This is a genomic window from Acidisoma sibiricum (assembly GCF_057837225.1).
The window spans coordinates 3,742,416-3,798,466 of record NZ_CM174445.1 but is presented as its reverse complement, the minus strand read 5'-3'; the positions used below and the strand labels follow the sequence as shown (position 1 = coordinate 3,798,466).

The following is a 56,051-nucleotide window of genomic DNA, read 5'->3' as shown; positions in this document are numbered from 1 at the left end:
CTGAGCTTTGGGCTGGCGGTAGTAAAGCCTAAAATCTCATTTGTTCCTACGGCCACGCCTATCATAGCATGGCATAGGAGAAAAATTGTTGATAAAATTTCTTTATTCGACGTTGCCGCTTCGACGCTCATGACCAGCTCTGTGTGATTTTCTGCTACCTGTTCCCGACGCAGATGACGCCCTAAAGCTGTCACTGAGCAGTGGACCCCGTCCAGTGACAGCATCGCATACTGGGTGTACGCCGCTTCTACCGATCCGTTGGCCGCCGTCTTACGCGCATTCAGCTTTTTCCGCGCAGGAAATGCTTTCCCAATATCTTTGATGATACCGCGGAGTACGAGGTTATCCAGGGTGTTTATATCGACATCGTGTGTCTTCGATAGTCGAAGAGTCAACTCGCCGAGCGACTGCCGGTTCAATGCTTCATCGTTTAGCATATCTTGCACGAAATCAGCCCCCCGCTCTCGCAGCGCACCTATCCAAAGCAGATTCTCGTATAGACAGCGGGTCAGTGACCTGGCCTCCATCACGTGATCCTGCTGAAGCAGCAAGATGGCTGCGCGAAAATTAGATATGCTTCGGCATAAGATGGCCAGACCAACAACTTTGGGACTGCGAGCCCCCTCTTGCCCAAGTTCCACTTGCGCGGCACCAACCACCTCGATTGCGATGCTTATTATCTTCTCGGAGTAATCGATTGCCTTTGTTGTTTCTACGTCCATCGTGCATGGCCTCTTACAGAGCCTCTATCATAATCCTACGGCGATCTTGGTGGACTTTAATGTCGTTCACCTTTCATTATAAAGAAGAAAAGTCCCATACTTAAAAGCGGGCATCGGGTGCATCAGAGTAGTGTCATGCGCCGGGTGGCGCCAGGACGAACACGACGCAGCAGCAGCGTCATGCGCCGCCCATTGCCGTTCAATCCGCATTGCACGTTCTTAAAGCGTAAAGGCGCTTCTCCATAAAAAGGCTGATGGGCGTGGATTGATAGGGACGGAAGGGACCGCATTCCACAAAACCTGCCGCGCGATACAGGGATTGCGCCTCGATATTGCGGGTGCCCACTTCCAGCAGGATGGCATGGGCGCCAAGGCGCTGTGCTTCCGCTTCGGCACCCTGCAGCAGCTTCCGGCCGGCACCCCGCCCGCGCGCCTCTGCATCAACGATCATACGCTTGAGTTCGATTGTGCCGTCACCGCGCTCCAGCAAAGCGCAGAAACCGAGCAGGGATTCCCCTTGGCGGACAACGACGACATGGATACCCGGCTTCGCGAGTACTTCAGGCGTGATGGGTCGTCTGTATTCGCCGGGGTAAAGACGGGCAGCCACATCATCTGACTGCCGCAACAGCGCGGCGATATCTGTCTGGAGGGGGCTCTCAACCCCAACGATCAGCTTTTGGGTCATGCTTGCCTCACGCCACCCGTCCGCGTTCCGCCAAAAAATCCAGCAGTGCCCGCACGCGCGAGGGAAGGGGGCCGCCCTGGCCGATATGGATGGCGTGGAACTCTTCCGGCGCGCCGGCGTCGAGATGCTGCAGGATCGGCACAAGCCGCCCGGCCGCGATATCCTCCCGCACCGTGAAACCGGCCAAGCGCGCGATGCCGCTGCCGCCGATTGCCAGATGGCGTAGCGCCTCGCCGTCGCTCGCCTGCACGCGTCCGACCGTCGGCACCACCACCGTCTCACCGGCTTCTCTCAGCGGCCAGCCATCGATCGCGCGGACATAGCTGAAGCCGAGACGGTTATGCCGGTCCAGGTCGGCGATCGTCCGCGGCTCCCCGAACCGCGCCAGATAGCCAGGGGAGGCGAGGATGATCAGCGCTGTCTCCCCCAGTTTGCGCGCGACAAGAGTAGAGTTTTTCAAAGGCCCGGCGCGCACCGCGACATCCGTCCGCTCGGCCAGCAGGTCCACCACCGCATCGGTCTGGGTGATGTCGAGGCTGATTTCGGGATAGCGCGCCAGGAAGTCGGGCAGAATCCCGGCCAGGATGTGGTTGGCGTAGGAGGCGCTGGTATTGATGCGCACCCGCCCCACCGGCCGCTCACCCGCGCCCGCGGCCCGCTCAGCCTCCGCCAGGTCGGCCAGGATGCGCGTTGCCCGCTCATAGAAGGCCGAACCCTCCGGCGTCAGCTGAAAGCGGCGGGTGGACCGGTTGATCAGCCGGGCGCCCAGCCGCGTTTCCAGCCGGGCGATCAGCTTGCTGACGGCCGAAGGCGTCATGCGGCAGAGGCGGGCGGCGGCGGAAAAGCCCCCTTGCTCCACCACTTGGGTGAAGACCTCCATCTCACCCGCGCGATTGATGTCGGTACGCGCCATTCGGTCGTTCAATTCATATATGCTGTGCCTATCGGCATTCTATATCATGCCCGCGCCGCGGCCTATCTCTGTCCTCAGATTTTGAGGATGGAACAGAACCATGCCGCTGGCGCTCTACGCCCTGACGGCCGGGGCCTTTGGCATCGGCGTCACCGAATTCGTCATCATGGGCCTGCTGCTCAATGTCAGCGCCAGCCTTGGCGTGTCGATCGCGACCGCAGGCCTGCTCATCTCGGGCTATGCGCTGGGCGTGGTGGTGGGGGCACCGGTGCTGACCGTGCTCACCGGCCGCTTGCCGCGCAAAACCGTGCTGGTCGCGCTGATGGTCATCTTCACGCTGGGCAATGCGGCCTGTGCGCTGGCGCCGAGCTATGGCCTGCTGATGGCCGCGCGGGTGCTCACGGCACTTGCCCATGGCACCTTCTTCGGCGTCGGTTCCGTGGTCGCGACGGAGCTGGTCGCACCCAACAAAAAAGCCTCCGCCATTGCGGTCATGTTCACGGGCCTGACGGTCGCCAATATCCTGGGCGTGCCGCTCGGCACCTGGATCGGCCAGGAACTCGGCTGGCGCGCAACCTTCTGGGCGGTGGCGCTGGTGGGGCTCGCCGCCACGGCGATCATCGCGGCCCTGGTGCCGCAGGATACGCATCCGCCCCAGGCGTCTGACTGGCGGGCCGATCTGCGCGCCATCCTGCGCGCGCCGGTGCTGCTCGGCCTCCTGATGACGGTATTGGGCTATGCCGGTGTCTTCGCGGTCTTCACCTATATCGCGCCGATGCTGATCGAGATCAGCGGCTTCGGCGCCCATGCCGTCTCCCCCATTCTGCTTATCTTCGGCGGCGGCTTGGTTATCGGCAATCTGCTCGGCGGCCGCTTCGCGGACCGGCATGTGCTGGCGACCATTTTCGGCACGCTGGCGGCGCTCGCCCTTGTCCTGGCGCTGATGACGCCGGGGCTGCATTCGCCCGTGATCGCCATCGTACTGGTCGGGCTGCTGGGGGCAGCCGGTTTCGCGACGGTCGCACCCCTGCAAAGCTGGGTTCTGTCGAAAGCCGTGGGCGCGGGGCAAAGCTTGGCCTCCAGCTTCAACATCGCCGCGTTCAATCTGGGCAATGCGGTCGGTGCCTGGGCTGGTGGTGTGGTCATCGCCCATGGCCCCGGCCTCACCTATGTGCCGCTCGTCGCCGCACTCTTTCCGCTCGGCGCCATGGCGGTCGCGTTCGTCGCCGTTCAGGGCCGCCGCACTGCCGTCATCTGACCCCACCATCGTTTTCACAAAGGCATGGACATGGATTATCGTTCTCTCGGACGCTCCGGTCTCAAGGTTCCGGTGCTCAGCTTCGGTGCCGGCACGTTCGGCGGCTCCGGCCCCCTCTTCGGCGCCTGGGGCAATACCGATGTGACGGAGGCGCGCCGCCTCGTCGATATCTGCCTTGATGCCGGCCTCACCTTGTTCGATACGGCGGATGTCTACTCAAATGGCGCATCTGAGGAGGTTCTGGGTGCGGCCATCAAGGGTCGCCGCGACAGCGTGCTGCTCTCCACCAAAACCAGCCTGCCGATGGGTGACGGCCCGAACGATGCAGGCTCATCCCGCCTGCGCCTGATCCGCGCGGTGGAGGATGCGCTGCGCCGCCTGGGCACGGATTACATTGATCTCCTCCAGCTCCATGCCTTCGATGCCGGCACGCCGGTCGAGGAGGTTCTGTCAACGCTGGACAGTCTCATCCGCGCAGGCAAGCTGCGCTATATCGGCGTCTCGAATTTCGCCGGCTGGGAGATCATGAAATCGCTGGCGGCGGCCGAGCGGCACGGCTGGTCGCGCTATGTCGCCAATCAGGTCTATTACTCCCTGGTAGGGCGTGACTATGAGTGGGAGCTGATGCCGCTCGGTGCCGATCAGGGTCTTGGCGCCATGGTCTGGAGTCCCCTCGGCTGGGGCCGGCTCACCGGCCGCATCCGGCGTGGCTCGCCTCTGCCGGCGGGCAGCCGCCTGCATGAGACGGCAAGCTTCGGGCCGCCAGTCGCGGATGACGTCCTGTTCCGCGTGGTCGATGGGCTGGACGCGATCGCGGAGGAGACGGGCAAAACGGTGCCGCAGATCGCGCTCAACTGGCTGTTGCAGCGTCCGACCGTCTCCTCGGTCATCATCGGCGCGCGCAATGAAGCGCAGTTGCGGGATAATCTCGGTGCGGTCGGCTGGTCGCTGAGCCCAGAGCAGATCGCGCGGCTGGATCAGGCAAGCCTGCTGACCGCGCCCTATCCCTATTTCCCCTATCGCCGGCCGGGCGGTTTCGCGCAGCTGAATCCGCCCTTGGTGTGACGCGGCTGGGGCCTATGCGCCTCTTCGCATCTCAGCCGCGGCGGAGGGCCTCGCGCAGCAGCGCATTGACGCGGCTTTGCCAGCCGGCGCCCGTGCGCCGCCAGCCATCCAGCACGTCCTGATCAAGCCTCAGGCTGACGAGGCGCTTGGGTGTTGTGGTAGGCGGGCGGCCACGGCGCAGGATCGTCTCGCCGTCACGAATTTCGGCGCGCGCGAAATCTTCTTTGGTCAGTTCGGGCGCGTCGTCTGGATCAACCCATTCGCTCGCGCCAGAGGGCTTCTTCCCGGGCATGGGCATACCTCATTGAAATGATGCGGCGGGCCGCACCGCGCGGGGTCCAAACGACTACGACCAGCCGGCCATTGAGCGTGCCGGCAGTAATGAATCGGCTCTCGCCATACTCTTCGCGGTCGTCTGGAATGGTCGCCGTGCGGCCGGCAAAAAGTTGCGCCACTTCGGCGAAGTCCAGGCCGCGATTAGCAAGAGTGATCGCGCGCTTATGCGGATCGAACTCAAGGTCCATAAGTAAATGTAGCTACAATAATCCTGATGTCAAGATTATTTGTAGCTACAAAAATACAGGTCTACTCCTCCAGCCGCGCGTCACCCGAGACGGTCGCCGAGACCGTCTGTTCCTCGGACTGCGCGCTGGGGGGCGCCTTGGCCTCCGGCGCCATCGTCGCCATCATGCGCATCAGCGGGCGGGGGCCGGGCTGGCTGTCATCGCCCACCGTCACGCTGCTGAAGCCATGGGCCTGCAGATGCAGCAGCTTGGCGACGACATCGGCTTGCGCGGTCAATTTATCGACCGCCTTCGCCACCGCCTGTTCATAGGTCTTTTCGGCAAGCGCCGGTGACAGCTGCCAGGTGAGATCGCCGACGGCCAGGCCCTGCGTCTGCAATTGACCGATCAAGGCCAGCAGTCCAGCACCGTCATGGGAACGCAGCGCAATCCCCTGGCTCGCATGCCAGACGTCCTTCGGATCGGTCTCATGCCAGACGGAATAGGTGGTGGTGCTGGCGGTGACAGCGGCGAGGTTCTTCGCCGCGCCGAGCGCCTTGGCGACGAGGTCATTCACTTGTGCCTGGGCCGCGCCTGCGCTGGGCGCATCGGCCTGCGCCGTGAGCTGGGCCACCAGCTCATCCGGCATGGTGGTGACGGTGGCGGTGACCGAGAGATGCAGGATGGTATCGGCATGGGCCGCTGGGGCGATGAGCAGTCCGCCCGCGCAGAAGGCGGCGGCCAGGGTGCCTGTGGTCTTTCGCATGATCAGGACCTTCCAAAACGACATCACCCGCGGATGAGGTCCGCGGGTGATGAGGGTAGCGGTCAGGCCATGGCCCTTTTATGGCCGCAAGATAGGGCCGATTTGAGACGAGTTGACAGCTGTCAACTCGTCCCGTTTAGGACCTAAGTGCGTCATTGGCCGGGTCGAAGGGGCTGTCGGCGATGACCGTCGCACGGTGGCGCACGCCGAGGATGGAAATCTCCAGCGCCTGGCCCAGCTGGGCGAGGTCCGGCCGGACCATGGCGAGTGCCAGGGACTTGCCCACGCGCCAGCCGTAGCCGCCCGAGGTGGTGCGCCCGACCAGTTCCTCGCCGATATAGATCGGTTCCGAGCCGCGGGCATCCGCATCCGTCACGCCATGCACGTCCAGGGTGACGAAGGCGTTCTTCAGGCCGGCTTCCTTCCAGGCGAGCAGCGCGTCGCGGCCGTGGAAATCGCCTTTCTTCATCGACACGAAGCGGTCGAGACCCGACTCGTAAGCGGAATACTCGATCGACATCTCGCGCGGGATGATCTTGTAGCTCTTCTCCAGGCGCAGGCTGTCCATGGCCTTGATGCCGAAGGGCTTGAGGTCGAATTCCGCGCCCGCCTCGAACAACTTGTCGAAGATGTAGTTCTGCATTTCGATCGGGTGGTGCAGCTCCCAGCCCAGCTCGCCGACATAGTTCACACGCATGGCAAGCGCCGAGGCGGCGCCGACCGAGATCATGCGGCCCGTGAGCCAGGGGAAGGCAGCGTTCCCGAGATCGGTATCCGTCAGCTTCTGCAGCAGATCGCGTGCGCGGGGGCCGGCCAGCACCAGCACGCCGTACTGGGTGGTGACGCGGGCCAGCTTGACGCTGCCGTCGGTGGGCAGCAGCTTCTCCAGATAGTCATGGTCGTGCCGCTCCAGCGCGCCCGCCGAGACGAGGTAGAAGGCCGAAGGACCCATCGAGAAGATGGTGAATTCGGAGCGCACGCCGCCGCGCTTGGTCAGCAGATAGGACAGCTGCACGCGGCCGACCTTGGGCACTTTGGTCGTCAGGATGCTTTCCAGCCACTGCGCCGCACCGGGGCCCGTCACCTCCAGCTTGGCGAAGGCGGACATATCGAGCACGCCGACCTTCTCATGCACATGGCGCGCTTCCTGGCCGACGAAAGCGAAGGCGTTGGAGCGGCGGAAGCTCCACTTCTCCCGGATGCGGCCATCCGCGCCGGCATCGGCGTGGTTCTCGTTGAGCAGCACGTCCGGCTTGTCGAGATCGGCTTCGCTGAGAGCATAGCCCTCGGGGGCGAACCAGCCCGGACGTTCCCAGCCATAGACAGTGCCGAAGACGGCGCCCTTGGCGGCCATGCGGTCATAGCAGGGGCTGCGCTTGAGGCCACGGGCGGCGCCGCGCTCCTCTTCCGGGTAATGCACGGAGAAGACCTTGGCATAGGCTTCCTCGGTCTTCTGGCGCAGATAGCCGCGGCCGGCATAGGGGCCGAAGCGGCGCGGATCGACTCCCATCATATCGACCGAAGGCTCGCCCTCGACGATCCATTCCGCGAGCTGCCAGCCGGCGCCGCCGCAGGCGGTGATGCCGAAGCTGTGGCCCTCGTTGAGCCAGAAATTCTTGAGGTGCCAGGCGGGCCCGACGATCGGGCTGCCGTCCGGCGTATAGGCGATGGCGCCGTTATAGACTTTCTTCACACCCACTTCGCCGAAGGCGGGCACGCGCTCGATCGCGGTCTCGATATAGGGGGCCAGACGGTCCAGATCTTCCTGGAACAATTCGTATTCGGATTTGTCGGACGGCCCGTCGACATAGCAGCAGGGCGCGCCGACCTCGTACGGACCCAGCAGCAGGCCGCCGGCTTCCTCGCGCATATACCAGGAGCTGTCGCTTTCGCGCAGCACGCCCATTTCGGGCAGGCCCTTCGCGCGCCGCTCCATGATCAGCGGGTGCTGTTCGGTGACGATATACTGATGCTCGACCGGGATCACGGGGATGTCGAGGCCGACCATCTCACCTGTCTTGCGGGCGAAGTTGCCGGTGGCGGAAACCACATGCTCGCAAGTGATGTCGCCCTTGTCGGTGGCGACGACCCATTCGCCGTTCGGCTTCTGGGTGATGCCGGTGACGGTGGTGTAGCGGTAGATCTCGGCGCCCAGATTGCGCGCGCCGCGGGCCAGCGCCTGGGTCAGATCCGCCGGCTGCACGTAGCCGTCTTCCTTATGCTGAATGGCGCCGAGGATGCCGTGGGTTTCCATCAGCGGCCAGATCTCCTTCACCTGTTCGGGCGTCAGGAAATCGACGTCAACGCCGATGGTGCGCGCGATGCCGGCGTAATAGCGGTATTCGTCCATCCGGTCCTGGGTGCGGGCCAGGCGGATATTGGAGACGGTGGACAGGCCGACATTCAGCCCGGTTTCAGCCTCCAGCGACTTGTACAGATTGACCGAATATTTATGGAGCTGGCCGACCGAGTAGCTGAGGTTGAACAGCGGCAAGAGCCCCGCCGCATGCCAGGTGGAGCCCGAGGTCAGCTCCCGCCGCTCGATCAGCACAACGTCGCTCCAGCCTTTCTTGGCCAGATGGTAGAGCGTGCTGACGCCGACCGCGCCTCCGCCGATGACGACTACGCGCGCTTGGGTCTTCATACGGCTACCTACAGCTCAGTGTGACGTTCCCTGCAGGATAGGAACCTCAGGGGCTCTGGCAACAGAAGGTTGGCGCCGGGCGGTTTGAAGGTTTCCGCCTTGGGGCCGGGCGCTACGCCCCCAAACGACAAGACTGGCTTTATGTCAGGCCCGGCCCATAGTTGTGTCAGGGGAAGAACCGGCCATGCAAGGCGGGCGACTTCGGCTGAGGCGATAGGGGAAGCGGGATGAAGGTCATCGTCTTCGGCAGCACGGGCGGCACCGGCCTCGCGACATGCCGCGCGCTCGCCGCGGCCGGCCATCAGGTCACGGCCTTTGCCCGCGATCCGGCTAAGCTCCCCACCATTCCGTCCGTCACACCGCGCCGCGGCGATGTGATGAAGGCAGCGGATGTGGCGGCCGCTGTGCCCGGCCATGATCTGGTGATCGTCAGCCTGGGCAATAGCCAGAACCCCTTCGCTTTGATGGTCGGCGCGCGCCGCACGACGCCCGCCAATGTCTGCGACATCGGCACCGGCCATATCATCGCCGCCATGCAGGCCGGCGGTCCGCGCCGCTTGCTGGTCGTCAGCGCCTTCGGCATCGGCGACACCCGTGACCGGCTGCCCTTCGCCTTCAAACTCTTCTACCGGACGGTCCTGCGCGAGCACATGGCGGACAAGGAAAAGCAGGAGGCGCTGGTCAAAGCCTCCGGCCTGGATTGGACGCTGGTCCAACCCGTGGGTCTGACCGACGGCCCCGCCACCGGCACCTGGCTCGCCGATACCCAGGGCACCATCCGGCGCCAGCAGATCAGCCGCGCCGATGTCGCAGCCTTTTTCGTCTCTGTGCTGGGCGATGAGCGCTATGCCGGCGCCACCGTCGCCCTGTCAGGCTGAGGGCGCTGCAGATCCATGATGGCCCTTTGGTATTGCGTGCTCGCGGTGTTTCTCGCCGTCACCCTCAACCATCGCGGCCGGTTCGTCCGCAGCCTGGCGACCGTGGTTGCCGCGCTCAGCCTCGTGCTGATGGTGAGTTCCATTTTCCTCGCGGATTTTGATGGCACATTCGCGCATAAGCTGACCCGGCCTCATGCGGCCGATGGTCTCAAGCCGCTGATCCTTAATCTGCAGGGCATCGTGGGCACGGTCGGGATTGTGTTCCTGCTCTGGGCCAGCGGGCGTCAGTATCGCCGGCGGGAGGTCTCGCCCCTGCCGCTGCGCAATGCCGGCGGCGCCTTCGGGTTCGTTTCGCGCTACGCCCATTGGATGGTCGCGGTCCTGATTCTCGCCCTCATCCCCATGGGCCTGTTCATGTCGATCCTGCCGGCGGACTCGCCGGATCGCGGCAGCTTTGTCGATGCGCATCAGACCATGGGTCTTGTGGTGCTGATCCTGGTCATCGCCCGCCTGGCCTGGCTGTGGCGCAACCAGCCGCCGGCTTTCGCGGGCGGTCTGAAGCTCTGGGAGCCACGGCTGGCCCATGCCGCCCATATCGCGCTCTATGGGCTGATCCTGGCCTATCCTCTCACCGGGCTGTTCATGACCTTGGGCCGCGGCGAGACGGTGCGGTTCTTCGGCGCGCAGCTATCCGCGCTGTTCGGCCCGAGCCCGGAATGGTCCCTAGGTCTCACGATCCTGCATGACTATGTCTTGCAGGTTTTATTTTACATCGTCTTGTTCATGCATGTCGGCGCCGTCCTGAAGCACCATTTCCTTGACCGCCGCTTGATGGATGTCAGGCGGATGCTGCGGTGATGGAATGCAGTGCAGGCGCCAGGGCTTGCGCGTCGTCAACCGGTTTCGCGCAGCAATACGCTAGGTCCCGAGAGCGGGCGGGCGCTTCTCCGGCCAGCGGGTCGCAAGATCATAAGCCTGGCCCAGTTGCAGAACTGACAATTCGGCCTGATGCGGCCCCATGATCTGCATGCCCATGGGTAGGCCAGCCTCATTGAACCCCACCGGCACGCTGAGCGAGGGCAGCTGTGCATTGGTCGCCAGGATCACGACCTCCATCCAGCGGTGATAGGTATCCATCGGGCGCCCCGCGATATCGTGGGGCCAATCCCAGTCGGCGGGGAAGGGAAAGACCTGGGCCGTCGGCAGGACAAGATGATCGTAGCGCTCGAAGAGAGACAGCATATGCAGGAAGAAGCGGGAGCGGACGGCAAGCGCCCGGCTGATCGCCGTGCCCGACACGTTCAGGCCGCGCGCCACTTCCCAAAGGGCTGCGGGCTTCAGCAGATCGCGCCGCGCCGGGTCCTGGTAGGCCTCACCCAGATTGGCCGCGACCCCCCAGGAGCGCAGCAGCGTCCAGGCCTCCCATAATTCCTCCATGGGAAAGCCGAGGGAGAGCGGTTTAACCTGGCAGCCGAGGCCTTCGAGCACGGCCAAGCCCTGCTCGCAGAGCGGCAGAATGCCGGGCTCCATCGCCAGATAGCCGTCCAGATCGCCCAGCCAGCCGATGCGCCTTCCGGTCACGGGCACGTCCAAAGGCTGGCTGATGCTGGCACCCGATTGCTGGATGGAGAGCGGCATGCGCGGGTCTGGGCCAGCCTGAACCGAGAAGAGAAGGGCCAAGTCTTCGACGCTGCGGGCCATGGGGCCGAGCACGCCAAGGCTTGCCGCAAAAACGTCCGCGGCATCATCAGGCACGCGGCCGAAACTGGGGCGGAAGCCGAATACATTGTTGAAGGCCGCCGGGTTGCGCAAAGACCCGCCATGGTCTGACCCGTCAGCCAGCGGCAGCATATGGGTGGCGAGCGCAACCGCCGCGCCGCCCGAACTGCCGCCTGCCGTGCGGCTATGGTCATAGGGGTTCAAGGTGGTGCCGAAGACCGGGTTGTAGGTATGCGACCCGAAGCCGAATTCCGGCACATTGGTTTTGCCGATGAAGATGGCACCCGCCTGGCGCAGCCGCGCCACCATGGGCGAATCGGCCTGGGCGACGGCGTCGCGGAACAAAGGCGAGCCCTGGGTGGTCGGCAGGCCGACGACCTCCTCCAGATCCTTGACCGCCATGGGCATGCCATGCAGCGGGCCGATGGGGCCGCTTTGGCGCAGGATCTCGTCCTGCTCGCGCGCCTCGGCCAGCAGGCTCGGCCGATCGATGCGGGAGACGATGGCGTTGACGCTCGGATTGACCGCGTCGATCCGGTCCAGAAAGGCCGTCATGACCGATACCGCAGACCGCTTGCCGCTGGTGAGGTCCTGCGCGAGAGCGGTCGCGGAGAGCGTCGTCGGGTCGATATCGGTCACGCGTCAGGCCTTCGGCTTGTGCTTGTGAAAGGCGCAGGCAAGCTTGTTGCCGTCTGGATCGCGCACATAGGCCACATAGAAGCTCGGCTCATAGGCGGGCCGGGTACCGGGCTCACCGTCATCGGAACCGCCATGGAGAAGGGCGGCCTGATGGAAGGTCTTGACCTGTGCCTCGCTGCGGCCGCGCAGCGCGATCATGGTGCCATTGCCCGGAGAGGGGGGCTGGCCGTTATAGGGTTTACAGATCCAGAAGCTCGCGCCGGCATCGTAACTCGGTCCCCAGCCGATGAATTCCGCCGAGGATTCGGAACTGCGCGAAAAGCCGAGGGTCGCGAAGACTGCGTCATAAAAGGCCGCGCTCCGTTCCAGATCGCTGACACCGATGGTCGTATAAAGAATGAGCGTCATGGCATGTCCTGACCTGAAGCGGGGGTTCTTCGTGCCATAACTCGCCTCGGGTGTCAGCGCATGCCGTGTTATGTCTTTGGGGCATGACGCCTGGTTTTTGACTCCCTCACTGTTCAGGCATCGCGGCCAGACGAGGGTTGCCTACCTGCCTGTCGGCTATCCGCGTCAGAAAAGATTTTTTCTCCCATAGCGTCCGATCTCCGTATGAGGGTAAATTACATTATCTACAATTCTTGATAGGTAATTACCATGCGGGAAGTTTCGTGGCGCGATGCGGAGGTGCGGGCAGCGCTCGTCGCACTCAAGCAGACGGGCCCCTTCGTCTATGGGCTGACCAATTATATTGCCGCCAATCTGAGCGCGAATGTCCTGCTCGCGGTCGGTGCCGGCCCCGCCATTGGCGCCGCCCCCGGGTGGCCTCGCGCTTTCGGCGCTGGTGCTTCGGCCGTCTGGATCAATGCCGCTGCCCTGATGAGCAGCGGTGCCGATACCCTGCTGGAGGCCGCGCGCGCCGCCCATGAGGCCGGCACGCCCTGGGTGCTGGACCCGGTGGCGATCGGCGCCGGCGCGCCCGAATACGATGCCATCATCCGCGAACTGCTGACCTGGCGGCCGACCGTGGTGCGCGGCAATGCCTCTGAACTCATCGCCCTCGCGGGTGCCGGTGCGGGCGGCAAGGGCGTGGAAACCACTGCCACGGCCGAGGAGGCACGCGCCGTCCTCAGTGACCTGGCGCTATCTTCGGGCAGCATCGTCGCGGTCAGCGGGCCGGTGGATTACATCACCGATGGCCGTAGCCTGATCGCGGTCAGGGGCGGAGATGCGCAGCTGACGAAGGTCACCGGTGCCGGCTGCACCCTGGGCGCGCTCATCGCCGCGCTCCTCGGCCCGCGCGGGGATGCGCTGGAAGCGACCGCGGCGGCGCATGCAATCTACGCCGTCGCCTCAGAACGCGCGGCCGCGCGCAGCCGTGGCACGGCAAGTTTTGCCACCGCCTTCGTTGATGAACTGTCTCTGCTCGATCCGGCGGAGTAATGGCTAAGACCCAGATGCGGCTGGCGGCGTTCCTGAATGCCGGGCCGCAGGGCACCGCCGGCTGGCGCCACCCCGAAGCTAGCCAGGCCATGCTGACGGCGGCCCACTACCGGCGTATCGCGGAGGTTCTGGAGGCGGCGAAATTTGATCTCGCCTTTGTCCCCGACGCGCTCAGCGTACCGCGCTCGCTGGGCAATTCCTTTGCGCCGGCGGTGACATGGGGGGCCGGCACGCCGCGTCTGGACCCGATCCCGGTCATCACCCTGATGGCGGCGGCGACCACCCATCTGGGTGTTGCCGCAACCGTCTCCACCGGCTGGCAGGAGCCCTATAATCTCGCGCGCTCCTTCGCGACGCTGGATCACCTTTCGGGCGGCCGCTGTGCCTGGAATGTCGTGACCAGCTTCCAGGATGCGGAGGCACAGAATTTCGGCGATGCGAAACTGCCGCCGCGCAGTGAGCGCTATGCTCGCGCCGAGGAATGTCTGGAGGCCACGGCCCGGCTTTGGGACAGTTGGGCGGACGACGCCATCATCGCCGACCGTGAAAGCGGCATCTTCGGCCGGCCGGAATCGGTGGAGGCGGTCGATTACCGCGGCCATTATGTCAGCGTGCAGGGGCCGCTTTCAGTGCCGCGGCCGCCCCAGGGCTATCCCGTCATCATCCAGGCCGGCGCCTCCCCGGCGGGGCGGGATTTCGCCGCGCGCTGGGCCGATGTCATTTTCAGCTCGAATGAATCGCTCGACTCCGCGATCGACTTCTATCGGGATATCAAAACCCGCGCCGCGGCGGCGGGGCGCGACCCCGACCAGATCAAGATCCTGGCGGCGGCGACGACCGTCATCGGCCGCGATCTGCGTGATGCCATGGAAAAGCATGAAGCCGTCTTCGGCCTCGTGGTTCCCGAAGCGGGGCTGTCGCGCCTTGCCTATCACGTCAATGTCGATCTCACGCGCTATGATCTCGACGGCCCTTTGCCCAGCCTGGAGGAGGTCGGCGTCGAGGGGCATTACCGCGAGGTGGTGGAATTCGCCCGGCGCGAGAAGCTGAGCGTGCGGGATATCGGCCGCTGGTACGGCGCGCGCACCGAGGGCAATATGATCGGCTCGGCCCAGGATATCGCGGATAATATGGAACATTGGATAGATGCTGGCGCCTGCGATGGCTTCATGATCCAGGCGACCCATGTGCCTGGTGCCTTTGAGGATTTCGCGGCCGCGGTGGTGCCTGAATTGCAGCGGCGCGGGCGTTTCCGCACGGACTATTCCGGCACGACCTTGCGCGAGAATCTGGGCCTCCACCGCCCTCAGCAGGGTGAATGGCGCAACCGGGTCAAGAAGACGGCAGCGGCGCCATGAGCAGCCTGCCGCCCGGGCCGCTCGTGCAGGCTGACTGGCTGCGCGCCCATATCGGCGACGTCCTGGTGCTGGATGCGAGCATCGACCGGCGGCCTGATGGGTATTTCCCGGGCGATGCCCTTTTTGCTACCGGCCATATTCCGGGTGCGCAGTTCGCCGATCTCGTCGCGGCTTTTTCCGATCCGGCCGCGCCTTTTCCTTTCACAGCCCCCAGCGCGGCGGGGCTGGAGCAGGCGGTGCGCCGGCTTGGGATCAGCGGGGACAGCGCTATCGTGGTCTATGACAGCCTGTCCGGCGCCTGGGCCGCGCGGCTGTGGTGGGTGTTGCGTGCCTTCGGCCATGATCGCGTCCGCGTGCTCGACGGTGGTCTTGCGGCCTGGAAAGCGGCGGGCGGCGCCGTGGCGCAGGGCCTCGCGGGGGTGAGGGCTGAGGGCAATTTTGTCGCCCGGACGCGCCCTGGATTTTTTGTCGGCACGGCGGAGATAGAGACCGCCATCGGCGCTGTGCCGATGCTGTGCGCGACACGGGTGGAGGAATTCGCGGCGGGCCATATCCCTGCGAGCCGGAGCCTGCCCTTTGCCAGCCTGCTCGGCGCGGATAACAGGCTTGATCTGGCGGCTGCGGCCCAGGCGCGCGCCACGCTTGGCCTCGCTTCGGGCGTGCCGGTGATCCTGTACTGCGGTGGCGGCATCAACGCGGCCGGCCTGGCGCTGGCCTTCGCGGCGCTCGGCGAGCACCGCGTGCAGATCTATGACGGGTCATTGAGCGAGTGGCGGGCTGACCCCGCCCGCCCGCTGGAGCGTGCTGGCGCGACCTAACGCTGACCCTGCTTGGCGAGGGTGTCGAAGGCTTTGAGGCGCGCGAGCACGGCCGTCATCTCACGCAGCGGAATCATGTTCGGCCCGTCTGACGGCGCATGATCGGGATCGGGATGGGTTTCCATGAAGATGGAGGCGCAGCCCACGGCCAGGGCCGCGCGTGCCAGAATGGGCGCGTATTCGCGCTGGCCACCGGATGAGGCACCCTGGCCGCCCGGCTGCTGCACGGAATGGGTAGCGTCGAAAACCACGGGATAGCCGGTGCGCGCCATCTCAGGCAGGCCGCGGAAATCCGTCACCAGCGTATTGTAGCCGAAGCTGGTGCCGCGATCGGTGAGCAGGATGCGCTCATTACCGGTGCTCGCGATCTTGGCGGCGACATTCTTCATGTCCCAGGGCGCCAGGAACTGGCCCTTTTTGACATTGATCGCGGCCCCCGTCTCGCCCGCGGCGAGGAGAAGATCCGTCTGGCGGCAGAGAAAGGCCGGGATCTGGATCACGTCCACAGCCTCGGCCGCCGCGGCGCATTGGCCGGCGTCATGCACGTCGGTCAGCACCGGCACGCCGAATTTTTCGCGAACCTCGGCCAGAATGGCGAGGCCACCGCTGAGGCCGATGCCGCGCTGGGCAGAGCCTGACGTACGGTTCGCCTTGTCATAGCTGCTTTTGTAGATGAGCGGGATGTCCAGGCTACGGCAAATGCCGACCAACTCCTCGGCGACTTCCAGCGCATGGTCCCGGCTCTCGATCTGGCAGGGACCGCTGATCAGGACGAAGGGCAGGTCGTTGCCGACTGTGACGGAACCAATGGCGACATTCGCCATCAGACGAGCCTCGCTTGTTGTACGCAGGCGCCGATAAAGCCTTTGAACAGCGGATGCGGATCGAAGGGCTTCGACTTCAGCTCAGGATGGTACTGCACGCCAATGAACCACGGATGGTCCGGGTATTCGATGATCTCGGGCAGCACGCCGTCGGGCGACAGGCCGGAGAAGCGCAGCCCCGCCGCTTCCAGCTTTTCGCGGAAGTGGATGTTCACCTCATAGCGGTGGCGGTGGCGCTCCTCAATGATGGCCGCGCCATCATAGACCTGCCGCACCAGCGAGCCGGCTGCAAGCGCCGCCGGATACGCGCCGAGGCGCATGGTGCCCCCCAGATCGCCGCTCGCCTCGCGGCGGACCAGCTCATCGCCCTGGGCCCATTCGGTCATCAGGCCGACGACGGGCGTCTCGCTGGGGCCGAACTCGGTGGAGGATGCATGGGGCAGGCCGGCCAGGTTCCGCGCCGCTTCGATACAGGCCATCTGCATGCCGAAGCAGATGCCCAAGAAGGGCACCTTGTGTTCCCGCGCGAAGCGCACGGCTTCGATCTTGCCCTCGGAGCCACGCTCGCCAAAGCCGCCGGGCACCAGAATGCCGTGAACACCTTCAAGCTTGGCGACCGAATTCGGCTCCTCGAAGACCTGGCTATCCACCCATTCGAGCTTCACCCGCATGCGATGCGCGATACCGCCATGGAACAGCGCTTCCGCGAGTGACTTATAGCTGTCGAGCAGATTCGTATATTTGCCGACCACCGCAATGCGAACCTCGCCTTCCGGGGAGCGGATCGCATCGGTGATAGCGTCCCAGCGGCTCATATCCGGCTCGGCATCGGTGGGCAGGCCGAAGTGACGCAGCACTTCGCGGTCCATGCCTTCGGCGTGATAGCGCGCCGGCACGGCGTAGATGCTGTCGACGTCGAGCGCCGGGATCACCGCGGAGGGGCGGACATTGCAGAAGAGCGCGATCTTGCGGCGCTCATTCTCAGGGATCGGACGGTCGCAGCGGCAGAGCAGCATCTGCGGCTGGATGCCGACATTGAGCAGCTCCTTGACCGAATGCTGCGTCGGCTTGGTCTTCAGCTCACCGGCCGAGGAGATATAGGGCACCAGGGTGAGGTGGACGAACATCGAGTTCTCCGGCCCCAGTTCATTGCCGAGCTGACGGATCGCCTCCAGGAAGGGCAGGCTCTCGATATCGCCGACCGTGCCGCCGATTTCGATGATGACGAAGTCCAGACCCTCGGTCTTGCGGACGACGGTTTCCTTGATGGCATCGGTGATATGGGGAATGACCTGGACGGTGCCGCCCAGATAGTCGCCGCGACGCTCCCGCGCGATGACCTCGGAATAGATGCGGCCGGTGGTGGCGTTATCCGCCTTGGTCGCATGCACGCCGGTGAAGCGCTCGTAATGGCCGAGGTCGAGATCGGTTTCGGCGCCGTCGTCGGTGACGAAGACTTCCCCATGCTGATAGGGGCTCATCGTTCCGGGATCGACGTTGAGATAGGGGTCCAGCTTGCGGAGTCGGATGGAGTAGCCGCGCGCCTGCAGCAGAGCACCCAGGGCGGCGGCGGCGATGCCCTTGCCCAAGGAAGAAACCACGCCGCCCGTCACGAAGATGTATCGCGTCATGGGCGTTCCTCATACAGGTTCAGACCCGGCCAGGGGAACCCTAGCCGAGCGGTTGGGCACAGATGCGAAAAGCTCAAGGCGTCGCGGGCGCGGAAGGCTGAGCGGGCTTGGCGGGCGTGGGGAGCACCGGCGCGGTGGTGGTGATGGGTGCCTTGACGGGGCCGTTGAAGATGGAACTGACACCGTTCGTACTATTGCGGGTCATCAGCGCCAGCACCAGCGACAAAGCCAGGAAAAGCGTGGCGAGAATCGCCGTCGTGCGGGTCAGCAGGTTTGCCGTGCCGCGGCCCGTCATGAAATTGCCCATGCCCTGGCCACCGCCGATGCCAAGTCCACCGCCCTCGCTGCGCTGGATCAGCACGACGCCGATCAGGGCGAGGGTCACAATGACGTGGATGACAAGCAGGACGGTAAACATGCGAAGCCTTTCGGGGGGATCACCCGCGCGCCTTCTAGCGAAGCTTCGCCGGGATGCAAAGCGCAGCTGCCTTGCGTTTGAACGATTGAAGGCTTTCCAGCCCGGCCACGGGGGCGCGGATGGATGGCCGCAGTATGAGGATAGTCTGCCGCGTCCAGACCCGGCTGAGGATCAGGACGCGGCAGCTATAGCCGGGTCAATCGTCCCGGTGGACGCGTTCCATACGCTCGTGGCGTTCCTGCGCCTCGATCGACAGGGTCGCGATGGGCCGCGCTTCCAGCCGCTTCAGGCCAATCGGCTCGCCGGTATCCTCGCAATAGCCGTAGGACCCGCTTTCGACCCGCTGCAGCGCCTGCTCGATCTTGGAAATCAGCTTGCGGGCGCGGTCACGCGTGCGCAATTCCAAAGCACGATCAGTCTCTACGCTAGCTCTGTCAGTAATGTCGGCTTCGACGATGCCACCTTCAGAGAGGCTGGCAAGCGTGCCATTGGCCTCCTTCAGTAGATCTTCCTGCCAGCGGAGCAATTTTCTACGAAAATACTCCACTTGCATCGGGTTCATGAACTCTTCGTCCTCAGTCGGACGATAGTCTTCGGGTAGCGTAATCATCATGCGGCAAAGTCTCCGCTGTCGCTTATCGGAACGACACCGAACGCGTTCGGCCGTTTGGGGCGGCTTATAGCGGGCCGTTCTCCCGGCGCCAAGCAGATTGCAACATGTTCAAGCTTCTGCAACACGCGCGCCGATTGACTCGGCCCGAAATGGCCTAAAGACCACGCTCAGCCATGAAGATTTCGACCTCAGCACGGCTGGGCATGGCGTCCATCCCACCGGGGACAGTCGCGACGATCGCGCCGGAAGCACACGCAAACCGACCAATCCGCGCCAAATTATCCGCGGCGAGGTCAAAATCCGATTCGAGCAGCCCGGCGAGGAAGGCCGCCATGAAGCTGTCGCCGCAGCCCGTGGTGTCCACGACCTTCACCGGGACGCCGGCCACCGCCACCCGCTCGGTCGGCGTGACGATTGTCGCCCCTTTTTCGGCCGCGGTGATGGCCGCGACCCGCAGCCCGTCATGCCAGAGCGACTCGAGCGCTGCCAGCGGATCGGCGATGCCGGTGATGATCGCCAGTTCGTCGGCGCCAACTTTGAGGATATTGGCAACGGCAATCACCTCGCGCGCAGCCGCGATCATGGCGTCCCGCGAGTCCCACAGCAGCGCACGCAGATTGGGATCGACCGAGATCTGGATGCCGGCCGCCTGGGCGACGGCGATGGCATGGCGCTGGGCGCGGGCCGACTCCGGCGCGGAGAGCACAAGGCTGTTCACATGGAGCAGGCGCGCCTGCTGGATGACGTCATCGGCGACCTCCGCGGGCGCATAGTTCGCGTCGGCGCAGTCCTGCCGGTAAAACAGGAAATCGCGGTCGCCATGCTCATCCAGCGTCACCACGGCGACGCCGGTGCGGTGGTCCTTCGAGACGACGATACGGTCGATGGCAGCGCCCGAGGCCGCGATTGTCCGTGTCAGCAAGCGGCCGAAGGCATCGTCGCCGACCTTGCTGAGCATGCAGACGGAGCGGCCGAGCTTGGCCAGGCCGACCGCCGCATTGCCGGGCGCGCCGCCCGGCTTGGCCGCGAAATTGAGCGCGCCGGCGGGGGCCGGCAGCGGCACCATATCGATCAGCAATTCACCCAGCGACGCGACTTCAAAGCCCATGACGTTCATTCCCCGTGGCAATGGCGCTCTATTGTCATGACTTGAATTTGGTTTCCATTCCCCTTCTGAGCCGCCGAAAAGCCTGCAGCAGGATCAGCAACCGTAGCGGCCGGAAGCGCCCGGCCATGCCCCGCGCCAGCAGCGGTACGGCGCCTTTCGCGTCACCCCGGCGCAACATCTCGCGGCCGGTGGCCCAGCAGATCTCCCGCCGGGCGCGCTGCAGCAGACGCCGCGCGCGGCCTGGACCGAGGCCACGCGATATGTCGGGATTGCTGGCGATGGCAGCCAGCGCGGGCTGGTAGGCGTCGATCCGTGTCGCGGTGCCATGCATGAGACTGCCGGCGCGGCGGCGCACGAAAAGAGCAGGAGGGCCACGGACGGCGGCAAACGGCCCCAGCGGGGCAAGACGGGTCCAGAATTCCCAGTCCTCGGCGAAGGTCAGATCCTCGCGAAACGGGCCGGCGGCACGCCAGGCGTCCGCGCGGATCAGGACATGGCCGCCATTGGCGAAGAGATTGCCGAGCACCAGCCTGGACAGCAGGTGCGGCGCAGGTGGCGCCCGGCGGTCATCGAGTGGGCCGGGTGCCTCGGGCGTCGCGGCCTCGGTCACGTAGGCGAAGCCGCCATGGGCCGCAACTGCCGCCGGGGCCTGTTCCAAAGCATGGACCAACGCCGCGAGCGTCGCCGGTGCCAGCCAGTCGTCCCCGTCCAGGAACAGCAGCGCATCGGCCGCAAGCGCGGCTTCATGACGCGCGCCCAGATTGCGCGCGGCCGAGACGCCGAGACCCTGGGTCCTCAGGCTGTGCAGGCGCGGAGAAGCATGATGGGCAATGACGCTGGGCGTGTTATCGGCGGAGCAGTCATCCACGACGATGACCGTTGTCTCGGCATGGCTTTGGCCAAGCGCCGAGCGGATCGCATCAGGCAGGAAGACCGCAATGTCGCGGGCCGCGATGATAACCGCGACCCGCATAGCACGAGGCTGCCGTTAGGCGGCGACGGAGTGGGCGATACCGTGTTCGGCCAGCAGGCTGGCCAGCTCGCCGGTCTGATACATCTCAGTGATGATGTCGCAGCCGCCGACGAATTCGCCCTTCACATAGAGCTGGGGGATGGTCGGCCAGTTGGAGAATTTCTTGATCCCGTCGCGCAGCTCAGGGTCTTCCAGCACATTGGCGGTGACAAAGGGCACGTTCATGTGGCTGAGGATCTGCACCACGCGGGCAGAGAAGCCACATTGCGGGAACATCGCCGTGCCCTTCATATAAAGCATCACGGGGTTACCAGAGATTTCCTTGGCGATACGGTCCGCCACGACGTCTTGAGACATGAATAGCTCCTTATTCGGGTGCCGAGGTCTGTAGGGCGAGGGCGTGAAGCTCTCCGCCCACGCGTCCCTGCAATGCCGCATAGATCATCTGATGCTGCTTCAGGCGCGACAGGCCGCGAAACTGCTCACTAACCACTGTAGCAGCATAGTGGTCGCCGTCACCGGCCAAATCTTCGACCGTCACCCGCGCGTCAGGAATGGCGGCGCGGATCAGGGTCTCGATCGCACTGGCGGACATGGCCATGCCGTTTCTCCTTAACCGGACGGCAGGGCCCCTGCCGTCAGTTCATCCAAGTCTTAAAGAAGCGCTCATGCGCTTCCTTCACCTGGACCAAGGATACCGAATTTCCCCCGGGGAATGTCAATTCATTCCCGCCGGTGCGACCCAGCAGCCGCGCAGGAATGCCCGCGGCCCGCGCTTCCTCCAGCAAACCGCTGGCGTCAGCGGCGGCCACGACATAGCGGCTCTGATCCTCACCAAAGAGGAAGGCATGGACCGAACCATCCGTGCTCCCCTCATCCAAAGCGAAGCCGCAGTCGCCGGCCAGCGCCATTTCGGCGAGCGCCACCAGCAAGCCGCCGTCCGAGACATCATGGCAGGCATGGACGCCACCGCGGGCGATCTGGTGACGGATAAAATCACCGTTACGGCGCTCGGCCACCAGATTGACCGGCGGCGGGGCGCCTTCTTCCCGGCCCAGAATTTCCCGCAGCCACAGGGATTGGCCGAGCCAGCCCGTCGTCTCACCGATCAGGACAAGGTCCAGGTGGGGTTCGATCGCAATGCCGCGGGCTGCATGGGCATCCTCGATGACGCCGAGGCCGCCGATCGCGGGCGTCGGCAGAATGCCCTTACCCTCGGTCTCGTTGTAAAGGCTGACATTGCCCGAGACGACCGGGAAGTCGAGCGCGATACAGGCTTCCGCCATGCCCTGAATGGCCGCCGCGAACTGGCCCATGATCTCAGGCTTTTCGGGATTGCCGAAGTTCATATTATCGGTGATGGCCAGCGGCCGCGCGCCGGTCGCGGTGATATTGCGCCAGGCCTCGGCCACCGCCTGCATGCCGCCCATCTTGGGGTCAGCCTGGCAGTAGCGGGGCGTGCAATCGGTGGTGATGGCGAGCGCGCGGTTCGATCCTTCGATCTTGACGATCGCGGCATCCGCCTGGCCCGGCTTCTTGACCGTCTGCCCGCCGACTGCCGGATCATATTGGCTGGAAATCCAGGCACGGGAGCAGAGATCGGGGCTCGCGATCAGCTGCAGCAGCGCCTGATCGGTCGAGATATTGCACTTGATGGCAGCGTGATCGAGGGCGGCGGGCGGCACCGGCCATTCGATCGGGCGGCGATAGAGCGGCGCCTCATCGGCAAGCGGCCCGAGCGGAATATCGGCCTCCGTGACGCCCTGATGGCGGACCACGATACGGCCCGTATCGGTGATATGGCCGATAACCGCGAAATCCAGATCCCATTTGTCGAAGATCGCGCGCGCCAGATCTTCCGCGCCCGGGCGAAGCACGATGAGCATGCGCTCCTGGCTTTCCGAGAGCATCATCTCATAGGCGCTCATGCCCGTCTCGCGCTGGGGCACGCTGTCGAGGTCAAGCTCGATGCCGACGCCGCCCTTGCCCGCCATTTCGACGGAGGAGGAGGTGAGACCGGCAGCCCCCATGTCCTGAATGGCGACGATGGCGTCCGTGCCCATCAGTTCCAGGCAGGCTTCGATCAGCAGTTTCTCGGTGAAGGGGTCACCCACCTGCACGGTCGGGCGCTTCTCCTCGGAATTCGCATCGAATTCGGCCGAGGCCATGGTCGCGCCATGGATTCCGTCACGCCCTGTCTTGGAGCCGACATAGACGACCTGATTGCCGATGCCGGCGGCGGCCGAAAGGAAGATGCGGTCGCGCGGGGCGATGCCGACCGTCATGGCATTGACCAGCGGATTGCCGTCATAAGCTGCGTGGAAGTTCACCTCACCGCCGACCGTGGGGACGCCGACGCAGTTGCCGTAGCCGCCAATGCCGCGCACGACGCCATCGACCACCCGTTTGGTGCGCGGATTCTCAGGACGCCCGAAGCGCAGCGCATTGAGGTTGGCGATCGGCCGCGCACCCATGGTGAAAACGTCGCGCAGAATGCCGCCGACACCGGTCGCCGCACCCTGATAGGGTTCGATGAAGCTCGGGTGGTTATGGCTTTCCATTTTGAAGATGGCCGTGAGTCCATCGCCGATATCGACGACGCCGGCATTTTCGCCCGGACCATGCACGACCCATTCGGCCTTGGTCGGCAGTTCCTTCAACCAAACCCGGGAGGATTTGTAGGAACAGTGCTCGGACCACATGACCGAGAAGATGCCAAGCTCCGTGAAGGAGGGCTGGCGTCCCATAATGGCCTGGACGCGGCTCCATTCCTCGGCATTGAGGCCGAATTCGCGGGCAAGTTTTTCGTCAACCGGACGGGCGCTCATGCGGCGAGCCCTTCGACAATGCTCGTGAACATCGGCAGCCCATCCACTCCGCCCATCAGCGGATCTACATAATCTTCGGGATGGGGCATCAGCCCCAGAATGCGGCGGTTCTCGGAGAAGATGCCGGCGATAGCGCGCTGGCTGCCGTTCGGGTTGGTGGCGTCGGTGACTGCGCCATCGGGGCCGGCATAGCGGAAGGCGACGCGGCCTTCGCCCTCAAGCCGGTCGAGCGTTGCGGTATCGGCGAAATAATTGCCGTCACCATGAGCGAGCACCACGCGGATGATCTGGCCCGGCGTATAATGGCTGGTATAGCTGGACCCGGTCTGTTCGACGCGCAGATGGTGATCCTGGCCGAGGAAGCGGAGGCCGGCATTCTGCAGCAGTGCGCCGGGCAGCAGGCCGGCTTCGGTGAGGATCTGGAAGCCGTTGCAGACGCCCAGCACATGGCCGCCGGCTTCGGCGAAGTCGCGCACCGCCCGCATCACGGGGGACTGCGCCGCCATGGCGCCGCAGCGCAGATAGTCACCATGGCTGAAACCGCCCGGCAGCACGACGAGATCGAGCGGCGGCAGGCTGGTCTCCTTATGCCAGATCATGACGGGCTCCCGCCCGCCTGAGACCTTCGCCAGCGCGATCGCCATGTCGCGCTCACGATTGGTGCCTGGAAAAAGAACGATGCCGGCCCGCAAACTCATCTTGCTACACTCACAGGTCAGAGCCCTCAGCGTCATGCGCGGCTTCATGCCGCGCATCTACCCGTTTAAGGCGCCCAGACAGGTTGATCCGCGCAACGAGTGCGCGGATGACGACAGAAACCACGCGAAGAAAAGCCGGAGCGGATCAGACCACTTCGACCCGGTAGCTCTCGATCACGGTATTGGCGAGCAGCTTGGCCGCCATCGCCTCGGCGGCAGTGCGGGCCTTGGCGGCATCCGTCTCGGCGAGGTCGAGTTCGATGACCTTGCCGGCGCGGACTTCGCCGACACCGGCGAAGCCCAGTGTTTCCAGCGCATGGCCAATGGCGCGGCCCTGCGGGTCCAGCACGCCGGGCTTCAGCATAACGGTGACGATCGCTTTCACTGCATGGTCTCCGGGCCCTTCATGTCGCGCGTCCCCGCCTCCGGCAGGATTCCCAGACGCTTGGCCACTTCCTGATAGGCTTCCTCGACTTTGCCGAGGTCGCGGCGGAAGCGGTCCTTATCCATCTTCTCGTTGGTCTTGCTGTCCCAGAGACGGCAATTGTCAGGACTGATCTCATCCGCCAGGACAATGCGCATCTCGTCGTTTTCCCACAGGCGGCCAAATTCGAGCTTGAAATCGACCAGGGTGATGCCGACGCCGAGGAAAAGCCCGGTCAGAAAGTCGTTCACGCGCAGCGTGAGGGAGACGATATCGTCCATATCGGGGGGCGTGGCCCAGCCGAAGGCGGTGATATGCTCTTCGGCGACCATCGGGTCATTCAACCCGTCATTCTTATAATAGTATTCGATGATCGAGCGGGGCAGGCGGGTGCCTTCCGGGATGCCGAGGCGCGTCGAGAGGCTGCCGGCGGCGACATTGCGCACGACGATCTCAAGCGGGATGATCTCGACCTCGCGGATAAGCTGCTCGCGCATATTCAGGCGGCGGACGAAATGGGTGGGGACGCCGATTTCGGCCAAGCGCAGCATCAGGAATTCGCTGATACGGTTGTTCAGCACACCCTTGCCGGTGATGACGCCCTTTTTCTGGGCATTGAAGGCGGTCGCGTCATCCTTGAAATACTGCACGAGAGTGCCGGGTTCCGGGCCCTCGAAAAGGATCTTCGCTTTTCCCTCATAAAGCTGTCTGCGGCGGGCCATGGCGAACGATCCTCGGAAACAATGATGAGGCGGCACCGACCGGCGGCGCCGCCCGGGAAGGGGAAGGGAAACGACGTTGCGCTGCGCTATAGCAGCGACAAACGTCCATAGGTAGGGCAATGGCGCGGGGCTTCTGCCCTGTTTGTGCCGGTCTACAGTGCGACTCCGACTCAAGCGGCCCGGATGATGCCCAAGAAATCCTCCGCGACCAGACTGGCACCGCCCACGAGCGCGCCGCCGACCTCGGGCAGGCCCAGAATCTCGGCGGCATTGCTGGGTTTCACCGACCCGCCATACAGGATGCGCAACTTAGCACCTTCGGGCAGGTCGCGAGTCAATTCCTTGCGGATGAAGGCATGCATGGCGGTGATATCCGCCGTTGTCGGCACGCGCCCGGTGCCGATCGCCCAGATCGGCTCATAGGCGACGACGCCATCGAAATCCTTCGGCAGGCTGGCCGCGATCTGCTGTCCGACAATGGCCTCCTGGTGGCCGGCCGTACGCTCGGCCTCGGTCTCGCCGCAGCAGACGATCGGGATCAGCCCCGCCTTCAGGGCGGCGCGTGCCTTGGCGGCCACCATCTCGCTCGTCTCCCCATGGTCCTGGCGGCGCTCGGAATGGCCGAGGATGACGTAGCGCGCCCCTGCGTCGCGCAGCATCTCAGCCGAGATATCGCCGGTATGGGCGCCCGATTGCTTTGCATGGCAGTCCTGGCCGCCGGCCGAGATGCCGCTGCCGTCGAGGATGGCAGCGACCGCCGCAAGCTGGGTCGCGGGCGGGCAGAGCAGCACTTCGGCGGCGGCATCCGCCAGGCCGTGCCGGACGGCACGCGCCAGCGCGGCAGAGGGCTCCGTCAGCCCGTTCATTTTCCAATTGCCGGCGATCAAGGGACGCATTTTTTCTTCTCCGTAGGCCGAAAGGCAGCAAAGCTGATAAAGGCAGAGCCGGGAACTGGCAAAGTGCGGGCGCTCTGCCTATGGTGCGCCCCCCTCTGTATGTCAGGCTCCAAGGTCGCGATGCTCGCTGTTTTCAGACGTTCTCTCAATACATGGCCCGTCCGCATCCTGTTCATCCTGCTGATCGCGGCGTTCGGCGTCTGGGGAATCGGCGATGTCATCCGCAATCTGGGCGGCAATGACGGGGCGGCGGCCCATATCGATGGCGTTGCGATCAGCCCGCAGGACGTGAACAGCGCCTATCGTCAGCAGCTGCAGCAGGCCTCGCAACAGCTCGGCAGTCCCGACCAGGTCACCGCGCAGATGCGGCTTATGATGGCCGAGCAGGCGGCGGCCCGGCTGGTGGCGCAGACCGCCATCGACAAGATGGCAAGCCGCATGGGCGTCACCGCGCCGAATGCGGATGTTCAGCGCCAGGTGTTCGCCATGGACGCCTTCCAGGGACCTGACCATCAGTTCAGCCACAGCCAGTTCGACCAGGTGCTGCAGGCCAACGGACTGAGCGAGACCGAGTTCCTGCATCTGATGCAGGCGCAGATCATCCGCAACCAGCTGCTCAATTCCATCCGGGCGGCGGTGACGGCGCCGGCTGTGATGGTGAAGACGGCCTATGCCTTCCAAAACCAGACGCGCGTGGCGCAGCTGGTGCAGCTACCCTTTGCGGCGGCCCCGGCCCCCGCGACACCCACGGATGCCGAGCTGCAGCGCTATTACAAGAACCATCCGACGGCCTTTTCGGCCCCGGAATACCGTCGCATCACCCTCGTCATCCTCAGCCCCGATGTCCTGGCGCGCGACATTCCGGTGCCCGACGCGCAGATCCGCGCGGCCTATGACCGCATGATTGCCGCCCAGCCGCCCAAGGCTGAGACCCGCAGCGTTAATATCGTGCTGGCGCAGAGCGAAGCGGCGGCCGCGGCGATCGCGAAACAGTGGCAGGGGGGCGCCGATTGGGCGACTGTCCAAAAGGCGGCCTCGGCCGCCGGCGCCACTGCGCTCGCTCTGCCCAATATCACGCCCGATCAGGTGCCTAATCCGGCACTGGCGGCCGCCGCCTTCAAGGCAGCGGCCAATAGCGTGACCGGTCCGGTGTCGGCCGGCGGCAGTAATTACGCCGTCTTCGAGGTCACCGCCGTCACGCCCGGCGGCCCGTCCCAGACTTACGAGCAGGCGGCGCCGGGACTGAAGATGCAGCTGGCCCGCCAGCAGGCGCTGGGCCTTGTCAATCAGCGCGTCGATCAGCTGCAGGATGCGCTGGCCGGGCGCACGCCCTTGGAAAAACTGCCGGGCGATCTGGGGCTTGCCGCGCTTCAGGGCTCGGTCGACAGCACCGGCCTGACCGAGCAGGGGACGCCTGCGCCCATCCCCGGCAGCGATGCCCTGCGCCAGGCCGTCGTGGCCCAGGTCTTCAAGCAGAAGGTCGGCCAGCAGCCCACCCTCATCAACGGGCCTGATAACAGCTATTTCGCGCTGACGGTGGACGGCATCACGCCGGCCACCATGAAGGCCTTCGCGGATGTGAAGGCGCAGGTGCAGGCGGCCTGGACCCAGGATGCGATGCAGCGCGCCCAGAACGAGGCCGCGACCGCCATGCTGCAGGCCATGAAGGGCGGCCGTACCTTGGCGGGCGTCGCCTCAGCCCGCGGTCTGACGGTCACCACGACTCCGGCGTTGAGCCGCCAGGGTCAGGCGCCGGACGGCGTGCCGCAGAACCTGATCGGACCGCTTTTCTCCCTCAAACAGGGTGACAGCACGATGGTGGGAACGCCGGACGGTTTCGTCGTCGCCCAGTTGACCGCCATCAACACGCCCGACCCGAAGGCCGATCCGGTCGGCTATGACCAGCTCAAAGCCTCTCTCAGCAGTGCGCTGGCCGATGATATGCAGGCGATCTTCGCGGGCGTTGTCACCGCGAAGGGCAACCCGCGCATCAACCAGACCGTGATTCAGCAGATCGCCCAACCCTGATTTGCCCACAGAACCAGAAAGACCAGCGACGATGACGACCGACGGACCCAGCCCCGCTTTCCGCGCCGCCTATGAGGCAGGGAAGGGCGCGCTGGTCTGGCGGGAGAGTCCGGCGGATCTGGAGACGCCGGTCGGCGCCTTTCTCAAGATCGCTCATGGCAAGCCGTTCTCCTTCCTGTTCGAGAGCGTTGAAGGCGGCGCCTCGCGCGGGCGCTATTCCGTCATCGGCATGGCGCCCGACCTGATCTGGCGCTGTGAGAAGGGCGAGGCTGCCGTCAACCGCACCGCCCTGTCGACGCCCGATGCTTTCGTGCCGGAAAGCGTGCCAGCGCTCGACAGCCTGCGCGATCTGCTCGCCTCCTCCCGGCTCGATCAGCCGGCCGGATTGCCGCCCATGGCCGGCGGCCTGTTCGGCTATCTGGGCTATGACATGGTCCGGCTGATGGAGCGGCTGCCGGAGAAGAACGCGGACGTGCTCGGTGTGCCCGAGGCGATCCTGATGCGGCCGACGGTCTTCGTGATCTTTGACAATGTAAAGGACGTGCTGACGCTCGCCGCCCCGGCCTATCCCGGCGCGGGCGTCTCGGCGGATGCCGCGTATGATATCGCGCGGGAGCGTCTGGATGCGGTGGAGCGCGGCCTGCTGCAGCCGCTGCCAATGCCGGCCGCTGCGATCGAACCCATCCAGCTCGGCGAGCCGCGCTCCAACATGACCAAGTCCTATTTCGAGGACATGGTGGTGAAGATGAAGGACTACATCACCGCGGGCGACGCCTTCCAGGTGGTGCCCAGCCAGCGGTTTTCGGTCGATTTCCCGCTGCCGCCCTTTGCGCTGTATCGCGCGCTGCGGCGGATCAACCCTGCGCCCTTCCTGTTCTTTCTCGATTTCGGCGGCTTTGCGGTGGCCGGCAGCAGCCCGGAAATCCTGGTGCGCCTGCGGGACGGCATGGTGACCATCCGCCCGCTCGCCGGCACCCGGCCGCGGCATGCCGATCCGGTCGAGGATGCGCGGCTGGAGGCCGAGCTGCTGGCAGATCCCAAGGAACGGGCCGAGCATCTGATGCTGCTCGACCTTGGCCGCAATGATGTCGGCCGGGTGGCCGAACTCGGGTCCGTCAAGGTCGTGGAAAGCTTCGTCATCGAGCGCTTCAGCCATGTCATGCATATCTCCTCGATGGTGCAGGGCAAGCTCAAGAAGGGCCTGACCGCGCTGGACGCGCTGATGGCCGGATTCCCGGCCGGCACTTTGAGTGGTGCGCCGAAAGTGCGGGCGATGGAAATTATCGAGGAGCTGGAGCCTGTGCGCCGCGGCATCTATGGCGGCTGCATCGGCTATTTCGCCCCCGACGGTACCATGGATACCTGCATCGGCCTGCGTACCGCCGTCGTGAAGGACGGTGTGATGTATGTGCAGGCCGGCGGTGGCGTGGTCGCTGACAGCGTGCCGGAACTGGAATATGAGGAAAGCCGGCACAAGGCGCGGGCGCTGTTTCGCGCCGCCGAAGAGGCGGTGCGCTTCGCCGCCGCGCCCCGCAAGAACCGCCTGAGCTAGAAGCGGGCCGCGCCTGCGACGCCCGATACCCAGATTGCCCGGTATTTGCATAGTGCCCGGCAGAACGGCGCGAACCAGCCTCCGAATGAGGCTGTTTCGTCCATTCTGGCGCGGAATTGAAGCCTGCGCCGTTTAAACTGCGCGTTTCAGCGCCATATACGAACTACCCTGACGCTACGGGAATGAGTGGCGGGTCAGACCGCCCGGCACAGAAAGCACGCAGTTCATGCAGATTAGGATTGGTTACGAGATCACCTTTCAGGTGCCGCAACCGACGCCCATGGTGTTGATGCTGAATGTGCGGCCCGAGCGCGCGGCCGATCTGGTGGCGCCGGATATCATCCGCACCAACCCGTCCCTGCCCATTTCCCGCTACTACGACCTGTATGGCAATCTCTGCAGCCGTGTTGTGGCGCCGGCCGGCGATGTCACCTTCTATACCGACACGGTCATCAATGACCCGGGCGTGCTGGACCCCTACAGCCCCGATGCCGCGCAGCTGCCGATCGAGAGCCTGCCGTCAGACACTCTGGTCTATCTGCTGGGCAGCCGTTATTGCGAGACCGAAAAGCTTCTCCAATTCGCCTGGTCCCAGTTCGGGCATCTGCCCGACGGCTGGTCGAAGGTCGAGGCGATCGTCCAATACACCCATAACCACATCACCTTCGGCTACCAGAACGCCCGCGCCACCCGCACGGCCTTCGAGGGCTGGCAGGAAGGGGTCGGCGTCTGCCGTGACTATGCCCATCTGGCGCTGACGCTGTGCCGTTGCATGAACATCCCGGCGCGCTACTGCACGGGCTATCTGGGCGATATCGGCGTGCCGCCCGACCGGTCGCCGATGGATTTCAGCGGCTGGTTCCAGGTTTTTCTGGGCGGCAGCTGGCACACCTTCGACGCGCGCCATGGCCACCCGCGGATCGGGCGCGTTCTGATCGGTGTCGGCCGTGATGCGGCGGACGTCGCCATTTCAACCGTTTTCGGCCCCAACGTGCTGACGGGCTTCACCGTCATCACGGAAGAGGTCTCGGCGCCCGTCGCCGCCCACGGCTAGGAAGAGGCTTCGTCTTTTCATCATGGGGTTGTAGGATCACCCCATGGTCGCAAATCTTTACCGAGGCAGGCTGGCGGATGACGGCAAGATGGCCGGGCTGCGCGCCCGGCCGCCGCTGTCCGTCGGTTTCATTCTGGCTGAGAATTTCACGCTCTCGGCCTTCTCTCTGTTTGTCGATTTCCTGCGCCTGGCCTCCGACGAGGGGGATCGCAGCCGGCCAATTCAATGCCGCTGGACGATCATGTCGAGCCGGCAGACCGCGGTGCGGGCCAGTTGCGGCGTGCAGATTACCCGCGACAGCGGTTTCCTCGACCCCAAGAATTTCGACTATATCGTCGTCGTCGGCGGTCTTTTGCATACCGGCCCGCAGATCGACGATGAGACCAATGCCTATCTGGCCGCCGCCGCGCGCGACGGGGTGACGCTGGTGGGGCTGTGTACCGGCGGCTTCATCCTGTGCCGGGCCGGGCTGATGAAAGGCCGGCGCGTTTGCGTCAGCTGGTATTGCTACCAGGATTTCCTATCCGAATTTCCCGACCACCGGGTGATCGCCGACCGCATGTTCTTCGTCGACGGCAATCGCATCACCTGTTCCGGCGGCGCCGGCACCGCCGATCTGGCGAGTTTCCTGATCGAGCGGCATCTGGGCCGCGCCATCGCCCAGAAGGCCCGTCACATCCTGCTGCTGGACCGCGTGCGCGCGGGCAGCGAGGCGCAGCCCCATCCCCCCGCGAATGACGAGGTGGTGGGGGATGAGCGTGTGCGCCGCGCCTTGCTGCTGATGGAGCAGCATGTGGCCGACCCGCTGCCGATCGCCGAACTCGCCTCCCGCCTGTCAATCTCGCCGCGCCAGCTGGAGCGGCTGTTCCAAAGTGTGATGGGCGTGCGGCCGGCACAGCATTACCGGCTGCTGCGGCTGCGCTATGCGCGCTGGCTGCTGGACCATACGGACCTGTCGATCACCGAAATCGCGCTCGACTCCGGTTTCGCCGACTGCGCGCATTTTTCGCGGAAATTCAAGGCGCTGCACGGTTTCACGCCGACCGACGCGCGCACGCGGGAGAAGCTGCCGCCGGTTGACCACGAACCCGCCATGCCGACCATGCCGCCGCCCAATGCCCATTTGGCGGCGATGCGCATTTTCGAGTAGCGCGGGCCTCGCGCGGATTTGGGCAATCCGCTTGTCGCATCGGCGCAAACAGAGTGGCGCCCGGCCAGACAGGATAGGGCGTTCGTCTTCATATCGGAGGGATCGGGGCTATGACCCTGAAGCAGACAGGCTTGACCGCTGAGACCGTGGCCGCATTGCGGTCCCTGATTGCGCGGCGCCAGCCCGGCTACAGCCTGGAAGCCCCCTTCTATACCAGCCCCGACATCTTCGAGGCGGATATGGAGCTGATCTTCGGCCGCACCTGGATCTATGTCGCCGTCGAGCCCGAAGTGCCCGAGCCGGGCGACTACGTGACCGTCAACCTGGGCCGCAATTCCATCGTCATCCTGCGCGACGACGATATGGGCCTGCGCGCCTTCCATAATGTCTGCCGCCATCGCGGTGCCCGCCTGGTGCAGGGTGAGAGCGGGGCGGTCGGCAATCTCGTCTGTCCCTATCACCAATGGACCTACGACCTGGAAGGCAAGCTCATCTATGCCGAGCATATGGGCGAGGATTTCGACAAAAGCTGCTTCGGCCTGAAAAAGGTGCATGTCCGCTCCATCGCGGGCCTCATCTTCATCTGCCTGGCCGCCGAAGCGCCCGCCGATATCGACGCGCTGGACCGGGTGATGACGCCTTATCTGGCGCCGCATGACCTGCCCAATACCAAGATCGCCGCCTCGGTCGATCTGATCGAAAAGGGCAACTGGAAGCTGACGCTGGAGAATAACCGCGAATGCTATCACTGCTCGGGCAATCATCCTGAGCTGACCATTCCGCTGTTTGCCTATGGGTTCGGCTTCGCCCCCGGCCAGATGGACGAGACCGAGCTGGCCCAGGCGGCGCGCTATGAGGAACTGGTCGTCGCGAGCCATGCCCGCTGGGAAAGCTGCGGCATCCCCTCAGCCGAAGTCGATCATCTGGACGACTGCATTACCGGTTTCCGCACCCAGCGCCTGCCGATCGACCAGAGCGGCGAAAGCCAGACCATGGATACCAAGGTCGCGTCCAAGAAGCTGCTGGGGAACCTCACCGATACGGCGCTCGGCGGCCTGTCCTTCTGGACGCAGCCCAATTCCTGGCACCATTTCATGAGCGACCATATCGTGACCTTCACGACCATTCCGCTGGACGCCGAAACCACGCTGGTGCGCACCAAATGGCTGGTCCACAAGGATGCGCGCGAAGGCATCGACTATGACGTCGAGAATCTAACCAGCGTCTGGAATGCGACCAATGTGCAGGATGCGACGCTGGTGGAATATGCCCAGGCCGGTGCCCGCACGCCGGCCTATGAGCCCGGTCCCTATTCGCCCTTTACCGAAACGCTGGTTGAGAAATTCTGCAAATGGTATCTGGGCCGCCTGCAGGCGGGCCTTGCCTGATGTCAGCCTCGCCTGAACAGGACAAGCCCCAGCTTCTGGCGGCATCGCGGCTGACCGTCGCCCCCGAACAGGGACGCCTGCCGCAATGGGACGCGGAGGACGATGACGTCCTCGTCTGCCGCGCCATCCGGCAGGAGACGCATGACGTCAAGACCTTCGTCTTCTCGGGCCGCGCCCCGCGTAGCCACGCCTACAAGCCCGGCCAGTTCATCACCCTGGACCTGACCATCGACGGTCAGCAGGTCAATCGCTGCTACACGATCTCCTCCACACCCACACGGCCGCATTTGATCTCCATCACCACCAAGCGCTTTGCCGGTGGCGTGGTCAGCCCCTGGATGCATGATCATCTGAAGGTCGGCATGGAAATCCGTGCCATGGGGCCGATGGGTGAGTTCAACTGCGTTGACCACGCATCGGTCAACGGCAAATATCTGCTGCTGTCGGCCGGCAGCGGCATCACGCCGCTGATGTCCATGGCGCGCAGTTTCCATGATCTCGCTTTGGAAACGGACACGCTGTTTCTGCATAGTGCGCGCAGCCCGGCCGATATCATCTTTCGTGACGAACTGGCGCTGATGGCGCGCGGCGGCGGCTTCCGCGCTATCCCGATTTGCGAGCATGACAGCGGGCAGGAGAGCTGGAGCGGATTGCGCGGGCGGCTGACCCTGCCGATGCTGGAATTGGCCGCCCCCGACTTCCGTGAGCGGGAGGTGTTTGCCTGCGGCCCGGCGCCCTATATGGCCGGCGTGCGCGCGATCCTCAGCCAGGCCGGGTTCGACATGGCCCGCTACCATGAGGAAAGCTTCAAGTTCGAGGATCTGGCGCCGGTCGATGCCGGCGAGGCGCCGCCCGCGAATGAGAATGCGGCGGCCGTGAAAACCTTCCGCGTGGAATTCACCAAAAGCCGGCGCGTGGTGGAAGTGCCGGCCGACACCCATGTTCTGGCGGCGGCGCGGGCCGCCGGCATGCGCCTGCCATCCTCCTGCACGCGCGGCCTGTGCGGGACGTGCAAAAGCAAGCTCGTGTCAGGCGAGGTTTCGATGCAGCATCAAGGCGGCATCCGCCAGCGCGAGATCGACCAGGGCATGGTGCTGATCTGCTGCTCCAAGCCGCTGAGCGATCTGGTGATTGAGCGATAGCGGGCCGGTGCCGCGCCTGCTGCAGCGGGCGGAACTGCCTGTCGATACCGTCCGTCTCGCGCGTTTTCTCGTCGGCAAACTGGTCGTGCGGGTGACGGCCGAAGGCCAGGCGACCGGGCGCATCGTCGAGACCGAGGCCTATCCGGTGGGTGACCCGGCGGGCCATGCCTATCGCGGCATGACGCCGGGCAATCGTGCGCTGTTTCTCGAACACGGGCATGCCCATGTCTATCTCTCCTACGGCACCGCCTTCATGCTGAATGTGGCGAGCGAAGGGGTGGGCGTGGGGGCCGGCGTGCTGATCCGCGCCCTGGAGCCTCTGCAAGGCATCGCGATCATGGAGCGGAACCGGGGCGTGGCGCGGATGCGCGACCTGGCGCGGGGTCCGGGGCGGCTGGCCGCGGCCCTGGGCGTCGATCGGCGGCTGGACGGGATCGACCTCTGCCAGCCTGGGCCTTTGTGGCTTGGAGACGACGGCGGGGCCGCCGGCACCATCGGGGAGAGCACGCGGATTGGCCTGACCCGCGGGACGGAAAGCCTGCTGCGCTTTGCCGTCGCTGGCAGCCCCTATGTCAGCGGTCCCCGCGCCCTCAATCCGTGAGCGGGTATCATTGGAGCGCTTCAAGTCTTCAAGGAGGCGTGCAGGATCGGTTGCATCCGAATCTGACACGCTCTCGTCTGCCTTCTTCACATGGCGCCGCTGAAAAGATGGCATCGCCACCCTGATCAGTTGCCTATGTGATTTCGGATGCCTTCACTCGCAAGCTGGATCGCGCTCTCGGTCGAGGGGATGTGCCGGAGGGCGTTGAGGAGGACGAAATCGTGAATCGTGCCGTTGAAGCGGACAGCATTCACGTCGACACCGGCTTCTTTCAGCTTGCGGGCGTAAGCCTCACCCTCATCACGCAGAGGATCGTTCTCGGCGGTGATGACGAGCGCCGGCGGAAGCCCGGTAAGTTCCTGTCTTGTCGCGCGCAGCGGTGACACATAGGGGTTGTTGCGCGTCTTTTCGTCCGGTGCGTAACGGTCCCAGCCGTATTTCATGAAGTCGCGTGGAAGAAAGCGTCCGGTGGCAAAGGCATGATAGGATGCCGTGTCCACGCTTGCATCGGTCGCCGGGATGAACAGCACTTGATAGCTGATCTTCGGCCCGTTTCGGTCTTTGGCCATCAGCGTCAGGGCAGCCGTCATGTCGCCCCCGACCGAGTTGCCCGCGATTGCGATGCGGCTGCCGTCAGCACCATATTCGCTGGCATGGGCGGCGATCCATTTGAGTGCGGCATAGCATTCCTCGGGCTGCGTCGGATATTTTGCCTCCGGCAACGAGGTGTATTCAACAAATACGCCGATTTGACCCGAGCCCACGACGAGGTCGCGCAGCAGCCGCTTATGGTTGTCGAAGTTACCGGCGATCCAGACGCCGCCGTGGATAAACAGCAGCACGCCCGGACTGCCGCTTATATTATCCGGCCTCATGATAAAGAGCTTAACAGCACGGCCATCCGCGGTAATTGTGCGCTCTACGGTAGTGACGCCCGACATGTCGACGGGTGTCATGTTCTGCAGTCCTGTCAGTATCTCCTGAGGCTTGGGCTGCGGTAGTTCCCAGAACGGGCTCGGATTCTTGTCGAGTTCAATCAGGAACGACCTGATCTGCGGATCGATATCGGGATCGGTTGCAACATTGGGGGCGGCAATCGCGGTCATCGTCGTTGCTCCAAGCAAGAGAGTGGTTAGTAGCATCGTCGCGCGCATCGGCTTTGCTCCGGCCTTCAGAAGCTTTGGTAAACGAGGCATGTCCTGAGCGTCTTTTCAAACCGGTTGCGTGCCCAGCGGCCGCATCGGCACCGGTCGGTTATCGACCGAAGTGCTAAGCCATTTACCGAGGATCCTGCTTTTGTGATTTTCCGCGTCTTGTTGAAAAAGGAGCATTTTTTCGACACGGCGTGCCGCCGCGCTTGGCGACCCGCGCTTCTGTTCCGCAAATGTGGAGTTTGACTAACGCGTTACCCAGATTTTGGAAGGACTATCGCCTCCGGGCATTTCGCGTGATGACGGCGCCAGGTGCCGGGCGGGACCCCGACCACTTTTCGGAAGGTCGCAGCAAAATGGCTCTGATCAGCAAAACCGCATGCGAGCGCGATATCAGCGAGGCTTGTCTTGCCCTTGACCAAACAGCGCTTGGCAGCCTCAATTCGCTGTGCAATTAGATACTGATGCGGTGGCAATCCTGTTGATTGCTTGAACGCCCGGGAGAAATGTTTGGCGGTAAGGCCGGTCAGTTCGGCCAGGTCATCCAGGCAAATGTCTTCCGCCAGGTGGTCAATCATGAAGTCGCATACCCTGCGCAAATGGCGCGCCGGCAGGCCGCCCACCTGAGGCCCCACGCCTAGATGCGACGATTGATGCAGCCGCATCAGCCAGTCGACCAGCAGGAGCGCACGACCTTCCATCTCAAGCGACGTTGCCGGAATGCGCAGGTCAAACGCGCGGCGCAAATAGTCCGATGTCAGGCTCTGCAGCATTTTTTCTGGCACGAATGAGAGATCGTCGCGCAGGCGGCCGCTCAGCGCAGGAAGGCGTTCCATGTCGGACGCTCTGTCGAGCAGTGCATCGGGCAAGAACACCTGCCCGAATTTGATGCTGCGGTAGGCGAGATAACGGGTCGATGTTCCCCGGGGTTGGAGCGCAAAATCCCGGCCGGGGCCGCTGGTTCGCATGACCCGCCGGTTGTGATCTTCGACGGTCGCACCATGGAGACGAAGGGCGATGACCGTTTCGGGCGTAATTGTCCAAGAGGATTCGCTGATGCCTGCGGCCCCGTTATAGAGGGCGGCGGGTGCGATCCACCGCTCCTGGGCACCTTTGATTTCGCCTGCGCCGACGCTGTTGCGCATAAATGTAAAAAATTGGGGGTTGGCCGCGTCTGATTCTCCCTTCATGACTCTGTGCTTGCCTCCAGATCGATCGAGAGTTTGCCGCGCGTCAGGCCCTCTCCGATCAAACGATAGGCTTCATCCAGTCTGTCCAGCGTGAACCGTCGTGGGTCCAGCGATGGCGAAAGTTGCCCCGCCTCCGCCATGCGCGCTGCCTTGGACAAGATCTCGCCATGGTGTTTACGGCCCTCGCCCGTCAGCAAAGGCAGGAGCGTGAAGACGCCCGAGTAACTGGCGGCGCGAAATGAGAGCGGGGCGAGCGCATGCGTGCCCCAGCCGAGCGCACTCACCACATGGCCGAACCTGCGCACGGCTGCGAAAGCGCCATCCAGCGACGAACCGCCAACGCAGTCATAGACGAGGTCGAAACCATGATCGCCGGTCAGACGCATGACGAGCGCCGCGACGGGCTCTGAACGGTCGATGAAGCTGGCTCTCAGATTTTCGATCGTTTCTTTGCTGGAGGCGGAACCGGTTGCGAAGACTGTGGCGCCCCGAGCCCGCGCGATCTGGATCACCATTTGGCCGACGCCACCGGAGCCGCCTAGAACGAGCACGGTCTGACCGGCCCGCACCGCCATGCGATCAACCAGTCCCTCCCAAGCCGTGATGAAAACCAGCGGCACCACGCTCGCTTCCCGCATGCTGAGATTAGCGGGTTTGAGCGCCAGTAGATCCGCATCCACGGCGGCATATTGGGCAAGCGAACCCTGATGGCCGCCAACGCCTCCAGTCATGCCGAACACCTCATCACCGGTCCGGAAGCCCGTTACCCCGGGGCCGGTCGCCACTACCGTCCCTGCGAGGTCGAGACCCAGGATGGCCGGCGGCTTCTGTCGCGCATGGGCCGCGGCGCCTTCACGGATTTTGAGGTCGAGCGGGTTCACGCCACTCGCCGCGATCCGAACCAGTACTTCGCCTGCGCCGGCGACCGGACGCGCAACCTCAGCAAGACGGAAGGGTGCGCCATAGGCTTCGAGAATGGCCGCTTTCATCGTAAGACGCTGGTCCATTACGGTAACTCCTGGTGACGGCCAAAGCATCGTCTCCTATATTTCGTAAGGCGATCATCAATACTGCACGAAGTTCATGCAGTTCTGTTTGGGCCAGATGCCATGTTGGAATGGAGTGATTTGCGCGTCTTCCTGGCGATTGCGCGCGAAGGCACGCTCGGGGCAGCCGCGCGGCAGCTTGGCCAGACTCAGCCGACGATGGGGCGGCGCCTGCGCGCGCTGGAAGCAGCTGTCGGGCAGACGCTGTTTCAACGCACAGGAGAAGGTTTCGTTCTTACCAGCGAAGGATCTTCCGTGCTTGGCCATGCGGAACGCGTCGAAGAGGAAGTTCTGGCGTTCCAGCGGCAGTTGGCGGGCCAGGAGGCACAGTTGCAGGGGATGCTACGGCTCTCTTCCTCGGATTGGTTTGGCACCTTCATGCTAGCCCCTGTACTCGCCGAGTTTGGCCGCCGGCATCCGCTCGTTTGCGTTGAATTGCTGACCGATGCGCGGCTGTACAGCCTGCCGCGGCGAGAGGCGGATATGGTGTTCCGGATCAAGCCTTTCGACGAGCCTGAAGTCATCTCACGCCGGCTGATTCATATCCCATACGGGCTTTATGGTTTGGCGGGGAGCGATATGCCGCGTTTGGGTGACGGAGCCGGGGCGCAGGTGATCACCATGAACATCGACTTTGCAGAAATGCCGGATGCGGTCTGGCTGAAGCGCCTGTTGCCGAACGCGACCGTTGCCCATCGCAGCAACAATCGAGAGGTGCAGGCGCAACTCTGTTCCCATGGCGCGGGTCTTGCGGTTCTGCCACGACCTTTGGGCGACGTGACGCCCAATATAGTTGCGTTCGACCTCGCCGAGCCGCCCCCAGGACGGGACACTTTTGTCGGCTATCATCGTGATCTGAGGCGACTGGCCAGAATGCGGGAGTTGCTGAGCCTGATCGTGGAAAGGCTCGCTAACTAAGGCGCGTCAATTTATTGCTGCGGTCTCCGAAATTAGCTTTCTTTGTCGGAGTGACCAACCCTCACCGGATGGGGCGTCCGGATACGAGGCAGCCTGCTCAGACCTCTTCCATCACCTCGCCCGTGGCGGCCGCGCGGGCGGCGCGTTTTTCTGCCTCGGTCCAGACCTTACGCTCACGCTTGATCTGCGGCTTGGCTTCCTTGGGCGCAGCGCCGCCCAGCACGGGCGGGCGCATCGTGGAATTCCGCGCCGCTTCCGAATGCCAGGCGTGATCGGCATGCACGGTCAAAGCGCGGCCGATGTCGCGCTCCACCGCTGCCAGCCAGGCCCGCTGCTCGGCATCGCAGAGCGTGACGGCATAGCCGTGGCGTCCGGCGCGGCCGGTGCGGCCGATGCGGTGGACATAGCTTTCCGGCAGGCTCGGCAGGTCATGGTTGAAGACATGGGTCACGGTATCGACGTCGATGCCGCGGGCGGCGATATCCGTCGCGACCAGAACCTGCACGCGGCCGTCCCGGAAGGCGTCCAGCGCACGCTCCCGCTGGCCTTGCGACTTGTTGCCATGCAGCGCCTCGGCGGTGATGCCGGCCTCAGCGATGAAGGCGCAAACCTCGTTCGCGATATTCTTCTGCAGCGTGAAGACCACGGCCTGGCCAATGCCGGGGGTCTGCAGCAGCGACAGCAGCGCCGTTTTCTTGTTGGCGGCATCGACGAACATGACCGACTGCTCGATGCGGTCAACGGTCGTGGACGGCGGCGCGATTTCGACCTTGGCCGGATCACGCAGCAGGTTTTCGGCCATGGCGGCGATGGTTTTCGGCATGGTGGCCGAAAACAGCAGCGTATGCCGGTCCTGGGGCAGGGTGGCGACGATGCGCTCGATCGGCTTGGCGAAGCCCATATCCAGCATCTGGTCCGCCTCATCCAGCACCAGCACTTCCAGCTGCGACAGGTCACACAGGCCCTGCTCGATCAGATCCAGCAGGCGGCCGGGCGCGCCGACGATAACATCGACGCCGGTTTTCAGCGCATTCACCTGATGGAACTGGCTGACGCCGCCGAAAATGGTGGTGACGCTGAGCGGATGATGGCGGCTGAACGTGGTGAAACCGTCGGCGATCTGCGAGACCAGCTCACGCGTCGGCGCCAGCACCAGCACGCGGGCGCCGCCCTGGGGCGCGGGACGGGGCGTCTGGCTCAGGCGATGCAGCAGCGGCAGGGCGAAAGCCGCCGTCTTGCCGGTGCCGGTCTGTGCCAGGCCCAGCACGTCGCGGCCTTCCAGCAGAAGCGGGATCGACTGCGCCTGGATCGGGGTCGGGCTGACATAGCCTTCCTCCGACAGGGCGGTAAGGAGATGCCGCGCCAGAGCGAGATCGGCGAAAGTCTGGGGCATTATCACGCGGCGCCTCCGGCGCTGAATAAGGGCGCGCCTGATAGGGCTTCGCTGGTTGGGATCGCGGGGTTCTAGGGGCGATGCTGCACTGCGTCAACGCGCAGCTGCATGACGGTTTTCGACTAGACCCCGATAATGCCGCGGATGCGCGCGACCACCGTATCGACCGCAAAGGGCTTGGTCAGAACCGCCATGCCTGGCTGCAGATGGCCATGACCGAGGATGGCGTTCTCGGCATAGCCGGTGATGAACAGCACCTTCAGGTCAGGGCGGGGCACGCGGCCGGCATCGGCCATCTGGCGGCCGTTCATGCCGCCGGGCAGGCCGACATCGGTGATCAGCAGATCGATCGGCACGTCCGACTGCAGGATTTTAAGCCCCGCCGTACTGTCCGCCGCCTCGATCGCGGTGCAGCCGAGATCGGCCAGGATATCGGTCAGCAGCAGGCGCACCGTGGGCTCGTCATCGACCACCAGCACCGTCTTGCCTTCTTCGACGCGGCTGAGCGGGGCGGGTGCGGCCGGACGCTCCTCGTCCTGCACATCGCCGTAATGGCGGGGCAGGTAGATGCAGACGGTGGTGCCGTGGCCGACTTCGGAATAGATCCGCACCTGGCCGCCCGATTGCCGGGCGAAGCCGTAGATCATCGAGAGGCCGAGGCCGGTGCCTTCGCCGATGGGTTTGGTGGTGAAGAAGGGCTCGAAGGCCCGCGCAGCCAGTTCGGGCGCCATGCCAACGCCCGTATCGGTCACGCAGAGGGACAGATACTGACCCTCCTCCATGTCGTGCTGACGCGCCGCCTGCGCATCCAGCCATTTATTGGCGGTCTCGATCGTGATGCGCCCGCCATTGGGCATGGCGTCCCGCGCATTGATGCAGAGGTTGAGAAGCGCATTCTCAAGCTGCGGCGGGTCGACCAGAACGGGCCAGAGGCCGGCGGCGCCGACCACCTCGATCTGCACGCCGGGGCCGACGCTGCGCTGGATCAGCTCCTGCATGCTGGCGACCAGCCGGTTCACATTGGTGGGCTTGGGGTCCAGCGTCTGACGGCGTGAAAAGGCCAGCAGCCGGTGCGTCAGCGCCGCGGCGCGCCGCGTGGCGCCCTTGGCCGCAACCATGTAGCGGTCAACCTCGGCCAGGCGGCCCTGGCGGATGCGCGTCTCCATCATCTCCAGCGAGCCCGAGATGCCGGCGAGCAGATTGTTGAAGTCATGCGCCAAGCCACCGGTGAGCTGGCCGACCGCCTCCATTTTCTGCGCCTGGCGAAACTGCTCCTCCAGCAGGCGCTGCTTGGTCATGTCGACGCCGACGCCCGTCCGCCGCACGGCCCTGCCGTCTTCAAAATAGGTATGGCCGCGGGACAGCACCCAGCGGATCGAGCCATCTGCGCGGCGGATGCGATATTCGAGTTCCAGATCGCCGGATTCGGTCAGCCCCCGGCTCATGGTCGCGCGCAGGGATGCCATATCATCGGGATGCACATTCTGGAGGAATTCGGCCGCGCTGATGCCCGCGCTGTCCCAGACAGGGTCGAGCCCATAGAGTTTGGCGATATTCTCGTCGCAGGCGAAACGATCAGCCGCGACATCATAGGTCCAGACGCCGACCCCGCCGACCGCACCCAGCGCCAGGCGTGCGAAAGCCGCGGAGTCATGCAATTCACGGGTTCTCTCTTCTACCCTTTGTTCAAGCGTTTCATTCAGTTCCCGCAGCGCCTGCGCCGCAGCTCTGGCCTTTTCACGTTCTGCGATGAGCTCGTTTTCATCGGCGCGACGGTCGGTGGCATCGGCCACCACCACGCGCAGCCCGATGACGGCCTGGTCAGCGTCGGTTATGGGCCGCCAGTCGATCCGGGCAGGGAACGTGCTGCCATCGGCGCGGCGCAGAGCGAGGGCGGCATGGCGCACGGCGTCGCCCGCGCGCAGGGACTGGGCGTAGTGGCTGTCGTAAAGGCTGCGGGCCTCCGCCGTGAACAGTGCCGCCAGGGACAGGCCGATCAGGTCCGCGCGGGTCAGCCCAAGCCAAGTGAGGATGGTGGCATTGGCGCGCAGGATGGTGCCGGAGAGCGTGGTCGTCAGATAGCCGCAAGGCGCGCGGTCATAGAGTTCGTCATACGTCTCCTCAGGCAGTTCCGCCGGTTCAGCTGCATCTGCCGCCGTCATTTACAGAGCCAAGGCATGTATTTTGGCTGCGAGGATCGCATGAGGGGCAATCGATCTCCATTGAGACGTCTGCTCTACCAAGCGCCCGGCGGGGTAGATAGCGGCAATCGCTGATCTCGCTGGTTACTTTGGCGGCGCCGGGCCTGTGTAAATCCCCCGCGGCCGGATCAGGCTGCCCGTCTCCAGCTGCTCGACCGCATGGGCGACCCAGCCCAGGCTGCGGCCGAGGGCGAAGAGGCGGAAGGGCGCATCCGCGGGCATGGTGCCGCTGGTGGCAAAGGCCGCCAGCGCGAAATCGATATTGGGCCGCGTCCCTGTCAGGCTGGCGCCCGCCTCGCAGAGCTGTGTGACCCATGGATCGGCCGGCAGCGCTCGCAACAGCGCCGCCGCCCGCGGATCGCCGCCCGGATAGAGCGGATGCCCGAAGCCTGGTAGCGGATGGCCCACGGCAAGATGGCGGCGCAGGGCAGGGATGGGGCCGGTCGCGCGCGCCTCGGCGATGAGGGCCATGGCGGCATTGGCGGCCCCGCCATGACGCGGACCGGAGAGGGTCGAGAGGCCGGCGAGCAGGCAGGCGGCTATGGACGCGCCGGTGGAGGCCGCGACCCGCACCGCGAAGGTCGAGGCATTCAGTTCATGATCGGCGATCAGCACTAGCGCCATGCGGAGCGGCTCGGCATGGAGCCGGTCCAGGCGCCAGCCGCGCGCCAGGCGCTGATGCAGGGGCAGATCGCTTGCCTCGGCACCGAGCGCATCGGCGAGGCAAGCGATCGCCTGTTCCGCATCGGTCTGCAGGGTCGCGGCATGGCGCCCCAGGGCGGGCTGGCTGTCCGGTATCAGAGCCGCCAAAGCCGAGAACGGGTCGCGCCTCTCGGCCGGTGACGCCGGAAAGGCGACGGCACGGCCACAGTCCCAGAGCAGGGTCGCGACCACCTCACAGCTTGCGGCTTCTGCCAGTGCCACGGCGTCCTGGCCGCGATAAAGCAGCTGGGCGTGCCGGACGGTGGAGATGGTCGTCTCGATCGAGGGTTCACCCCAGGCCAGGGTGCTCGCGGCAACGGCTGAGATGCGGCGCCCACGGCGGCGGCGGGTTCTCAGCGCTTCGACATCCTCCGCGCGATACAGGCTGCGGCGCGGATCGGCCGGATCGGGCTCCATGCCGACCTGCCCGCGACTGACATAGGCGTAGAGCGTCTGCGCCTTGATCCCCAGCAGCGCCAATGCCGTCGTCCGGTCCATCCATGCGCTCATGTCAAGGCAACCGCTTATGTTGATTTAATTGATCAAGATTGATGCAACTCGGCGACGGCAGCAGTTTCAGGCCGGATGGTCAAGGAGAGGCAGGATGATGATCAGCGGGCTGGAAGACGTGGTCGCCGCAGAGACGGTGCTGTCGGATGTCGATGGCGCGGGCGGCCGGCTGGTGATCCGCGGGCAGAGGCTGGATCAGATTGCCGGCGTTCTGGCCTATGAAGATGTGGTCTCTCTGCTTCTCGCCGGTTTCGTGCCGGACCTGCCGCAGGGGGACCGTCTGGCGACAGCGCTGGGGGCCGCCCGTGGCGATGTTTTCGCGCGCATCGCCCCGGTGATGGACCAACTGGCGCGGCTTGGCCCCTATGACGGTCTGCGGGCCGGCATCGCCTTCATGCCGGACGGCAGCGGACGGGATGACATCCTGCGGCTGATCGCCGCCCCCGCCGTGCTGACGCCACTGATGATCCGCCTGGGCCAAAGCCTGCCCGCGCGCGCGCCTGACCCTGAGCTGACTCAGGCGGCCGATTGCCTGCAGATGCTGGGCCGGGAGGCGGCGGATGGTGCCTTTGCCCGCGCGCTGGATACCTATCTCGTCACGGTCTGCGATCACGGCCTGAATGCCTCGACCTTCGCGGCGCGCGTCGTCGCATCAACCCAGGCGGGCCTGACCTCATCCGTTCTCGCGGGTCTGGGCGCGCTGAAAGGGCCGCTGCATGGCGGGGCGCCTGGCCCCGTCATCGCCATGCTGGATGCCATCGCGGCTGATGGGAATGCGCAGGCCTGGCTGGAGCGGGAAGTGGCGCAGGGCGGCCGGCTGATGGGATTCGGCCATCGCATCTACCGCACGCGCGACCCGCGCGCCGACGCACTGAAAACGGCAGTCAGGCCGCTTGCCGCCTCACCGGCTGCCGCCGCCCGTCTGGCCTTTGCGGAGGGTGTGGAGGCGGCGGCCCTGGGCGTGTTGCGGGCGAAAAAGCCCGGTCGCGCGCTGGAAACGAATGTCGAATTCTATACGGCCCTGCTGCTGGAGGCGGTGGGCTTTCCGCCACAGGCTTTCACCTGTGCTTTCGCCATGGGGCGTATCACGGGCTGGATCGCCCATGCCCTGGAGCAGCAGGCGGCCGGGCGGCTGATCCGCCCGCAATCGCGCTATGTCGGACCCGGCAGCGCCCTGGCCAGCTAGCCGCCCGGCCGGCGCGGCCCGCGGTCGCAAATTCTTCAGCCGGACTTAGCCGGGACAGGCGTATGATGCGTCCCAAGACCCCGATAGACGGGGCCGCTGGAGGGGAGGCAGGTCATGGCGAGATCCATCCTGATCATTCTCGGTTTTCTGCTAATGGGCCACTGCCATAAGGCCTGCGCGCAGGCGAGCCCGATGAATGAGGGGCCGCTGGGCACCCCCGTGACGCCCCAGCAGATCGGCACGTGGATGGCCCCGCCGGGCCTGACCCAGTCTGAAGCAGCCTATGATGCGGGCTTGCAGGGCTACGCCCAGGCTCGCCAGATGCGGGAGGATCGCTACGGCGACTGGATCGGCCGGAGCGGCGCGCGGCAGTTCATCGTCTTTCCCGATGGGCAGGCATTTCCGTACTGAAGCCTGCCAAAGCCAGAGTGGCCGAGATCGGCGTGCCGGTCCGCGTCAGCGCAGCATTCCTGTTCACGGTCTTCTCGCGCGCCGGGCGGAACCGCACCCTGGTGCAGACGTGGCGGGTGGAGCGCCCATCACAGGATCGCTAGCGCCGCATTTGGGGCTCCGGCGCCATTTTGGCCCAGCCTATGGTCAGGTGAGCGTTACGGTTTCGTGCGGTCCCAATCATGGCTCAGATGCGGCGACTTTACAGTTCCGGTTGGTTGACGATTGTGAACGGTTTTCCTGCCTATGCCGATGACTGGCGGCGTGCAGGGAAACTGCCGGTCTGTGCGATACGGCGGTCCCCCAAAGGGGGTGGCGTGCATATTCTGTTTTTCGGCTTTTGCCTGGGCATTAAGCTAAGATAGCCTCTGACCACCGGAAAAGGTCAGGCCTGCTCCGCATCAGGTCGATCATCCCGGCATATTGGCCACCGAAGGAAAAATGCCCGGCGACGGTTTTGCTGGTGACGACGATGGGCCGGGAATGGATCATGGCCGACGCGCAGATATGGGATTCGTCACCGCCCAGCGTATTCATGCCGGCGAGCAGCTTGCGGCGGGAGACGCCGAAATAGCTGAACTGCTCCCAGAAGCTGCGCTCAAAGACGATGATCCCGATGCTGAACTGGATCGGGCTGAGCAAATCCTCGGTCGGCATGGCGCTTAGCCGCCCGGTGAGCGTTTCGAGTGGCGTCGTCTGCTCCCAGATCCAGCGGGCGACGACCGGATCGGTATGGATGGGCAGGCCCGAGGTGCCAAGCTGCGCCGTGCCGAACCGGCTTTCATAGTCCTCGAGCAGGCCGAGCGCCCGCAGCATGGGACGATAGCAGAAGCCGTTCAGCGGGATGATCGGCGCGACGAAGCCGGGATCGACGCGGCCCTCAGCCTTGATGCGCTTATATTCCTCGACCAGATCCAGGATCGTGCGCGGCAGAAGAAACATATCCTCGTCCAGCTTGACGATCCACTGCGCGCTCTCGTGAAGCTTGAAGCAGACGTTCTGCGCGAGGGATACATCATTCGTGGCGGTCGCGAGATAGCTCCAGCCTTCGCTTTTGCACAGCGCCGCCAGGGCGTCATCCCTTTTGCCGGGCGAGACGAAGCAGATATCCGCCCCATCCACGGCCGCGATGGCAGCCTTCAGCCGCGGCATCACCAGGGGCCAAAGATCCTGCTTGTAGCCAGCCAGCACCGTGATGAGCAGCGCGGATTGCGTGCGGCGATCATCGAAGGTGACGCGATCGTGGAATTTAGAATAGGCATCTGCGGCGCGCGCCGCGCGTTTGACGGCGCCGTAAGCCTGCGTGGTAATGGACCGCTGCCATGACATCCGTGGTTTGGCCTGTGCCTGTGGCTTCGCCTTTGCCTGCTGGGAGGGCGACGAGGCCTGTTCTGTCGTCCAGGCTGAGATGTCCGCTCGCGCCAAAGGGTTCTCCTTCAAGAAATCATTGCTGGCACCGCGCACACTAAATTTTGCCGCACAAAGCTCAACCTCGCCCTAAGAGGTAGGCGACCACCCTTCGGATTAGACGATATCGGCAGTTTTCGTCTCTTGAGCCGATGGGTGGAGATCGCGCATCTCATTGCATTATCTCTGCCCAAAGGACGTGCCTATGGCTGGTCATCCCTACGCCCCGTGCCTGCGCATCAATGAGCGCGGGTTTCGGCGCGATTACGTCTTTTGACCAGTTTACAGGATGATGCACGGGTCTGCGGGATCATGCTTGCCGAGGAGACTCCTGGACAATGAGCGGTTCCGCCATTTCTCTGCGCGATGACAATGTTCTGAGCAGACCAGTGGCTTTGCCGCCGGGCGAGGCCGCGGGTGTGGCAGAACCTCTGTTTGCCGCGCGCGCGCGGGCGCCGCGCATCGCGATCGTTCATGAATGGCTGGAGGTCTATGCGGGCTCGGAACGGGTTCTGGAGCAGCTTTTGCTGTGCTTTCCCGATGCCGATCTATTTGCCGTCGTCGATTTCATGACACCCAAGGAGCGCGCTTTTCTCAAAGGCCGCACAGTCACGACCACCTTCATTCAAAGACTGCCCTTGGCCAGGAAGCTATTTCGTCACTATCTCGGTCTTATGCCCATGGCGATCGAGCAGCTAGACGTCAGCGCCTATGATATTGTCATTTCAAGCAATCATGCAGTGGCCAAGGGCGTGCTCACCGGACCGGACCAGATCCATATCAGCTATGTGCATTCGCCGATGCGCTATATCTGGGATCTGCAGCACCAGTATCTGCGGCAGGCAGGTCTCGGCTGGGGACCAAAAGCCCTTTACATCCGGGCCTTGTTCAACAAGCTGCGGCAGTGGGATTATGCCAGTGCCCAGCATGTCGACCATTTCATCGCCAATTCCCGCTACATCGGCCGCCGCATCAAAAAAGCCTATGGTCGTCCGGCTCTGGTCATTCATCCGCCCGTGGACGTGACCGAGTTCACGATCGGCCAGCAGCGGGACGACTTCTACCTCATGGCGGGAAGGTTCGTGCCCTACAAACGCGTGGATCTTGTGGTGCGCGCCTTTCGCGACCATCCCGGCCGCAGGCTGGTCGTGGTCGGTGCCGGGCCCGAGGCTGCGCGCGTTCATGCGGCAGCGGGTGGTGCCGCGAATATCGAATTCCGCGGAGCCGTGCCGAAGGCTGAGCTGATTGGCCTGATGCAGCGTGCGCGCGCCGCCATCTTTGCCGCCGAAGAGGATTTCGGCATTGCCATGGTCGAGGTTCAGGCCTGCGGCACGCCGGTGATCGCCTTCGGCAAAGGTGGTGCGCTGGACATCATCGAAACGGGACCAGGCCGCGGCCCGACCGGCGTTCTGTTTGCGGAACAAACGGTCGAGAGCATCGGCGCTGCTCTGTCGCAGTTCGATGCCATCGCTCAGGATATGTCCCGCGACGATTGCCGGGCCAATGCCCTCCGCTTTTCGGAAGAGCGGTTCCGCGACCGAATGCGCTCCTTTGTCGACGAAACCGTCACGCGGCCGCACTCTGATCAGGACAGCATCTCGGCCAGAGCAGGCAGCCGGCCATGATCCGCGCGACGATCGCCGAACTTTCGTCGCCGGAAGCATTCACGGCTGATATCTGCATCGTCGGCAGCGGTCCGGCCGGTCTGACCATTGCGCGCGAACTGGCCTCGCACCGCCTCAAGGTTCTGATTCTCGAAAGCGGGCGACTGGACAGGGAAGATGAATTCTCCGCCGGACTGAATGCGGTAGAGACCTGTGGAGCGCCGCGCGTGGCCGATCAGTCCCGCCTGCGCAATCGCATCTTCGGCGGGTCATCCCACACCTGGTCCGGGCGCTGTACCACGCTCGATGATCTCGATTTCGAGCGCCGGCCCTGGATTGCTGACTCAGGCTGGCCAATCGCGCCGGCCGCGCTGGCGCCGTTTGCGGATCGCGCGGCTGGTCCTTTGGGCCTGGTGCCCACGCAGTATGATGAGACACTGGCCGCAGCCCTGAAACTGTCGCACCGGTTTGCCGACAAGAATGAAACCCCGCTGCGCTCTATCTACTGGCAATTCAGCCGCGACCCGCAGGCCGGGCATGATTTCATGCGCTTCGGCCCAAATTTCCTGAGGAGCGACCTCTCTGATGTGACCGTGGTGACGGGTGCGACTGTCACCGAGATCCGCTGCACCTCCAATGGGGGGCGCGTCTCAGGCCTGACGGCGCGCAATGCCGAAGGTGCCACCCTGCAGGTAACGGCGCAATATTTCGTGCTATGCGCGGGCGGGATCGAAAACCCTCGCCTCTTGCTGGCCTCCAACAGGCAGCAGCCGCATGGATTAGGCAATGCCCGTGGCCTTGTCGGCCGCTATTTGATGGACCATCCCCGCACCAAGCTTGGCAGGTTCGCGCCAGAGCAGCACGCGCGCATTCTCGCCGAATTCGGCGTGCTGCCGGCCACGGGCGGCATGCGCATGCAGCGCGGCCTGTCCTTGAGCCGCCGCGTCATCGCAGACGAGCATCTCGTCAATGCGGCGGCCTGGGCGGTGTATGATTTCGCGGAGGATGATCTCTGGAGCGCGCTGAAGGCGGCAAGGATGAACGGCCGTGCAACCTGCCTGACTCAGGCGGGTCTTGCTCTGCGCCATGCTGATCAGGTGCTCGCCGGTCTGTCCGCGCATTATCTGCGCAAGCGGCCTTTGCCGCGGCGTCTGCGCCATCTGGACCTTGACGTGACGCTGGAGCAGGTGCCGGACCCCGACAGCCGCATCACGCTTGGCGCGACATGCGACGCCTTCGGCACGCCGCGCGCGCGCATCGACTGGCGGATCAGCGATCAGGAGCGCCGCACCGCGGTCTATCTGGGCCAGGCCATCGGCCGATCCTTCGCGGATGCTGGCCTGCCAGTGCCCGTTTTGCAGGATTGGGTGAATGACAACCGGCCGGAGGACGCCGTCTTTTACGACGTCGCCCATCCCACCGGCACGACCCGCATGGCACGCACGCCGGAAGAGGGCGTGGTCGATCAGGACTGCAAGGTCTTCGATGTCGACAATCTCTATATCGCCGGCAGTTCCGTCTTCCCGACCGGTGGCCACGCCAATCCGACGCTAACGATCGTGGCGCTGGCCATCAGGCTGGCGGATACCATCAAGCTGCGCTGTGCCGCCTGAGAGACTGTTTGAGACTGCTGTGCCGCGGCTACCGGCCGCGCATTTCCAAATAGTCTCTAAGTCGACCGCAGCCGGCCGCGCAGATGGGCATAAACATCAGCAACATGGCGCGGCGTGTGCACGATCGCAGCGAGGGACGCCAGCGCGAATTGCCGCTCATGCTTCAGCAGATGCAAGGTGAAGGCCAGCGCCAGCAGCAGTTCCGTGATGATCAGTGCGATGGCCGCGCCTGTCGCGCCGAATTCAAAGCAGCCTCCCGTCAGCAGGATAAGATAGAAGACCGCGAAACCCATGGTGATGCGGGAGACATCGCGGCTCCAGCCGAGCGGGATGAGAAACTGCCGTGGCAAGGTGCCCGCGATGCTGGTCAGCAAGGGCAGGGCTGAAAGCCAGCGCAGAACGGGTGTCGCCTGATGGAAGCTGGGGCCGAGCACGATGGTCGCGATGAAGGGCGCGGCGAAGAATATCGCGACGCCAAGGCCGAGTGCGACCAGGATTTGAAAGCCGAGGAAGGGCCCGGCGACATTGGCGGCGGCCTCCCGCGATTGCGCCAGCAGCGCGTTGACACGGGGATACATCACCATGCTCAGCGGCACGGTCAGCGCCATCACGACCCGTGTGATGCGGTCCGCGCCCGCGAAAAGCCCGACCTCACTGGAACCGGAGACGAGCGCCAGAACCAGCGGTGCTGCCGTTGAATAGGCAATCCAGCTGCTCTGTGACAGGAAGTAGTGGCGATAGTGCCAGATCTGCGCGCCGGCCGCGCGGATGGGAAAGCGGGCGCGGCCAAGCTTGAGGAAGCGGCAGGCGATGAAGAAGCCGGCGAAGCCGCTGATGATGGAACCGACACCCTGCAGGCCGCAGGCGATCCAGGTATCCTGCGGTCCGTGGACGAGCACGAAGGTGAGAACAACGGCAAGGCTGCGGCCCGCGATCGAATAGATCGTGAACATCGCCATGCGCTCGAGGCCCTGGACGAACCAATCAACCGTGAAGATGGCGCCGAGAATATTGAGCAGGCCCGGCAGCAGCAGATAGATCGGCGTCGGCACCCGGTGCAGGGTGAGGATGGCGAAGAGCACGCCGGTGGCGAAGATCGACAGCAGGGCCTTGGCCGTCATCGTCTTCCAGAAGATGTCGCGCAGCTTGTCCTCATCGCCCCGCGCTTGAGCCACGTCGCGCGTCGCGCCGAGCGAGAAACCCCAGTCGATGATCAGATAGAGATAGGCATTGATGCTGATGACGAAGGCGAGCACGCCGTAATCGGCCACGCCCAGGGTGCGGGTGAGATAAGGGACGTTGACCATGGCCAGAAGATAGCCGCTGGCCTGGAAGATGGTGGTCGATGCCAGATTGGCGGCGACGCGCTTGAGCGAGCCATGGTCAGCCATGGGCGGCATGTCTCGCGAGCCGGTGGGAGAGCGGAGCAAAGTCCATCGTCATGCCGTTCCTGCTGTCATCATGCGTCCGGTGGGTTCTGCGCGCCGGAGCCGAGGCTTAGCCCACATCAAAAATGCTGCGCCGCAAACCTAGAGGTATTGCGCTTTGCCGTTCTGCGGAAATAGGCACTTCGGTGATACCGCGATCACGAATTCGGCCAGTGGGCAGAGACCATCACCCGATTGCATCATGGCGCGGCTGTTCGTTACCTCCTTTGAAGGAGGGCTCATCCGATGGGACAAATCGCGGCAGGCCGCCCATGGGTCTAGCAGCTTCAGGATGACAATGCAGGAAGCCCCGGTATGCTAGATCTCATTCGTGACTGCGACATCGTCATCGTGGGGTCCGGGTTTTCTGGCGCCGTCATCGCCGAAAGATGCAGCACGGAATTGGGGCTGAAAAGCCTGATTCTGGAACGCCGCACCCATGCCGGCGGCAATTCTTACTCAGAACTCGACCCGGATACCGGCATTGAGGTGCATCGCTATGGCGCGCATCTCTTCCACACCTCCAATCCCGAGGTCTGGAATTATATAAACAGGTTCACCGAATTCACCGACTATAAGCACCGCGTGCTGTCGGTCTACCGCGACCAGATCTATGCGATGCCGATCAATCTGCTGACGATATCGCAGTTTTTCGGCAAGGTGATGACGCCCGCCACGGCGATGGCGCTGATTGCCGAGCAGCGCGGCGAGATGGCCGGGCGCACGCCGCGCAATCTGGAAGAGAAGGCGATATCCCTGATCGGCCGCCCGCTGTATGAGGCTTTCATCCGCGGCTATACGATGAAGCAATGGCAGACCGATCCGCGCGATCTGCCGGAATCGATCATCACCCGTCTGCCCGTGCGTCATACCTATGACACGCGCTATTTCGAGGATCGCTTCGAGGGCCTGCCGGTGAACGGCTATGCCGCGATCTTCGATCGCATGCTGGCAGGCAATAAGATCGAGGTCATGCTGGAGACCGATTTCTTCGCGCTCCGCCGGGAAATCGAAGCGATGGGCAAGCTGATTTTCTATACCGGCCCGGTCGATCGCTACTACGACTATCGTTTCGGCGCGCTTGGCTGGCGCACAGTCGATTTTGAGCGGGAGGTGATTCAGGCGGGCGATTTTCAGGGCGCGCCGGTCGTCAACTACGCCGATGAAGAGATCCCCTATACCCGCATTCTGGAGTTCCGGCACATGCACCCGGAGCGGAACTATCAGACCGAGAAAAGCGTCATCTTCCGTGAATATTCGCGCGCCGCGACCGAACGGGACGAGCCCTTCTATCCGATCGGCCGTACGGCCGATAAGGATCGCTACGACCAGTATCGCGATCTGGCGGCGGCTGAGAAGAATGTGATCTTCGGTGGCCGTCTTGGCACCTATCGCTATCTCGACATGCACCAGGCGATCGGCGCGGCACTCTCGACCTTTGAGCGTATCATCAAGCCGCGTCTGACGCAGCCACAGTATGCCGCACTCCGCGCCGCTGTGCCGGCTCTGTGACACGGCGATAAGCCAGGCAGGCCGGGCGGGGACGCCCGGCCTGGCTTAGGGCTTGGCCGCAGAGACAGGCGGCGCGATACGCAGGATCATCGCATGATCCGTCAATGTCATTTCGACATCCTTGGTGCCGCGCAGGCTTTTGATGGGCGCGGTACCCTGAGCGATGTCGAACATCTCCACCGCAGGCTGCTGGGTCGCGAAGGTGACGGTGACGGCAGCCTGTCCGTGGGTCTGCTCGTTCCAGATGACAAGGTCGAAGCTGCCGTCGCTTTTCTGCAGCAGCAGGTCATGCACGGTGCGGGCGCCGGTGGTGATGGCAAAGGCAAGCTTTCCCGGATCAGCCGTTGTCGCATGATCTGCCAGTAGTGTGGTCAAGGCATGGATATAGCGGGCGGCGAGTTTCGGCCGGTCGCCGGCAAAAAGCCCCTGATGACCCGGTCCACCTTCCTCATCCTTCAGCTCATAGATGAAGGTATAGCGCCAGCCGCGCTTGAACTGGGCGAGGTAGGTGTTGCTGAGTACAGCCGCCTGCGCGGCTTCCCCGCCGGGGTCTGAGACGCTGTCCCACCCCGTCTCGGTCGTGACCCGCGGCTGCTCCGTGAGAGCGGCCGCGTCATAGCCCCGAAAATGGCGCCGCCAGGTGCTGCCGGAATTGCCGAACAGCCCGTCCCAGCGGCCGTCCAAAACCGGGTCGGCCGCCTGCCAGGCCTGGTTGTCGCCATAGCCGCCATGCACGCCGCTGACATAGTTGTGGATGTTGAGGAAGTCTGAATACGCCGTACCGGCAGCCGCTGCGCCCGCGAAGCCTTGCGGCGTGGTGCGAAATTGCAGGCCGACATTCTCCGTCTCGGCGCCCGTCTCAGACGGGCCGAATACCGGATAATGCGCGAGCACTGGATCGTGCCGCACCGCGCGATAGAGCGCGGCCTGGAATGCCGCGACGGGCTTCCAGCTGCCACCGTCACGGCCGCCGCCTTGCGCGCCTGCGAAGGTAATGGGGAAATTGTTTGGCTCGTTGGGGCCTTCCAGGGCCAGCAGAGCGTCGGCTTGCGCCAGCATCCGCGCCGATGCCAGCTCACCATCCAGATCGCCGCCACCGGTAATGGCGAAGTGCACACCGGTGGCGCGCGCGATCAGAATATCGCCTTCGATGTGGCGGATGCCGTCTCTGACGGCACGGATGCCAAGATAGCGCAGCGGTGCGATATAGGTCTTGGGATCGTAGCCCTGATCGACATGGGTGTTGACACCCAGCGATGAGAGAAAGCGGTCGGCACTGACGGCGGTGACCGGTTTGACCGGTCCGCGATCGAGGCCCGCTGCATCGTCCGACCCCCCGGCCACCGCCGAAATCGGCATGGCCAGGAGGCAGACGAGAGAGAGATGAGAGAGTGGTGCGGTTTTACTCATTCAATCAATATAAACGCTGTGCCGATCAATGGGCACCCGAGCGCGAGAGCACGGCGGGTAACGTCTTGAGCAGCACGGCGACATCCAGCCACACGCTCCAGTTGTTGACATACCATACGTCAAGCTGCACGCGCCGGGCGTAGGTGGTATTGCTGCGGCCGCTGACCTGCCACAGGCCGGTGACGCCGGGACGCGCATTATAGTAATGGGCGATGTCATCACCATAGAAATGGACCTCGCTCGGCACGATCGGCCGCGGCCCGACCAGGCTCATCTCCCGGCGAATGACGTTGATGAGCTGCGGTAGTTCATCGAGACTGGTCTTGCGCAGAAAGCGGCCGAAGGCGGTGATGCGCGGATCGTGCCGCAGCTTCTGCGTTGCCTGCCATTCGGCCTGCAGCGCCGGATCTCGCGCCAGGGCCTCCTGCAGCACGCGGTCGCCGTCGACCACCATGGTACGGAACTTCAGGCAGGGGAACATCTTGCCGCCGGTACCCAGCCGCTGATGAGCGAAGAAGAGTGGCCCATCGGAAGACAGGTTGAACAGCGCGGCGATCAGAAAAATGGGACTGGACAGGACAAGCAGGATCGCCGCCGCCATAACGTCAAGCGCGGTCTTCACGGCCTGTTCCAGGGTGCGCGACATGCTGTGCTGAAAGCTCAGCATGACGACGTCATGGCTGAAGAAGCGCGTCGGCTGCCAGGCGAGGGCGGGCATGGCATGAGGGCCAGGTGCGATGGCAAAGGGCACCTTGTCGCGCAGCGCCGCGTCAATCAGCTGGCGTTGCAAGGTGCTGTCATCGTCCACCGCGAAGAGGATCTGGCTTGCCTGATGCCGCTTCAATATGGCCCAGAGAAAGGCGCTGT

Annotated in this window: 52 protein-coding genes (2 of these 52 cut by a window edge); 20 read left to right on the top strand and 32 right to left on the bottom strand. The window is 64.3% G+C overall.

The genetic code is table 11. The features are described from left to right. The 3 genes from AC3G7M_RS17980 to AC3G7M_RS17970 form a co-directional block, all read right to left on the bottom strand. Positions 1–722 carry the 5' portion of a DUF5677 domain-containing protein gene (locus AC3G7M_RS17980; protein WP_489213509.1) on the bottom strand. It extends 52 nt beyond the left edge of the window, so the window shows 722 of its 774 coding nt (coding positions 1–722); it begins with the start codon at positions 720–722; its stop codon lies off the left edge, out of view. A 199-nt stretch (positions 723–921) separates the two neighbouring features. Further along, positions 922–1,410 carry a GNAT family N-acetyltransferase gene (locus AC3G7M_RS17975; RefSeq protein WP_489213508.1) on the bottom strand — a complete coding sequence of 163 codons (489 nt, stop codon included), beginning with the start codon at positions 1,408–1,410 and terminating at the stop codon, positions 922–924. Between the two features lie 7 nt (positions 1,411–1,417). Beyond that, positions 1,418–2,323, bottom strand: a complete 906-nt coding sequence (locus tag AC3G7M_RS17970) for a LysR family transcriptional regulator (RefSeq protein ID WP_489213507.1) — start codon at positions 2,321–2,323, stop codon at positions 1,418–1,420. 100 nt (positions 2,324–2,423) lie between these two features. On the opposite strand from AC3G7M_RS17970, the gene AC3G7M_RS17965 reads away from it, so the two are divergent. Both AC3G7M_RS17965 and AC3G7M_RS17960 read left to right on the top strand, forming a co-directional pair. Further along, positions 2,424–3,581 (top strand): MFS transporter, encoded by a 1,158-nt coding sequence (locus AC3G7M_RS17965; RefSeq protein WP_489213506.1) that lies wholly within the window; start codon positions 2,424–2,426, stop codon positions 3,579–3,581. 30 nt (positions 3,582–3,611) lie between these two features. Further along, the gene (locus AC3G7M_RS17960; protein WP_489213505.1) at positions 3,612–4,646 is read left to right on the top strand and encodes an aldo/keto reductase; all 1,035 of its coding nucleotides are present in this window, start codon (positions 3,612–3,614) and stop codon (positions 4,644–4,646) included. 31 nt (positions 4,647–4,677) lie between these two features. On the opposite strand, the gene AC3G7M_RS17955 is transcribed toward AC3G7M_RS17960, so the two are convergent. The 4 genes from AC3G7M_RS17955 to AC3G7M_RS17940 form a co-directional block, all read right to left on the bottom strand. Beyond that, a complete protein-coding gene (locus tag AC3G7M_RS17955; RefSeq protein ID WP_489213504.1) occupies positions 4,678–4,938 on the bottom strand; it encodes a BrnA antitoxin family protein in 261 nt (86 codons plus the stop codon). Then, complete coding sequence (locus AC3G7M_RS17950) at positions 4,898–5,170, bottom strand: BrnT family toxin (protein ID WP_489213503.1); 273 nt, start codon at positions 5,168–5,170, stop codon at positions 4,898–4,900. The genes AC3G7M_RS17955 and AC3G7M_RS17950 overlap by 41 nt, the downstream gene beginning before the upstream one ends. A 61-nt stretch (positions 5,171–5,231) precedes the next feature. Beyond that, positions 5,232–5,915: an SIMPL domain-containing protein gene (locus AC3G7M_RS17945; RefSeq protein WP_489213502.1), complete on the bottom strand. Its 684-nt coding sequence runs from the start codon at positions 5,913–5,915 to the stop codon at positions 5,232–5,234. 136 nt (positions 5,916–6,051) lie between these two features. Next, positions 6,052–8,559: a GcvT family protein gene (locus tag AC3G7M_RS17940; protein WP_489213501.1), complete on the bottom strand. Its 2,508-nt coding sequence runs from the start codon at positions 8,557–8,559 to the stop codon at positions 6,052–6,054. A gap of 227 nt (positions 8,560–8,786) precedes the next feature. Between AC3G7M_RS17940 and AC3G7M_RS17935 the strand changes: the two genes are divergently transcribed. Together AC3G7M_RS17935 and AC3G7M_RS17930 are read left to right on the top strand one after the other, a co-directional pair. Continuing rightward, positions 8,787–9,437, top strand: a complete 651-nt coding sequence (locus AC3G7M_RS17935) for an NAD(P)-dependent oxidoreductase (RefSeq protein ID WP_489213499.1) — start codon at positions 8,787–8,789, stop codon at positions 9,435–9,437. 15 nt (positions 9,438–9,452) lie between these two features. After that, on the top strand, positions 9,453–10,295 hold the full coding sequence (locus tag AC3G7M_RS17930; RefSeq protein ID WP_489213497.1) for a cytochrome b: 843 nt from the start codon (positions 9,453–9,455) through the stop codon (positions 10,293–10,295). A gap of 60 nt (positions 10,296–10,355) precedes the next feature. On the opposite strand, the gene AC3G7M_RS17925 is transcribed toward AC3G7M_RS17930, so the two are convergent. Both AC3G7M_RS17925 and AC3G7M_RS17920 read right to left on the bottom strand, forming a co-directional pair. After that, positions 10,356–11,795 (bottom strand): amidase, encoded by a 1,440-nt coding sequence (locus AC3G7M_RS17925; RefSeq protein WP_489213496.1) that lies wholly within the window; start codon positions 11,793–11,795, stop codon positions 10,356–10,358. A gap of 3 nt (positions 11,796–11,798) precedes the next feature. After that, positions 11,799–12,203, bottom strand: a complete 405-nt coding sequence (locus AC3G7M_RS17920) for a VOC family protein (RefSeq protein WP_489213495.1) — start codon at positions 12,201–12,203, stop codon at positions 11,799–11,801. A 249-nt stretch (positions 12,204–12,452) separates the two neighbouring features. On the opposite strand from AC3G7M_RS17920, the gene thiM reads away from it, so the two are divergent. The 3 genes from thiM to AC3G7M_RS17905 are packed head-to-tail and all read left to right on the top strand — an operon-like array spanning position 12,453 to position 15,414. After that, on the top strand, positions 12,453–13,238 hold the full coding sequence (gene thiM / locus AC3G7M_RS17915; RefSeq protein ID WP_489213494.1) for a hydroxyethylthiazole kinase: 786 nt from the start codon (positions 12,453–12,455) through the stop codon (positions 13,236–13,238). Beyond that, positions 13,238–14,596 carry an LLM class flavin-dependent oxidoreductase gene (locus tag AC3G7M_RS17910; protein WP_489213493.1) on the top strand — a complete coding sequence of 453 codons (1,359 nt, stop codon included), beginning with the start codon at positions 13,238–13,240 and terminating at the stop codon, positions 14,594–14,596. Before thiM ends, AC3G7M_RS17910 begins: the two co-directional genes overlap by 1 nt. Further along, positions 14,593–15,414, top strand: a complete 822-nt coding sequence (locus AC3G7M_RS17905; RefSeq protein WP_489213492.1) for a sulfurtransferase — start codon at positions 14,593–14,595, stop codon at positions 15,412–15,414. Before AC3G7M_RS17910 ends, AC3G7M_RS17905 begins: the two co-directional genes overlap by 4 nt. Here AC3G7M_RS17905 and kdsA read toward each other — a convergent pair. The 13 genes from kdsA to tpiA form a co-directional block, all read right to left on the bottom strand. Next, positions 15,411–16,238: a 3-deoxy-8-phosphooctulonate synthase gene (gene kdsA / locus AC3G7M_RS17900; protein WP_489213491.1), complete on the bottom strand. Its 828-nt coding sequence runs from the start codon at positions 16,236–16,238 to the stop codon at positions 15,411–15,413. The two genes, AC3G7M_RS17905 and kdsA, sit on opposite strands and share 4 nt — an antisense overlap. Further along, positions 16,238–17,869, bottom strand: a complete 1,632-nt coding sequence (gene pyrG / locus AC3G7M_RS17895) for a CTP synthase (protein WP_489213489.1) — start codon at positions 17,867–17,869, stop codon at positions 16,238–16,240. Before pyrG ends, kdsA begins: the two co-directional genes overlap by 1 nt. A 73-nt stretch (positions 17,870–17,942) precedes the next feature. Continuing rightward, positions 17,943–18,287 carry a preprotein translocase subunit SecG gene (gene secG / locus AC3G7M_RS17890; RefSeq protein WP_489213488.1) on the bottom strand — a complete coding sequence of 115 codons (345 nt, stop codon included), beginning with the start codon at positions 18,285–18,287 and terminating at the stop codon, positions 17,943–17,945. Positions 18,288–18,483: 196 nt separating this feature from the next. Next, positions 18,484–18,897, bottom strand: coding sequence for an RNA polymerase-binding protein DksA (gene dksA, locus AC3G7M_RS17885; RefSeq protein WP_489216096.1), 414 nt, complete (start codon positions 18,895–18,897; stop codon positions 18,484–18,486). A 157-nt stretch (positions 18,898–19,054) separates the two neighbouring features. Further along, positions 19,055–20,008, bottom strand: coding sequence for a carbohydrate kinase family protein (locus tag AC3G7M_RS17880; RefSeq protein WP_489213487.1), 954 nt, complete (start codon positions 20,006–20,008; stop codon positions 19,055–19,057). A gap of 34 nt (positions 20,009–20,042) precedes the next feature. Beyond that, entirely contained in the window at positions 20,043–20,981 is a 939-nt protein-coding gene (locus AC3G7M_RS17875; protein WP_489213486.1) for a glycosyltransferase family 2 protein, read from the bottom strand. A gap of 15 nt (positions 20,982–20,996) precedes the next feature. Next, positions 20,997–21,338, bottom strand: a complete 342-nt coding sequence (gene grxD, locus AC3G7M_RS17870) for a Grx4 family monothiol glutaredoxin (RefSeq protein WP_489213485.1) — start codon at positions 21,336–21,338, stop codon at positions 20,997–20,999. Between the two features lie 10 nt (positions 21,339–21,348). Continuing rightward, a complete protein-coding gene (locus AC3G7M_RS17865; protein WP_489213484.1) occupies positions 21,349–21,582 on the bottom strand; it encodes a BolA family protein in 234 nt (77 codons plus the stop codon). Between the two features lie 37 nt (positions 21,583–21,619). After that, positions 21,620–23,809, bottom strand: coding sequence for a phosphoribosylformylglycinamidine synthase subunit PurL (purL, locus tag AC3G7M_RS17860; RefSeq protein WP_489213483.1), 2,190 nt, complete (start codon positions 23,807–23,809; stop codon positions 21,620–21,622). Beyond that, on the bottom strand, positions 23,806–24,501 hold the full coding sequence (purQ, locus tag AC3G7M_RS17855) for a phosphoribosylformylglycinamidine synthase subunit PurQ (protein ID WP_489216094.1): 696 nt from the start codon (positions 24,499–24,501) through the stop codon (positions 23,806–23,808). The genes purL and purQ overlap by 4 nt, the downstream gene beginning before the upstream one ends. A 151-nt stretch (positions 24,502–24,652) precedes the next feature. Beyond that, positions 24,653–24,892 carry a phosphoribosylformylglycinamidine synthase subunit PurS gene (gene purS, locus AC3G7M_RS17850; RefSeq protein ID WP_489213482.1) on the bottom strand — a complete coding sequence of 80 codons (240 nt, stop codon included), beginning with the start codon at positions 24,890–24,892 and terminating at the stop codon, positions 24,653–24,655. After that, positions 24,889–25,653 (bottom strand): phosphoribosylaminoimidazolesuccinocarboxamide synthase, encoded by a 765-nt coding sequence (gene purC / locus AC3G7M_RS17845; protein ID WP_489213481.1) that lies wholly within the window; start codon positions 25,651–25,653, stop codon positions 24,889–24,891. The genes purS and purC overlap by 4 nt, the downstream gene beginning before the upstream one ends. 170 nt (positions 25,654–25,823) lie before the next feature. Continuing rightward, entirely contained in the window at positions 25,824–26,549 is a 726-nt protein-coding gene (tpiA, locus tag AC3G7M_RS17840) for a triose-phosphate isomerase (protein WP_489213480.1), read from the bottom strand. 120 nt (positions 26,550–26,669) lie between these two features. Here tpiA and AC3G7M_RS17835 point away from each other — a divergent pair, with 120 nt between their 5' ends. The 7 genes from AC3G7M_RS17835 to AC3G7M_RS17805 all read left to right on the top strand — a co-directional run bounded on the left by AC3G7M_RS17835 (position 26,670) and on the right by AC3G7M_RS17805 (position 35,464). After that, positions 26,670–28,577 (top strand): peptidylprolyl isomerase, encoded by a 1,908-nt coding sequence (locus AC3G7M_RS17835; RefSeq protein ID WP_489213479.1) that lies wholly within the window; start codon positions 26,670–26,672, stop codon positions 28,575–28,577. Between the two features lie 31 nt (positions 28,578–28,608). Further along, positions 28,609–30,129, top strand: coding sequence for an anthranilate synthase component I (trpE, locus tag AC3G7M_RS17830; RefSeq protein WP_489213478.1), 1,521 nt, complete (start codon positions 28,609–28,611; stop codon positions 30,127–30,129). Between the two features lie 226 nt (positions 30,130–30,355). Continuing rightward, complete coding sequence (locus tag AC3G7M_RS17825) at positions 30,356–31,183, top strand: transglutaminase-like domain-containing protein (RefSeq protein ID WP_489213477.1); 828 nt, start codon at positions 30,356–30,358, stop codon at positions 31,181–31,183. A 43-nt stretch (positions 31,184–31,226) separates the two neighbouring features. Further along, positions 31,227–32,333 (top strand): GlxA family transcriptional regulator, encoded by a 1,107-nt coding sequence (locus tag AC3G7M_RS17820; RefSeq protein ID WP_489213476.1) that lies wholly within the window; start codon positions 31,227–31,229, stop codon positions 32,331–32,333. A gap of 110 nt (positions 32,334–32,443) precedes the next feature. Beyond that, on the top strand, positions 32,444–33,721 hold the full coding sequence (locus AC3G7M_RS17815; RefSeq protein ID WP_489213475.1) for an aromatic ring-hydroxylating oxygenase subunit alpha: 1,278 nt from the start codon (positions 32,444–32,446) through the stop codon (positions 33,719–33,721). Then, positions 33,721–34,863: an FAD-binding oxidoreductase gene (locus tag AC3G7M_RS17810; protein ID WP_489213474.1), complete on the top strand. Its 1,143-nt coding sequence runs from the start codon at positions 33,721–33,723 to the stop codon at positions 34,861–34,863. Before AC3G7M_RS17815 ends, AC3G7M_RS17810 begins: the two co-directional genes overlap by 1 nt. Beyond that, positions 34,853–35,464 (top strand): DNA-3-methyladenine glycosylase, encoded by a 612-nt coding sequence (locus tag AC3G7M_RS17805; RefSeq protein WP_489213473.1) that lies wholly within the window; start codon positions 34,853–34,855, stop codon positions 35,462–35,464. The genes AC3G7M_RS17810 and AC3G7M_RS17805 overlap by 11 nt, the downstream gene beginning before the upstream one ends. A gap of 125 nt (positions 35,465–35,589) precedes the next feature. On the opposite strand, the gene AC3G7M_RS17800 is transcribed toward AC3G7M_RS17805, so the two are convergent. The 3 genes from AC3G7M_RS17800 to AC3G7M_RS17790 all read right to left on the bottom strand — a co-directional run bounded on the left by AC3G7M_RS17800 (position 35,590) and on the right by AC3G7M_RS17790 (position 38,812). Next, complete coding sequence (locus AC3G7M_RS17800) at positions 35,590–36,570, bottom strand: alpha/beta hydrolase (RefSeq protein WP_489213471.1); 981 nt, start codon at positions 36,568–36,570, stop codon at positions 35,590–35,592. 299 nt (positions 36,571–36,869) lie between these two features. Then, a complete protein-coding gene (locus AC3G7M_RS17795) occupies positions 36,870–37,805 on the bottom strand; it encodes a helix-turn-helix domain-containing protein (protein ID WP_489213470.1) in 936 nt (311 codons plus the stop codon). Further along, positions 37,802–38,812 (bottom strand): zinc-dependent alcohol dehydrogenase family protein, encoded by a 1,011-nt coding sequence (locus tag AC3G7M_RS17790; protein WP_489213469.1) that lies wholly within the window; start codon positions 38,810–38,812, stop codon positions 37,802–37,804. Before AC3G7M_RS17790 ends, AC3G7M_RS17795 begins: the two co-directional genes overlap by 4 nt. Before the next feature lie 120 nt (positions 38,813–38,932). Between AC3G7M_RS17790 and AC3G7M_RS17785 the strand changes: the two genes are divergently transcribed. Then, positions 38,933–39,769: a LysR family transcriptional regulator gene (locus AC3G7M_RS17785; protein ID WP_489213468.1), complete on the top strand. Its 837-nt coding sequence runs from the start codon at positions 38,933–38,935 to the stop codon at positions 39,767–39,769. Between the two features lie 97 nt (positions 39,770–39,866). Here the strand turns inward: AC3G7M_RS17785 and AC3G7M_RS17780 are convergent, their stop codons facing one another. The 3 genes from AC3G7M_RS17780 to AC3G7M_RS17770 form a co-directional block, all read right to left on the bottom strand. Further along, positions 39,867–41,162 carry a DEAD/DEAH box helicase gene (locus tag AC3G7M_RS17780; protein ID WP_489213467.1) on the bottom strand — a complete coding sequence of 432 codons (1,296 nt, stop codon included), beginning with the start codon at positions 41,160–41,162 and terminating at the stop codon, positions 39,867–39,869. 122 nt (positions 41,163–41,284) lie between these two features. Continuing rightward, on the bottom strand, positions 41,285–43,324 hold the full coding sequence (locus tag AC3G7M_RS17775; protein WP_489213466.1) for a hybrid sensor histidine kinase/response regulator: 2,040 nt from the start codon (positions 43,322–43,324) through the stop codon (positions 41,285–41,287). Positions 43,325–43,447: 123 nt separating this feature from the next. Further along, complete coding sequence (locus AC3G7M_RS17770) at positions 43,448–44,563, bottom strand: citrate synthase (RefSeq protein ID WP_489213465.1); 1,116 nt, start codon at positions 44,561–44,563, stop codon at positions 43,448–43,450. A 106-nt stretch (positions 44,564–44,669) separates the two neighbouring features. Between AC3G7M_RS17770 and AC3G7M_RS17765 the strand changes: the two genes are divergently transcribed. Both AC3G7M_RS17765 and AC3G7M_RS17760 read left to right on the top strand, forming a co-directional pair. Further along, positions 44,670–45,761 (top strand): citrate synthase/methylcitrate synthase, encoded by a 1,092-nt coding sequence (locus AC3G7M_RS17765; protein ID WP_489213464.1) that lies wholly within the window; start codon positions 44,670–44,672, stop codon positions 45,759–45,761. A 114-nt stretch (positions 45,762–45,875) separates the two neighbouring features. Beyond that, the gene (locus AC3G7M_RS17760) at positions 45,876–46,172 is read left to right on the top strand and encodes a hypothetical protein (protein WP_489213463.1); all 297 of its coding nucleotides are present in this window, start codon (positions 45,876–45,878) and stop codon (positions 46,170–46,172) included. A gap of 390 nt (positions 46,173–46,562) precedes the next feature. Here AC3G7M_RS17760 and AC3G7M_RS17755 read toward each other — a convergent pair whose 3' ends face one another. After that, complete coding sequence (locus AC3G7M_RS17755) at positions 46,563–47,540, bottom strand: hypothetical protein (protein ID WP_489213462.1); 978 nt, start codon at positions 47,538–47,540, stop codon at positions 46,563–46,565. Positions 47,541–47,956: 416 nt separating this feature from the next. Here AC3G7M_RS17755 and AC3G7M_RS17750 point away from each other — a divergent pair, with 416 nt between their 5' ends. Next, positions 47,957–49,243, top strand: coding sequence for a glycosyltransferase (locus AC3G7M_RS17750; protein WP_489213461.1), 1,287 nt, complete (start codon positions 47,957–47,959; stop codon positions 49,241–49,243). Then, on the top strand, positions 49,240–50,835 hold the full coding sequence (locus AC3G7M_RS17745; protein ID WP_489213460.1) for an FAD-dependent oxidoreductase: 1,596 nt from the start codon (positions 49,240–49,242) through the stop codon (positions 50,833–50,835). Before AC3G7M_RS17750 ends, AC3G7M_RS17745 begins: the two co-directional genes overlap by 4 nt. Before the next feature lie 56 nt (positions 50,836–50,891). Here the strand turns inward: AC3G7M_RS17745 and AC3G7M_RS17740 are convergent, their stop codons facing one another. Continuing rightward, on the bottom strand, positions 50,892–52,226 hold the full coding sequence (locus AC3G7M_RS17740) for an oligosaccharide flippase family protein (RefSeq protein WP_489213459.1): 1,335 nt from the start codon (positions 52,224–52,226) through the stop codon (positions 50,892–50,894). 351 nt (positions 52,227–52,577) lie between these two features. Between AC3G7M_RS17740 and glf the strand changes: the two genes are divergently transcribed. Further along, positions 52,578–53,774, top strand: coding sequence for a UDP-galactopyranose mutase (gene glf / locus AC3G7M_RS17735; protein WP_489213457.1), 1,197 nt, complete (start codon positions 52,578–52,580; stop codon positions 53,772–53,774). A gap of 45 nt (positions 53,775–53,819) precedes the next feature. Here the strand turns inward: glf and AC3G7M_RS17730 are convergent, their stop codons facing one another. Beyond that, positions 53,820–55,184 (bottom strand): hypothetical protein, encoded by a 1,365-nt coding sequence (locus AC3G7M_RS17730; RefSeq protein ID WP_489213456.1) that lies wholly within the window; start codon positions 55,182–55,184, stop codon positions 53,820–53,822. Positions 55,185–55,209: 25 nt separating this feature from the next. Next, positions 55,210–56,051, bottom strand: the 3' portion of a protein-coding gene (locus tag AC3G7M_RS17725; RefSeq protein ID WP_489213455.1) for an exopolysaccharide biosynthesis polyprenyl glycosylphosphotransferase. It continues 565 nt past the right edge of the window; only the last 842 of its 1,407 coding nucleotides appear in the window; its start codon lies off the right edge, out of view; it ends in the stop codon at positions 55,210–55,212.

Coding starts and splice junctions, on each gene's coding strand:
- AC3G7M_RS17975 (WP_489213508.1), bottom strand. CDS start 1,410: ATGACCCAAAAGCTGATCGTTGGGGTTGAGAGCCCCCTCCAGACAGAT.
- AC3G7M_RS17970 (WP_489213507.1), bottom strand. CDS start 2,323: ATGGCGCGTACCGACATCAATCGCGCGGGTGAGATGGAGGTCTTCACC.
- AC3G7M_RS17965 (WP_489213506.1), top strand. CDS start 2,424: ATGCCGCTGGCGCTCTACGCCCTGACGGCCGGGGCCTTTGGCATCGGC.
- AC3G7M_RS17960 (WP_489213505.1), top strand. CDS start 3,612: ATGGATTATCGTTCTCTCGGACGCTCCGGTCTCAAGGTTCCGGTGCTC.
- AC3G7M_RS17955 (WP_489213504.1), bottom strand. CDS start 4,938: ATGCCCGGGAAGAAGCCCTCTGGCGCGAGCGAATGGGTTGATCCAGAC.
- AC3G7M_RS17950 (WP_489213503.1), bottom strand. CDS start 5,170: ATGGACCTTGAGTTCGATCCGCATAAGCGCGCGATCACTCTTGCTAAT.
- AC3G7M_RS17945 (WP_489213502.1), bottom strand. CDS start 5,915: ATGCGAAAGACCACAGGCACCCTGGCCGCCGCCTTCTGCGCGGGCGGA.
- AC3G7M_RS17940 (WP_489213501.1), bottom strand. CDS start 8,559: ATGAAGACCCAAGCGCGCGTAGTCGTCATCGGCGGAGGCGCGGTCGGC.
- AC3G7M_RS17935 (WP_489213499.1), top strand. CDS start 8,787: ATGAAGGTCATCGTCTTCGGCAGCACGGGCGGCACCGGCCTCGCGACA.
- AC3G7M_RS17930 (WP_489213497.1), top strand. CDS start 9,453: ATGATGGCCCTTTGGTATTGCGTGCTCGCGGTGTTTCTCGCCGTCACC.
- AC3G7M_RS17920 (WP_489213495.1), bottom strand. CDS start 12,203: ATGACGCTCATTCTTTATACGACCATCGGTGTCAGCGATCTGGAACGG.
- thiM (WP_489213494.1), top strand. CDS start 12,453: ATGCGGGAAGTTTCGTGGCGCGATGCGGAGGTGCGGGCAGCGCTCGTC.
- AC3G7M_RS17910 (WP_489213493.1), top strand. CDS start 13,238: ATGGCTAAGACCCAGATGCGGCTGGCGGCGTTCCTGAATGCCGGGCCG.
- AC3G7M_RS17905 (WP_489213492.1), top strand. CDS start 14,593: ATGAGCAGCCTGCCGCCCGGGCCGCTCGTGCAGGCTGACTGGCTGCGC.
- kdsA (WP_489213491.1), bottom strand. CDS start 16,238: ATGGCGAATGTCGCCATTGGTTCCGTCACAGTCGGCAACGACCTGCCC.
- pyrG (WP_489213489.1), bottom strand. CDS start 17,869: ATGACGCGATACATCTTCGTGACGGGCGGCGTGGTTTCTTCCTTGGGC.
- secG (WP_489213488.1), bottom strand. CDS start 18,287: ATGTTTACCGTCCTGCTTGTCATCCACGTCATTGTGACCCTCGCCCTG.
- dksA (WP_489216096.1), bottom strand. CDS start 18,897: ATGATTACGCTACCCGAAGACTATCGTCCGACTGAGGACGAAGAGTTC.
- AC3G7M_RS17880 (WP_489213487.1), bottom strand. CDS start 20,008: ATGGGCTTTGAAGTCGCGTCGCTGGGTGAATTGCTGATCGATATGGTG.
- AC3G7M_RS17875 (WP_489213486.1), bottom strand. CDS start 20,981: ATGCGGGTCGCGGTTATCATCGCGGCCCGCGACATTGCGGTCTTCCTG.
- grxD (WP_489213485.1), bottom strand. CDS start 21,338: ATGTCTCAAGACGTCGTGGCGGACCGTATCGCCAAGGAAATCTCTGGT.
- AC3G7M_RS17865 (WP_489213484.1), bottom strand. CDS start 21,582: ATGGCCATGTCCGCCAGTGCGATCGAGACCCTGATCCGCGCCGCCATT.
- purL (WP_489213483.1), bottom strand. CDS start 23,809: ATGAGCGCCCGTCCGGTTGACGAAAAACTTGCCCGCGAATTCGGCCTC.
- purC (WP_489213481.1), bottom strand. CDS start 25,653: ATGGCCCGCCGCAGACAGCTTTATGAGGGAAAAGCGAAGATCCTTTTC.
- tpiA (WP_489213480.1), bottom strand. CDS start 26,549: ATGCGTCCCTTGATCGCCGGCAATTGGAAAATGAACGGGCTGACGGAG.
- AC3G7M_RS17835 (WP_489213479.1), top strand. CDS start 26,670: ATGCTCGCTGTTTTCAGACGTTCTCTCAATACATGGCCCGTCCGCATC.
- trpE (WP_489213478.1), top strand. CDS start 28,609: ATGACGACCGACGGACCCAGCCCCGCTTTCCGCGCCGCCTATGAGGCA.
- AC3G7M_RS17825 (WP_489213477.1), top strand. CDS start 30,356: ATGCAGATTAGGATTGGTTACGAGATCACCTTTCAGGTGCCGCAACCG.
- AC3G7M_RS17820 (WP_489213476.1), top strand. CDS start 31,227: ATGGTCGCAAATCTTTACCGAGGCAGGCTGGCGGATGACGGCAAGATG.
- AC3G7M_RS17815 (WP_489213475.1), top strand. CDS start 32,444: ATGACCCTGAAGCAGACAGGCTTGACCGCTGAGACCGTGGCCGCATTG.
- AC3G7M_RS17810 (WP_489213474.1), top strand. CDS start 33,721: ATGTCAGCCTCGCCTGAACAGGACAAGCCCCAGCTTCTGGCGGCATCG.
- AC3G7M_RS17800 (WP_489213471.1), bottom strand. CDS start 36,570: ATGACCGCGATTGCCGCCCCCAATGTTGCAACCGATCCCGATATCGAT.
- AC3G7M_RS17795 (WP_489213470.1), bottom strand. CDS start 37,805: ATGAAGGGAGAATCAGACGCGGCCAACCCCCAATTTTTTACATTTATG.
- AC3G7M_RS17790 (WP_489213469.1), bottom strand. CDS start 38,812: ATGGACCAGCGTCTTACGATGAAAGCGGCCATTCTCGAAGCCTATGGC.
- AC3G7M_RS17780 (WP_489213467.1), bottom strand. CDS start 41,162: ATGCCCCAGACTTTCGCCGATCTCGCTCTGGCGCGGCATCTCCTTACC.
- AC3G7M_RS17775 (WP_489213466.1), bottom strand. CDS start 43,324: ATGACGGCGGCAGATGCAGCTGAACCGGCGGAACTGCCTGAGGAGACG.
- AC3G7M_RS17770 (WP_489213465.1), bottom strand. CDS start 44,563: ATGGACCGGACGACGGCATTGGCGCTGCTGGGGATCAAGGCGCAGACG.
- AC3G7M_RS17765 (WP_489213464.1), top strand. CDS start 44,670: ATGATGATCAGCGGGCTGGAAGACGTGGTCGCCGCAGAGACGGTGCTG.
- AC3G7M_RS17760 (WP_489213463.1), top strand. CDS start 45,876: ATGGCGAGATCCATCCTGATCATTCTCGGTTTTCTGCTAATGGGCCAC.
- AC3G7M_RS17755 (WP_489213462.1), bottom strand. CDS start 47,540: ATGTCATGGCAGCGGTCCATTACCACGCAGGCTTACGGCGCCGTCAAA.
- AC3G7M_RS17750 (WP_489213461.1), top strand. CDS start 47,957: ATGAGCGGTTCCGCCATTTCTCTGCGCGATGACAATGTTCTGAGCAGA.
- AC3G7M_RS17745 (WP_489213460.1), top strand. CDS start 49,240: ATGATCCGCGCGACGATCGCCGAACTTTCGTCGCCGGAAGCATTCACG.
- AC3G7M_RS17740 (WP_489213459.1), bottom strand. CDS start 52,226: ATGGCTGACCATGGCTCGCTCAAGCGCGTCGCCGCCAATCTGGCATCG.
- glf (WP_489213457.1), top strand. CDS start 52,578: ATGCTAGATCTCATTCGTGACTGCGACATCGTCATCGTGGGGTCCGGG.
- AC3G7M_RS17730 (WP_489213456.1), bottom strand. CDS start 55,184: ATGAGTAAAACCGCACCACTCTCTCATCTCTCTCTCGTCTGCCTCCTG.